Origin of the sequence: Pusillimonas sp. ANT_WB101 (assembly GCF_008369125.1) — a bacterium.
Classification (GTDB): Bacteria; Pseudomonadota; Gammaproteobacteria; order Burkholderiales; family Burkholderiaceae_B; genus Allopusillimonas.
On record NZ_VOAY01000003.1, the window covers coordinates 517355 to 575025 of the forward strand.

52 protein-coding genes and 1 riboswitch (2 of these 53 running past the window's edge) are annotated in these 57671 nt (G+C 53.2%); of the genes, 36 read left to right on the plus strand and 16 right to left on the minus strand.

The features are described from left to right. A protein-coding gene (locus tag FQ179_RS15105; RefSeq protein ID WP_149398129.1) for an acetylornithine transaminase crosses the window boundary here: on the minus strand, nucleotides 1-865 show its 5' portion. It extends 326 nt beyond the left edge of the window; the window shows 865 of its 1191 coding nt (coding positions 1-865); the start codon lies at nucleotides 863-865; its stop codon lies off the left edge, out of view. Nucleotides 866-918: 53 nt separating this feature from the next. Then, complete coding sequence (locus FQ179_RS15110; protein WP_149398130.1) at nucleotides 919-1839, minus strand: EamA family transporter; 921 nt, start codon at nucleotides 1837-1839, stop codon at nucleotides 919-921. A 215-nt stretch (nucleotides 1840-2054) separates the two neighbouring features. Between FQ179_RS15110 and FQ179_RS15115 the strand changes: the two genes are divergently transcribed. After that, complete coding sequence (locus FQ179_RS15115; RefSeq protein ID WP_149398131.1) at nucleotides 2055-2927, plus strand: MOSC domain-containing protein; 873 nt, start codon at nucleotides 2055-2057, stop codon at nucleotides 2925-2927. Between the two features lie 125 nt (nucleotides 2928-3052). Here the strand turns inward: FQ179_RS15115 and dinB are convergent, their stop codons facing one another. After that, entirely contained in the window at nucleotides 3053-4234 is a 1182-nt protein-coding gene (gene dinB / locus FQ179_RS15120; RefSeq protein ID WP_149398132.1) for a DNA polymerase IV, read from the minus strand. Between the two features lie 158 nt (nucleotides 4235-4392). Between dinB and FQ179_RS15125 the strand changes: the two genes are divergently transcribed. Beyond that, nucleotides 4393-4977, plus strand: a complete 585-nt coding sequence (locus tag FQ179_RS15125; RefSeq protein WP_149398133.1) for a DNA-3-methyladenine glycosylase I — start codon at nucleotides 4393-4395, stop codon at nucleotides 4975-4977. Nucleotides 4978-5205: 228 nt separating this feature from the next. Next, nucleotides 5206-5352: a hypothetical protein gene (locus tag FQ179_RS22335; protein ID WP_188074624.1), complete on the plus strand. Its 147-nt coding sequence runs from the start codon at nucleotides 5206-5208 to the stop codon at nucleotides 5350-5352. Between the two features lie 294 nt (nucleotides 5353-5646). Here FQ179_RS22335 and FQ179_RS15130 read toward each other — a convergent pair whose 3' ends face one another. Next, the gene (locus tag FQ179_RS15130) at nucleotides 5647-7713 is read right to left on the minus strand and encodes a TonB-dependent siderophore receptor (protein ID WP_149398134.1); all 2067 of its coding nucleotides are present in this window, start codon (nucleotides 7711-7713) and stop codon (nucleotides 5647-5649) included. 251 nt (nucleotides 7714-7964) lie between these two features. Here FQ179_RS15130 and FQ179_RS15135 point away from each other — a divergent pair, with 251 nt between their 5' ends. Further along, entirely contained in the window at nucleotides 7965-8270 is a 306-nt protein-coding gene (locus FQ179_RS15135) for a hypothetical protein (RefSeq protein ID WP_223146271.1), read from the plus strand. Between the two features lie 164 nt (nucleotides 8271-8434). Here FQ179_RS15135 and FQ179_RS15140 read toward each other — a convergent pair whose 3' ends face one another. Continuing rightward, on the minus strand, nucleotides 8435-9364 hold the full coding sequence (locus tag FQ179_RS15140; RefSeq protein ID WP_149398135.1) for a LysR family transcriptional regulator: 930 nt from the start codon (nucleotides 9362-9364) through the stop codon (nucleotides 8435-8437). Nucleotides 9365-9506: 142 nt separating this feature from the next. On the opposite strand from FQ179_RS15140, the gene FQ179_RS15145 reads away from it, so the two are divergent. The 4 genes from FQ179_RS15145 to FQ179_RS15160 all read left to right on the plus strand — a co-directional run bounded on the left by FQ179_RS15145 (nucleotide 9507) and on the right by FQ179_RS15160 (nucleotide 13539). After that, the gene (locus FQ179_RS15145; protein WP_149398136.1) at nucleotides 9507-10646 is read left to right on the plus strand and encodes an iron-containing alcohol dehydrogenase; all 1140 of its coding nucleotides are present in this window, start codon (nucleotides 9507-9509) and stop codon (nucleotides 10644-10646) included. A 71-nt stretch (nucleotides 10647-10717) separates the two neighbouring features. Next, complete coding sequence (locus FQ179_RS15150) at nucleotides 10718-11251, plus strand: TRAP transporter small permease (protein ID WP_149398137.1); 534 nt, start codon at nucleotides 10718-10720, stop codon at nucleotides 11249-11251. Beyond that, nucleotides 11248-12525, plus strand: a complete 1278-nt coding sequence (locus tag FQ179_RS15155; protein WP_149398138.1) for a TRAP transporter large permease subunit — start codon at nucleotides 11248-11250, stop codon at nucleotides 12523-12525. Before FQ179_RS15150 ends, FQ179_RS15155 begins: the two co-directional genes overlap by 4 nt. A gap of 27 nt (nucleotides 12526-12552) precedes the next feature. Continuing rightward, nucleotides 12553-13539, plus strand: a complete 987-nt coding sequence (locus tag FQ179_RS15160) for a TRAP transporter substrate-binding protein (RefSeq protein WP_149398139.1) — start codon at nucleotides 12553-12555, stop codon at nucleotides 13537-13539. A gap of 466 nt (nucleotides 13540-14005) precedes the next feature. Here FQ179_RS15160 and gyrB read toward each other — a convergent pair whose 3' ends face one another. The 3 genes from gyrB to dnaA form a co-directional block, all read right to left on the minus strand. Then, a complete protein-coding gene (gene gyrB, locus FQ179_RS15165) occupies nucleotides 14006-16459 on the minus strand; it encodes a DNA topoisomerase (ATP-hydrolyzing) subunit B (protein WP_149398140.1) in 2454 nt (817 codons plus the stop codon). A gap of 93 nt (nucleotides 16460-16552) precedes the next feature. After that, nucleotides 16553-17662, minus strand: a complete 1110-nt coding sequence (gene dnaN / locus FQ179_RS15170; RefSeq protein ID WP_149398141.1) for a DNA polymerase III subunit beta — start codon at nucleotides 17660-17662, stop codon at nucleotides 16553-16555. A 2-nt stretch (nucleotides 17663-17664) separates the two neighbouring features. Next, nucleotides 17665-19080, minus strand: coding sequence for a chromosomal replication initiator protein DnaA (gene dnaA / locus FQ179_RS15175; RefSeq protein WP_149398142.1), 1416 nt, complete (start codon nucleotides 19078-19080; stop codon nucleotides 17665-17667). A gap of 302 nt (nucleotides 19081-19382) precedes the next feature. Here dnaA and rpmH point away from each other — a divergent pair, with 302 nt between their 5' ends. From rpmH to FQ179_RS15235, 12 genes are all read left to right on the plus strand, one after another. After that, a complete protein-coding gene (rpmH, locus tag FQ179_RS15180) occupies nucleotides 19383-19517 on the plus strand; it encodes a 50S ribosomal protein L34 (RefSeq protein WP_137236684.1) in 135 nt (44 codons plus the stop codon). A 49-nt stretch (nucleotides 19518-19566) separates the two neighbouring features. Beyond that, entirely contained in the window at nucleotides 19567-19953 is a 387-nt protein-coding gene (rnpA, locus tag FQ179_RS15185; RefSeq protein WP_149398363.1) for a ribonuclease P protein component, read from the plus strand. Next, nucleotides 19950-20279, plus strand: a complete 330-nt coding sequence (gene yidD / locus FQ179_RS15190) for a membrane protein insertion efficiency factor YidD (RefSeq protein WP_149398143.1) — start codon at nucleotides 19950-19952, stop codon at nucleotides 20277-20279. The genes rnpA and yidD overlap by 4 nt, the downstream gene beginning before the upstream one ends. Nucleotides 20280-20386: 107 nt before the next feature. Continuing rightward, nucleotides 20387-22093, plus strand: coding sequence for a membrane protein insertase YidC (gene yidC / locus FQ179_RS15195; RefSeq protein WP_149398144.1), 1707 nt, complete (start codon nucleotides 20387-20389; stop codon nucleotides 22091-22093). 229 nt (nucleotides 22094-22322) lie between these two features. Beyond that, nucleotides 22323-23522, plus strand: coding sequence for an ABC transporter substrate-binding protein (locus FQ179_RS15200; protein WP_149398145.1), 1200 nt, complete (start codon nucleotides 22323-22325; stop codon nucleotides 23520-23522). A gap of 52 nt (nucleotides 23523-23574) precedes the next feature. Beyond that, complete coding sequence (locus FQ179_RS15205; protein ID WP_149398146.1) at nucleotides 23575-24495, plus strand: branched-chain amino acid ABC transporter permease; 921 nt, start codon at nucleotides 23575-23577, stop codon at nucleotides 24493-24495. Between the two features lie 23 nt (nucleotides 24496-24518). Continuing rightward, nucleotides 24519-25535, plus strand: a complete 1017-nt coding sequence (locus tag FQ179_RS15210; RefSeq protein ID WP_149398147.1) for a branched-chain amino acid ABC transporter permease — start codon at nucleotides 24519-24521, stop codon at nucleotides 25533-25535. Between the two features lie 64 nt (nucleotides 25536-25599). After that, entirely contained in the window at nucleotides 25600-26343 is a 744-nt protein-coding gene (locus tag FQ179_RS15215; RefSeq protein ID WP_149398148.1) for an ABC transporter ATP-binding protein, read from the plus strand. Continuing rightward, entirely contained in the window at nucleotides 26343-27056 is a 714-nt protein-coding gene (locus tag FQ179_RS15220) for an ABC transporter ATP-binding protein (RefSeq protein ID WP_149398149.1), read from the plus strand. The genes FQ179_RS15215 and FQ179_RS15220 overlap by 1 nt, the downstream gene beginning before the upstream one ends. A gap of 115 nt (nucleotides 27057-27171) precedes the next feature. Beyond that, nucleotides 27172-27429, plus strand: a complete 258-nt coding sequence (locus tag FQ179_RS15225) for a type II toxin-antitoxin system ParD family antitoxin (protein ID WP_149398150.1) — start codon at nucleotides 27172-27174, stop codon at nucleotides 27427-27429. Beyond that, a complete protein-coding gene (locus tag FQ179_RS15230; RefSeq protein ID WP_149398151.1) occupies nucleotides 27419-27718 on the plus strand; it encodes a type II toxin-antitoxin system RelE/ParE family toxin in 300 nt (99 codons plus the stop codon). Before FQ179_RS15225 ends, FQ179_RS15230 begins: the two co-directional genes overlap by 11 nt. Before the next feature lie 370 nt (nucleotides 27719-28088). Then, a complete protein-coding gene (locus tag FQ179_RS15235; RefSeq protein ID WP_149398152.1) occupies nucleotides 28089-29534 on the plus strand; it encodes a catalase in 1446 nt (481 codons plus the stop codon). A gap of 157 nt (nucleotides 29535-29691) precedes the next feature. Here FQ179_RS15235 and FQ179_RS15240 read toward each other — a convergent pair whose 3' ends face one another. After that, on the minus strand, nucleotides 29692-29988 hold the full coding sequence (locus FQ179_RS15240; protein WP_149398153.1) for a YciI family protein: 297 nt from the start codon (nucleotides 29986-29988) through the stop codon (nucleotides 29692-29694). Nucleotides 29989-30470: 482 nt separating this feature from the next. On the opposite strand from FQ179_RS15240, the gene mnmE reads away from it, so the two are divergent. The 7 genes from mnmE (at nucleotide 30471) to FQ179_RS15275 (ending at nucleotide 37594) form a co-directional block, all read left to right on the plus strand. Then, entirely contained in the window at nucleotides 30471-31886 is a 1416-nt protein-coding gene (gene mnmE, locus FQ179_RS15245) for a tRNA uridine-5-carboxymethylaminomethyl(34) synthesis GTPase MnmE (protein WP_149398154.1), read from the plus strand. 258 nt (nucleotides 31887-32144) lie between these two features. Then, complete coding sequence (locus FQ179_RS15250) at nucleotides 32145-33500, plus strand: sensor histidine kinase KdpD (RefSeq protein WP_149398155.1); 1356 nt, start codon at nucleotides 32145-32147, stop codon at nucleotides 33498-33500. A gap of 113 nt (nucleotides 33501-33613) precedes the next feature. Further along, a complete protein-coding gene (locus tag FQ179_RS15255) occupies nucleotides 33614-34180 on the plus strand; it encodes a DUF3617 domain-containing protein (protein WP_149398156.1) in 567 nt (188 codons plus the stop codon). A 63-nt stretch (nucleotides 34181-34243) separates the two neighbouring features. Then, nucleotides 34244-35242, plus strand: coding sequence for a hypothetical protein (locus tag FQ179_RS15260; protein ID WP_149398157.1), 999 nt, complete (start codon nucleotides 34244-34246; stop codon nucleotides 35240-35242). Continuing rightward, nucleotides 35239-36195, plus strand: coding sequence for a hypothetical protein (locus FQ179_RS15265; RefSeq protein ID WP_149398158.1), 957 nt, complete (start codon nucleotides 35239-35241; stop codon nucleotides 36193-36195). Before FQ179_RS15260 ends, FQ179_RS15265 begins: the two co-directional genes overlap by 4 nt. A 102-nt stretch (nucleotides 36196-36297) precedes the next feature. After that, entirely contained in the window at nucleotides 36298-36777 is a 480-nt protein-coding gene (locus tag FQ179_RS15270; RefSeq protein WP_180117724.1) for a DUF2799 domain-containing protein, read from the plus strand. Nucleotides 36778-36943: 166 nt separating this feature from the next. Then, nucleotides 36944-37594 (plus strand): peptidoglycan DD-metalloendopeptidase family protein, encoded by a 651-nt coding sequence (locus tag FQ179_RS15275; RefSeq protein ID WP_255475011.1) that lies wholly within the window; start codon nucleotides 36944-36946, stop codon nucleotides 37592-37594. A 122-nt stretch (nucleotides 37595-37716) separates the two neighbouring features. Here the strand turns inward: FQ179_RS15275 and ada are convergent, their stop codons facing one another. Further along, a complete protein-coding gene (ada, locus tag FQ179_RS15280) occupies nucleotides 37717-38814 on the minus strand; it encodes a bifunctional DNA-binding transcriptional regulator/O6-methylguanine-DNA methyltransferase Ada (protein ID WP_149398161.1) in 1098 nt (365 codons plus the stop codon). A gap of 95 nt (nucleotides 38815-38909) precedes the next feature. Beyond that, nucleotides 38910-39041: a helix-turn-helix domain-containing protein gene (locus tag FQ179_RS15285; protein WP_149398162.1), complete on the minus strand. Its 132-nt coding sequence runs from the start codon at nucleotides 39039-39041 to the stop codon at nucleotides 38910-38912. A gap of 231 nt (nucleotides 39042-39272) precedes the next feature. On the opposite strand from FQ179_RS15285, the gene FQ179_RS15290 reads away from it, so the two are divergent. Beyond that, nucleotides 39273-39737, plus strand: coding sequence for a PACE efflux transporter (locus FQ179_RS15290; RefSeq protein ID WP_149398163.1), 465 nt, complete (start codon nucleotides 39273-39275; stop codon nucleotides 39735-39737). Nucleotides 39738-39827: 90 nt separating this feature from the next. Here the strand turns inward: FQ179_RS15290 and FQ179_RS15295 are convergent, their stop codons facing one another. After that, nucleotides 39828-41087 carry a D-amino acid dehydrogenase gene (locus FQ179_RS15295; RefSeq protein WP_149398164.1) on the minus strand — a complete coding sequence of 420 codons (1260 nt, stop codon included), beginning with the start codon at nucleotides 41085-41087 and terminating at the stop codon, nucleotides 39828-39830. A 151-nt stretch (nucleotides 41088-41238) separates the two neighbouring features. Next, nucleotides 41239-41334: riboswitch (glycine riboswitch) on the minus strand. A gap of 339 nt (nucleotides 41335-41673) precedes the next feature. Beyond that, entirely contained in the window at nucleotides 41674-43065 is a 1392-nt protein-coding gene (locus FQ179_RS15300; RefSeq protein ID WP_149398165.1) for a PLP-dependent aminotransferase family protein, read from the minus strand. Nucleotides 43066-43232: 167 nt separating this feature from the next. On the opposite strand from FQ179_RS15300, the gene FQ179_RS15305 reads away from it, so the two are divergent. Next, complete coding sequence (locus tag FQ179_RS15305; RefSeq protein ID WP_149398166.1) at nucleotides 43233-44123, plus strand: DMT family transporter; 891 nt, start codon at nucleotides 43233-43235, stop codon at nucleotides 44121-44123. Here FQ179_RS15305 and FQ179_RS15310 read toward each other — a convergent pair. Continuing rightward, nucleotides 44107-44868: a SagB/ThcOx family dehydrogenase gene (locus tag FQ179_RS15310; protein ID WP_149398167.1), complete on the minus strand. Its 762-nt coding sequence runs from the start codon at nucleotides 44866-44868 to the stop codon at nucleotides 44107-44109. The genes FQ179_RS15305 and FQ179_RS15310 overlap by 17 nt on opposite strands. A gap of 144 nt (nucleotides 44869-45012) precedes the next feature. Between FQ179_RS15310 and FQ179_RS22340 the strand changes: the two genes are divergently transcribed. Further along, complete coding sequence (locus FQ179_RS22340) at nucleotides 45013-45183, plus strand: hypothetical protein (protein ID WP_188074625.1); 171 nt, start codon at nucleotides 45013-45015, stop codon at nucleotides 45181-45183. Nucleotides 45184-45187: 4 nt separating this feature from the next. Here FQ179_RS22340 and FQ179_RS15315 read toward each other — a convergent pair whose 3' ends face one another. After that, nucleotides 45188-45814: a Fic family protein gene (locus FQ179_RS15315; protein WP_149398168.1), complete on the minus strand. Its 627-nt coding sequence runs from the start codon at nucleotides 45812-45814 to the stop codon at nucleotides 45188-45190. A 740-nt stretch (nucleotides 45815-46554) separates the two neighbouring features. Beyond that, on the minus strand, nucleotides 46555-47724 hold the full coding sequence (locus FQ179_RS15320) for a methionine aminotransferase (protein WP_149398169.1): 1170 nt from the start codon (nucleotides 47722-47724) through the stop codon (nucleotides 46555-46557). Nucleotides 47725-48065: 341 nt separating this feature from the next. Between FQ179_RS15320 and FQ179_RS15325 the strand changes: the two genes are divergently transcribed. The 6 genes from FQ179_RS15325 to FQ179_RS15350 form a co-directional block, all read left to right on the plus strand. Beyond that, a complete protein-coding gene (locus FQ179_RS15325; protein WP_149398170.1) occupies nucleotides 48066-48272 on the plus strand; it encodes a cold-shock protein in 207 nt (68 codons plus the stop codon). Between the two features lie 3530 nt (nucleotides 48273-51802). Then, entirely contained in the window at nucleotides 51803-53719 is a 1917-nt protein-coding gene (gene mnmG, locus FQ179_RS15330) for a tRNA uridine-5-carboxymethylaminomethyl(34) synthesis enzyme MnmG (RefSeq protein WP_149398171.1), read from the plus strand. Then, nucleotides 53719-54393, plus strand: a complete 675-nt coding sequence (gene rsmG / locus FQ179_RS15335; protein WP_149398172.1) for a 16S rRNA (guanine(527)-N(7))-methyltransferase RsmG — start codon at nucleotides 53719-53721, stop codon at nucleotides 54391-54393. The genes mnmG and rsmG overlap by 1 nt, the downstream gene beginning before the upstream one ends. Continuing rightward, a complete protein-coding gene (locus FQ179_RS15340; protein ID WP_149398173.1) occupies nucleotides 54390-55208 on the plus strand; it encodes a ParA family protein in 819 nt (272 codons plus the stop codon). The genes rsmG and FQ179_RS15340 overlap by 4 nt, the downstream gene beginning before the upstream one ends. 19 nt (nucleotides 55209-55227) lie before the next feature. After that, a complete protein-coding gene (locus FQ179_RS15345) occupies nucleotides 55228-56142 on the plus strand; it encodes a ParB/RepB/Spo0J family partition protein (protein WP_149398174.1) in 915 nt (304 codons plus the stop codon). 672 nt (nucleotides 56143-56814) lie between these two features. After that, a protein-coding gene (locus FQ179_RS15350; RefSeq protein ID WP_149398175.1) for a short-chain fatty acid transporter crosses the window boundary here: on the plus strand, nucleotides 56815-57671 show its 5' portion. 454 nt of this gene lie beyond the right edge of the window; the window shows 857 of its 1311 coding nt (coding positions 1-857); its start codon is at nucleotides 56815-56817; its stop codon lies off the right edge, out of view.

The following is a 57671-nucleotide window of genomic DNA, read 5'->3' on the forward strand; positions in this document are numbered from 1 at the left end:
CCACACCGGCTGCCGTCATAAGAGGGTTGCCGTTATACGTGCCACCCTGATCGCCATGCACAAAAACAGACACCTCTTCGCGCGCACACAATGCCGCCAAGGGCACGCCAGCGCCTATGCCTTTGCCCAGCGTCATGATGTCGGGCTGAATATCTGACAGCTCGTAGGCAAACATTTTGCCCGTTCGGCCATAGCCTGTCTGCACTTCATCAACGATGAGCAGCATATTGTGCTCGGTGGTCAGGGCACGCAGTGCCTGCATGAATTCGTGTGTTGCAGGGATAACGCCCGCCTCGCCCTGTACCGGCTCAAGCATGACTGCCACGGTCTGGTCATCAATAAGCGCACGGACTGATTCAATGTCATTGAGGTCAGCCTTGGGGAAGCCGTCTACCTGTGGTGCAAAGATTTTGTCCCAGCCCGGCTTGCCCGATGCCGACATCGTTGCCAGCGTGCGGCCATGGAAGCTGTGATCAAAGGTAATAATTTTGAAAGCGCCGTTGCGGTTGAGCTGGCCCCATTTGCGCGCAAGCTTGATCGCACCCTCATTGGCCTCAGCCCCGCTGTTGGCGAAGAACACACGATCAAAACACGAAGCGCCCGTAATACGCTTGGCCAGTGCCATGGACGGCGCGTTATAGAAGGCCGGCGAAGGGTTGATCAGCGTAGCCGCCTGGTCGTTGATGGCCTTGACCACCTCTGGCGGGCAATGGCCCAGACAGTTGACCGCCCACCCCTGCACAAAATCGAGATATCGCTTGCCGTTGTGATCTTCGAGCCATGAACCTTGCCCGCGCACGAAAACCAACTCGGGACGCGAGGTTATTTCCATAAGTGCGTCCACGCCCGACCGATCGAATGTCATCTTGACTTCCTGTAAAAAAGAGATGGCTGCAGCAAAGCCTGCGAACCGAGATTTTAGCGCGTTACACCGCGCACTGCCGTGAACCTGCCGAGCAGGCGTTGCCCAAATACATTAACCGCCAACCCCGCCATGACCACCACGCCACCCAACCACTGCGCCATGGCCAAGCGCTCACCCAGCAGCCACGATGACGACAACAGGCCCAGCACAGGTATGAGCAGGCTGAGCGGTGCTACCTTGCTGGCAGGATGGCGTGCCAACAGCCGCCCCCACAGGCTATAGCCCATTACCGTCGCGACAACGGCCAGGTAGAACACAGCCAGCACACCCACATAGGTGATGTTTTGCAAACTGGAAACAATAGCGGGCGCCCCCTCAAAGTAAAGTGACAAACCCAGAAAGGGTAGCGGCGGTATCAGCGCCCCCCAGACCACCAGGCTTAGCATATCGAGCTGGCGGGTTCCTTGTGCTGCCATGTTGCCAGCCCGCTTGACCACGATATTGCCCGTCGCCCATGACAGTGCCGCCAGCAGCGTCAGTGCAAAACCAGTGAGCGTCATCGTGCCCGGGGCCGCCCCGGCCTGAATCAGGCCCAGGCCCACAGCGGCAACCGCCATACCCAGCACGTTATGCCATCGCACGCCCTCACCCATGAGCACGGCAGCAATAAGCACGGTAAAAAACGCCTGAGACTGCAAAACAATGGAAGCAAGCCCTGCGGGCATGCCGACCGACATGGCGACGAAAAGAAAGACAAACTGCCCCAGGCTAATGGTTAGCCCATAGAGAACAATAATGCGCCAGGGAACGGCCGGTCGACGGATGAAAAACACGGCCGGCACTGCCACCAGGCCGAAACGCAATGCACCCAACAGCAACGGTGGCACTTCGCTCAGGCCCAGTTTGATGACGACAAAATTAAGCCCCCAAGCGGTAATCACCGCAAGCGCTGCCAGCCAATCTTTAAGGGGCATGAATTTCCTTTTTGCTGCACACGAAACAACCAGTATTATGCGTGAAGAACTCTCGCAAAGTGTCCGTTGCTTCGCCGCTACCATTCAGGAGCAGCTTCAGCGCAGGCAGATCACTGCCTTATGCCACGGCAGCGAGAAAAACCAGGCCTGCGCCAGGTGCTTGGCCACGTGCGCATACCCGACCGCCGCCTTCTAACTTTGTCACTTTTGTCATCATGTCTCTCAGCATACTTAGCCTGCACAGCTACCCGGTGAAATCCTGCGCCGGCATTGATCACACCGAAACCACCATCACGGCGCGAGGCCTGTATCGCGACCGGCAATGGGTCATCGTCGACGCGCAGGGCATATTCATGACGCAGCGCCAGCACGCCCGTATGGCGCTGATACGGCCTCGCTTCCTGAACGCTGATCTAATTCTATCGGCCACCGGCATGCCCGAGCTGACCGTGCCGTGGTCTACTGGCAGCCAATCACTTCCTCAGGTCAATGTGCGGATCTGGAAACAAGACACCCTGGGTTTCGACGAGGGCGATGCGGCAGCGCAATGGCTTAGCCAGTTTCTCGGGCTGTCTTGCCGCCTTTTGAGGGTTCATCCTGATGCCCACCGCGCCGCCAGCCCCCCGCATGTTGATGCCTGGCTGGAGCACAATACAGACTGGGCTGACGGGTTTCCTGCCTCTCACGAGTTCGGTTTTGCTGATGGCTTTCCATTTTTGATCGCCAACCAAGGTTCCCTTGACGAATTGAACCGCCGCCTGCTGGCCAAAGGGCAGCCCGCCGTACCCATGAACCGCTTCCGCCCAAATATCGTGGTGCAGGGCCTGGATGCCTACGAAGAAGATTATCTGACCGGCATGCAAACTGGCGACCTCACCTTTGCATTCGTCAAACGGTGCGCACGCTGCCCCATCCCCAACATTGATCAGGCGACAGCAGTATCAGCACCCGAGCCAGGCATTACCCTGGCCGAGCACAGGCAGTTTACCGACGGCGTGCTGTTCGGAGTCAACGCCGTGGTATCTGGCACAGGGCAAAACACCATGATTCGCGTCGGCGATACGGTCGAACTGCACTATGATTTATAAGGCCAGGCGCCTATGCTTGGTTCACCGGTTCACTGATTTACTGTTTCAGGAGTTCGGTAGTGCCGTAATTCGGTAAATCGGCAATTCGGCAATTCGGCAATTCGGCAATTCGGCAATTCGGCAATTCAGTACAAACTAAGCTGAACAGGTGCTCTGCGCGGGCTGCCATCACCTTCTGGTGTGCTGGACTCCAGGCTGCTTACACGCACCCCCAACAGCCGAATACGGCTCTGATCAAGCTCTATACGCTTTAAACAAGCACCCGCCGCATGATGGATGGCATCGGCGTCAGCCACGGCATCAGGCAGCGTAAAGTCTCGCGTTACGGTTCTGAAGTCATGAAAGCGCAGCTTGATACCCACTGTGCGGCCCGTATAACCTTTGCGACGCAGATCACCCTCAAGCTGCTGGCACAGTTGCTGAAAGATGGCTGAAAGCTCAGCGCGATCGCGATGCACATGCAGGTCACGCTCAAATGTGGTTTCACGGCTGATGGATTTGGGCTCAGAATGTGTGCGTACAGGACGGTCATCCTTGCCATGCGCCACCTCGACCAGCCAACAGGCATAAGAAAGCCCGAAGTGACGTTGCAAGAGCTCAGGGCGGGCATGGGCCAGCTGCTCGACAGTAAGTATGCCCAGGTCACGCAACCGGGCATCAGCCTTGGGGCCTATGCCATTAACCTTACCTACAGGCAGCGGCCAGATCCGCTTCTGCAAATCGCCGGGCCCGATAATCGTAATGCCGTCTGGCTTATCAAGCTCTGAAGCGATCTTGGACAACAACTTGTTGGGTGAAATGCCAATTGAACAGTTCAGGCCAGTGGCATCGCTGACCGCCTGCTTCAGGCGCTGCGCCAATGTGAGAGAGTCTTCAGGGTGGTCGGTAAGATCAATGTAAATTTCATCAACACCCCGGTCTTCGACCTGCGGGGCAATGTCGGCAACCGCGGCCTTGAACAGCCTTGAATAATGCCGATAAGTGGCAAAGTCTACGGGCAGCAAAATAGCATCGGGCGCCAGTTGCGCCGCCTTCATCATGCCCATGGCTGAAAACACGCCCAACGCCCGCGCCTCGTAGGTTGAGGTTGTGACCACACCGCGGCCTGTATACCCTCTGAGCCGATAAAACATACGCTGGCCGTCAGGCAGCGTATGGGGTTGATACCGGCCGCCCGCACCAATGACAACGGGCAGACCGCGCAATTCGGGGTAGCGCAGCAACTCGACCGACGCGTAAAACGCATCCATGTCGAGGTGGGCTATACGGCGGGGGCGATTGTCAGGGGCGGCAGGCGGAACAGGCATTATTTTGTTTGCTGTATGTATACACAGCGATTATAGGCTGTTGTGCCGTCAATGCAGCAGGCATACAGTGCTGTTCTAGAATAGTCACCTATATATCCTCCTATTATTAAGCAGAGTTGCTGTCCAGCACGCCCTGCATAACCTGTGTTAAGTCCTCTATGAAACGTTGCCACTGGTGCACCAGCGACCCCATTTACACGGCTTACCACGATACCGAGTGGGGCGTACCCTCGTACGATTCTCGGCACTTGTTGGAAAAGCTGGTGCTTGAGGGCTTTCAGGCGGGGCTTTCGTGGATCACCGTACTCAAAAAACGCCCCCGGTTTCGCGAGGTGTTGTTCAATTTTGATGCGCGTGCCCTGTCAGAAATGTCTGACGATCACATCGAAACCCTTATGCAAGACACCGGCATCATCCGCAACCGGCTCAAGCTGCATGCTGCCCGCAAAAACGCCCGCCTGTGGCTGCTTCAGGATGACCCTGTGGCGCTGATGTGGTCGTTTGTAGGGGGTAGCCCCATCATCAACCACTATGCGCGGCACGAAGATATACCTACGATCACACCCATTGCTCAGGACATGAGTCGAACGCTAAAAAAAATGGGGTTCAAGTTTGTGGGGCCCACCATTTGCCAGGCCTATATGCAAGGCATAGGGGCGTTTATGGATCACACCACCGATTGCTTTCGACACCAGGAACTGGCTGGGCGAACAATCAGCCAGACGCAAAACCCCGACTCATAAAGCCAGGCCCTCGCTTTGTTAAATCATCGGGCCGCCAGTGGTTGGCAAGACAGGCTGCTCGTTACAGAGGCATCACAAGGCAAGCTACAGGCATCGAATCGACCTGAGCTGAGTTGAACATGTGGACGACATCTGGTCTAAATGGTTGATTTTCCTTCTGGTTTTGGCAAATAACGGGTATGCTCGAATAGTCGTCTGACACCAACGCAGTTTCCTCAGGAGCTCACCATGGCCAAAGGCCAGTTACACGGCAACCGCGAAGCCAAGAAACCCAAGCAACCTAAAAAACCGGCACCAGTGACCGCGCCGTTCGGGTCTGGCAGCGCCAAAAATGCACAGTCAGGCAGCGATGCCCGCAAGAAGAGCCCAGGTTAATTACTGACTCTACTTACCAGAATGCAACAGTGGGGCCACAATGTGGCCCCACTTTTTTTTAACGATTACAGATCAAGTTCGCGATGCGTAATTGGCCATCGCGCTAAGCGACTGTGGTTCCATCGTGGTGATGCGATTGCTGTGCTTCGAAAGCGGTGCTTTTATAACCGTACTTTCAAGACCTTACTGGCATGACAGTGCTTCTGCACGCGACACCAGCAGAGCAACTAACATGACAGCGCTACCGGCGCTGTCCTCGCCCCCAATCTGAGCCACAGAAGCTCAGACGACACATCAATAACGATAATTAAAGCTGACCCGATAATTGCGACCCGCTTCGGGCAGGCACGTGCTCATGGTGGGCGGCGTGCAAACACCGGCCTGGTTGTAGTAGAACTTGTCGTCCACGTTGTTAATGCTGACATTAACATTCATGCGATCGTTGCCCTGCGGCTGCCAGGTCAGGTAGACATCATGTACGCCATACCCCGCCTTGCGTGCGGTAATGCGGTCAGCGCCCTCACCCACCGGAACATCAATATGCTCAAACAGCCGGCCACGCCAACCGATTTCAACGGCAGGCACTGGGAAGCGATAACTGACGCTGGCAAGCCACTGACGGCCCGTGGGCATATTGTCGAGTACATAAGCCTTGTAGGCGTCGTTAACCCGAGGCTTGCTGTAGCTTATGGCCAGACGGCTGCGAAAGCCACCATCACGATAACCCAGCCCTACTTCATACCCCCGGTTGACCAGACGCCCAATGTTGTCTTGGTACCTGGCAGCTGTGGTGCCGATGTAGTCATAAATATTTTGCCGGAAAACCGTAGCCATGGCAGAAAAATGCTCACCCGCCCACTCGGCACCAAGCTCCATATTGACCGCCCGCTCAGCCTTAATGCCTTCAGCCAGTTTGCGGCTGTCACCCCAGGCCAAGCCAAGAATGTATGGTTCGTAAAGACGAGGGCTACGACTTGCCTGTGCCACACTGGCCTTGAATGTGAGTTCAGGGGTGGCGTCGAAGATTAAGGAAGCGCTGGGGTTGATATTGGATCCGGACCCCTTGCGGTTGCTGGTGTCAGTAATGCGGAAGTGGTCATAGCGTAGCCCGGTGGTGAGAGTGAACGGGGCAAAGTCCCAAATACCTTCTGCATAGGCACCCCAGTCTACCTTGCCTTCACGCCCACGACCCACGGTGTAGTGGGCCGTGGAAATACGCTCATCACGCCAGTTAAGGCCATATTTAAGCGTATGCTTGCTCCACAGCGTGTTGACCAGCCCCAGGTCGGCACCCGTCGTTTTAGCCGACGCATCGCTATGTGCCGGCAATACCCGCCCCGTTGTTGGCATAGGGCCGGTGGCGTCTTTGACATCATGCATCTTGATGTGGAACAGATTTACATCGAACCGATCAGCAAAGCCAAAATTTTGGCCGTGATACTGCAGCGAGCTGGTGTCCTGAACCAGACTCGAATCAAAGGTGGGCAAACCGCGCAAACCGGCAACGTTGAACCGCAGTGGGCGATAACCCTCTTGCTGCTCACGCCGCTGGCTGACCACAAAACGATGCTGAGGCGAGAGCGTTAGCCCCACTTTGGCGAGGTAGCCGTCCTGATCAAGTGCCGAATGGTTGACGCGATTGCCGTGACCGTCTTTGTAGTCTTTTTGGGTGACCAGATTGCCAATTAAAATGGCGTCGACATGCTCACCAAATTTGCCATATACGGCGCCTGAACGCTCCCAACCTTTGTTGCTGCGCCAGCCGGCACCAGCTTTAAAGCCCAGGCTGCGCCCTTCTTCGAGCAGGTCTTGGGCATCGACCGTGGTCATGCGGATGGCACCACCCGTAACGCCGATACCCGCACTGGCAGAACCTGAGCCCTTTTCAATCGCCACTGACTTTAGCAGCGCCGGATCAAACATAAACCGGCTTTGGTGGTGAAAGATTTGCGCGTTCTGGTTGGCGCCATCAACTGAAAACACCACCTGGTTTTCACCCAGGCCGCGAATAAAGATTTGCTGCGACGCCCCGTTGCCGCCGCTGACGTTAACCCCATTCTGATTTTCGAGCACGTCTTTCATATCAACAAGCGTGCTCTTTTGTACAGACTGCCATGTGGTTTTATCGGTCGTGCCGCCGCTGGTCGAGGACACGGTAATGGCATCAAGTTGGGTAGGCTGAATTGTCGCCAACGCCGGGCATGCAGCCAAGGCAATGGCCATACCGACGATGAGCCTATGCCGGGTATACAGATGACGAAGAGGGTGACTGAAGAAAAGACTGGGGGAAGGACTGGAGGAGAAGCTGGAGCAACGAAGCTCGCCGGAAACGGCTTCGCGCGTAACGAAGAATGGTTTCATCGGTGTGATTGATATGTGATGCGCAAATAGATGCGAACTAATACAGACTTGGAGGACCCTGCCTCTTGCCCCATGACGCGATACACACCAGCACGACAAGCCTGCGGAACCCTCCGACGAAGGCGCTTACGATAAGATGTTGGCTCATGGCCAACATGCTAACGAGAAGCGTTCGCATTATACATTTAGACATTAAATCATGCTAACGCTGCAGATTGTCGACAGAGGCACTCGCCCGCGCACTGATGACCATGTTCGTCATCTCCGAGGTTCACCCCTTCAAGGATGGCAACGGCAAAACAGCGCGGCAGGCCGCTCGCGCAACATCGTGCCGACGGTGTATCGCGAAGATTATCTGTTTCCGCTCAAGAGCCTGTCGAACCATGCCGACACGGGGCCCTACATGCGAGCCATGCCCCGCATCCAGGCCTGGACGGCGGCCTTTGACTACAACCGGCCCCGACACCTCCTCCATGAGGCACTCAAGCGCTGCAACGCGTTCGAAGAAGACCTGCGAAACTACCGGCTGGTGTTCCCTGAGGCCGACGCAGGGATGAGGCTTTGAATCGGGCACCTATGCAACGGGGTATCGCCTGATTATCAGGTAGAAGGTCAGCATTAACGGCAGATACCAATTTGCGATACTAATCTTGGCCGTCTGAGATCCTCATAGGAAGAGATCAATGGTCTGACACATACCAAGCAATAATTACGAGAAGCCTTAATTATTAACCGACATCATGACTTCTTCTATAAATAAGGTGGCGATTGGCGATAGTCTTCGGTCGCGCCGTGTCACGAGATAATAAGGTTCACTACGAGAATGCAGTTCAAGTGGTAGCACGCTGGTTATGCCGAAACGCGTACAGAAATGCGCTGCGTCGATAGATAGCAGGGCGACCATGGAGCGATTGCGCTGCAAGAGCGACAACGTCGCGAATGCGGAAGTGGTTTCAACCAAGTTCGATGGAAATTGCAGGTTTGCCTCATGAAACTCGCGCTCCAATAATAAACGCATAGGCATATTGGCCGAATAAACCACCCAGCGGTAACTGGATAGATCAGCAAGCACGAGCTTCTTTACTTTTGCCAGCGGATGGTCGACATTGGCCACAATAGCTAATTGTTCTTCCCGTATATTTACCGCTTCGTAGAGGCGGGGGTGGTCGCTAACGCTAGTTCGGCATATTGCCAGATCCAGACGGCCATCATCGAGCAGGTGCAGAAGTCGACCACTGGTGTCTTCCACAATCTGTACCGACAGGCTGGGCCGTTTTTCTAGCAATCGAGACAGGGTATCGGTCAACTGAGGCACTGCGCCCATGATCACGCCGATGGTCAAGCGTCCCTCATGCCCTTGCAAAATGCTGACCATATCTTCTCTGAGATGAGCCAAGTCGGTCGTTATCAGGCGAGCATACCTAATGGCGCAACTGCCAAGCTCAGTGGGTTCCAGTCCGCGATTGGTCCGAATGAACAATTCTGCGCCCAACGCTGATTCGATTTCTTGGAGCGCCCTGGTGGCACCGGGCTGCGTCAATGAGACCTGCTCTGCAGCTTTCATCAACGATCGGCAATCATCCAAAGCCATCAGCAATCGAAAATGCCTCAAACGCAGCCTGGAAATAATGGAATTGAGTTGGGGGAGCATGGCTATGATAATTAGTTATACCAGTATCAGGTTCCATCATTAGTCAGAGTTTGAGTTTTTACTTAAAGTCTAAACATCTCTTTCGCCTGTCGATTTGTCAATACAGCGAAAGTATGCCGACATACTCTGTTGATGGTGACCAATGAGCCTCATAAGCTATGTGACACAAGTTCAGTTCGGATTTGGCGCAATCAAGCTTCTACAGCAAGAGTGTGACCGCCTCAGCATACATCATCCGTTGATCATTACAGACCCAGGCGTACGGGCCAGCGATCTATTCGAAATGGTAATAGATAACCTGGCGGGAGGTTCGCACACCGCCATATTCGACCAGACGCCGTCCAACCCCAACGAGCAGGCTGTACGACTGGCCGCTGCCCAGTATCGTGAAGGAAACCACGACGGTCTCATTGCAGTAGGAGGAGGCTCATCCATCGATCTGGCCAAGGGTGCAGCCGTCTGCGCAACGCATACCGGCCCGCTAAAAAATTTCGCGGTAATAGAGGGTGGAGCTGCCCTGATCACCTCGGCGACGGCTCCCGTTATTGCTATTCCGACCACTGCCGGAACCGGCAGCGAAGTGGGTCGTGGCGCCATCCTCATTCTGGATGACGGAAGAAAAGTCGGCGTGATCTCACCATATCTGGTACCCCGACTCGCAATCTGTGACCCCGCACTGACAATGACTCTTCCGCCTTTGCTGACGGCGGCTACAGGAATGGACGCTATTGCCCATTGCATTGAAACGTTTATGTCGCCCGCCTTCAACCCTCCGGCTGACGGAATTGCCCTGGATGGACTGGAACGCGCATGGCGGCATATTGAACGGGCCACACAGAATCCCGCTGACCGGGAAGCCAGACTGAACATGATGAGTGCATCCATGCAAGGGGCGATGGCTTTTCAGAAAGGCCTGGGGTGTGTGCACAGCCTGAGCCATTCACTGGGCGGTATCAATCCGGCATTACATCACGGCACTCTCAATGCCATTTTTCTGCCGGCTGTCATAGAGTTCAACAGTACAGCGCATTCCATGCGCGAGGAACGAAAACTAGAACGCATGGCTCGAGCCATGTCGATAGCTAATCCTGACGAAATCGGCGATGAAATCAGTGCCATGAGCAAACGCCTTGGCTTGCCCGATGGAATGGGCAAACTTGGCGTCGATCGCAACATGTTCCCCATGATCATTGAGGGCGCTTTAGCTGATCACAGCCACAACACCAATCCGCGCGAGGCTTCAAGGCAGGACTACGCTTGCATTCTGGAGCAGGCCATGTAGCTCCAGGTAACCAAGCACCGGAGTCATACTTCGGTCGCAGTCGACACTGCAAAAACGATAGGGAGGCAAGCATGATAAGAAAAAAAATCAGCCAACATGGGATTCTGGAACACCTTCTCGTTCTAGGTATGGCGGCAATGTGTCTGATGGTTTTTGGCAACGTGATCCTGCGCTACGTTTTCGACACGGGGCTGCAGTTCTCGGAAGAGGTATCCCGCTTCGTATTCGTGTGGCTGACCTTCATCGGCAGTATTGTCGCGCTCAAGGACGGCATACATTTGGGCGTTGACTCGCTACTTCGGCGCCTGCCAGCCAGGCCACGAATGGTGTGCTACTGGATCAGTCATATCCTCATGCTGTGGTGCTGTTGGCTGCTGTGGACCGGAAGCTGGGAACAAACGCGGCTCAATCTGCACAACCTGGCACCAGTTTCTGGCATACCTATTGCAATGATGTACGGCTCCGGCCTTGTCGCGTCAGCACTCATGGCGCCCATCTTGTTGAAAAACCTGTGGAAGACTGTCAGAGGCGGCTCGGCCATCTCGGCGCATGTTGACACAGGTCGCAGCGCTGACGTCCAGCTTACTAAGGAGGGGAAGGGATGACGGTATTCGTCTTCCTAGGTTCCTTGCTGGGCGCCATGAGCTTAGGCATGCCCATCGCCTTTGCATTGCTAGTATGCGGCGCCGCAATTATGCTGCAAATGGGCAACTTCGAATCGCAGATTATTGCCCAAAAACTGATCGACGGCGCAGACAACTATCCCTTGATGGCCATTCCCTTCTTTCTAGTGGCGGGCGAGCTCATGAACGCGGGCGGCCTGTCCCGCCGCATTGTTGCTGCAGCGATGGCGCTGTTCGGCCACTTGCGCGGTGGGTTGGGCTACGTTGTGATAGGCACGGGGTTGCTGCTCGCCAGCCTGTCAGGCTCGGCTATCGCCGACACGGCGACGCTGGCTGTCATGCTGGTGCCGCTAATGCGCGAGGCGGGCTACAACATCAATCGTTCCTGCGGGTTGATCGCGGCAACCGGTATTATTGCGCCGATTATCCCCCCATCGGTAGGATTCATATTGTTTGGCGTGACTGCCAACCTGTCCATTACCAAGTTGTTCATGGCCGGGATCGCGCCAGGCATCATGATGGGCCTGTCGTTGATTTCAGTGTGGTGGTGGTTATCCCGCCGCGAAGCCTTCAAATTACCCGCTAGAAAATCGGGTCGAGAAGTACTGCATGCCTTGCGCAACGCCATATGGGCGATCGTACTACCCATTCTCATCATCGGCGGCCTTCGTTTTGGCATATTCACCCCTACCGAGGCGGGTGTTATCGCGGCTGTTTATGCCTTGCTAGTGAGCCTGCTGGCGTACCGTGAACTCTCCATCGACGCGCTTTATATTGCGGTACTGAATGCCGCCAAAACATCGGCCGTCATCATGTTCATGGTCGCGGCGTCCATGGTGTCGGCATGGCTAATCACCGTCGCAAATGTCCCCATGCAGGTCGTGGCCTTGCTGCGACCGTTCATGGAAACTCCGGTCTTGCTGATGTTCTTGACGATGCTTGCAGTGCTCGCTATCGGCATGGCGCTGGACTTTACTCCCACAATCCTGATCTTGACACCCGTACTGATGCCGGTGGTCAAGGTTTCAGGGATCGATCCTATCTATTTTGGGGTGATATTCATCATGACCACGGCCATCGGCCTGATCACCCCACCCGTAGGCGCGGTACTGAACGTTGTGTGTGGCGTAAGCAAAATTAGCATGGAAGAAGCGGTGAAGGGCGTGATGCCATTTCTGATCGCGGAGATCTTTGTGCTGTTCCTGTTCATTGCATTTCCGGCGCTGGTCACAGTGCCAGCCTCATGGTTCTACTGAGCCACCTATCCGTTCAAGGAGATTACATTGAAGAACTTCAAACTGCTTGGCATCATACTGGCCTCTATGCTGGTCAACGCGACCGCCGTCGCGGAAGTCAAACTGGGTTACGTGCCCACGGAAGAACATCCTGTAGGACAGGGAGTCAAGTTTTTTGTTGAACAAGTCAAGAAGAAGACCAATGGCCGGATCGACATTGCCATGTATTCGGGCGGCATGCTCGGCAACGAACCTCAGATGCAATCGTCATTGCAAGGCGGCTTTCTGGAATTGATGGTTGGTCCTACATCCAATTTCGTCGGATCCATCAAGGAATTCGGCATATACGATCTGCCCTTCTTCTATGCTAATTTCAAGCAAGTCGATGCTGTCATGGATGGCGACATCGGACAGAAACTGTTCGATAAGCTCGATTCTGTTAAAACCGTAGGCCTCGCGTACTGGGACAACGGCTTTCGGCATATGACCAACGCCAAACGCAAGATTGAAAAAGTCGAAGACATCAAAGGACTCAAGATACGCGTCATCCCAAACCCACTATTCATCGGCACATTCGAAGCCTTAGGCGCCAACCCCGTGCCCATGCCCTACCCAGAGTTGTACAACGCGCTGGAAAGCAAGGCAGTCGACGCACAAGAGACACCCGTCGGCCTGATCTTGGCTAGCAAATTCTATGAAGTGCAAAAGTATCTGACTCTAACCGGCCACATCTACACGCCCTTTATGTTGTTAGCTAGCAAGAAATGGTTTAGCAGTCTGTCGCCAGAGGACAAGAAACTGGTTATGGAAGCAGCGCATGAATCTGCGACCTATCAACGCAAATTATCGCGCGACGCAGCGGACCAAATCGCACACGTGGTTCTCAAAGAGCACGGCATGGAAGTCACCGAACTTGCACCCGAAGAGCATGCCCGCATGCAGGAGCTGGTAAAGCCGGTGGTCCAGAAATACTCGAAGATCATAGGCAATGATCTTGTTGATCAGGCTCGAGCCGACATGGCCAAAGCCGAGTAGTTTGCCCCGCCCGCTAAAGTACTCTCAGGTTCTTGGGCGCGCACACCGCCTTTTGCATTTGATGCTGGACACCATCCGCATACATAGTATGCAAAAAGGTGGAGAAAAAATTCTTGCGTTTAATACAGTTTTAAACGCGCAACGCAATACGTGCAGAGAGTATCGTCGATGGAGACGCCCTTGATCAGCTCAATACGGTAAAAATACGTCTGCGGTCTCATTTAATGATGCCACTCTGCCTGCAGACAGCGACATTCTCGAGGTTGTCATTCCAGAATTTTCAAGTTACGGTTGAAGGAGCTACTCCGCACGCACGCCAGATTCGAAAAAACGGCATAAGTGCCCTTTAAGAGACGGCAAGACGTCACAAAAGCAGAGGTTGCATGAGTCTGAAACACACGAAGGCCATAAGTTTCTCAACTTATGGCCTTCGGATTCTCAGCTTATGCCTTCACCTACAGCAATCTTAAATATCAATATTCCCAGCCTGCAACGCATTGCGCTCGATGAACTCGCGGCGTGGCTCAACATGATCGCCCATTAACGTGGTAAAGACCTCGTCAGCGACGATGGCGTCGTCGACCTGAACACGCAACAAGCGGCGTACGGTTGGGTCCATCGTCGTTTCCCACAGCTGTTGTGGGTTCATTTCGCCCAGACCCTTGTAGCGCTGCTTGGTAATGCTGCGGTCAGCCTCGCCGCGCAACCACTGCATGGCTTCACGGAAGTCTGACACAGGCTTTTCTTTGCGTCGGTCGCCTTCACCCCGTGCGATGACGGCGCCCTTGCCGAGCAAGCCATTAAAGGTTTGCGCCGCCTTGGCAAGCGCCACGTAGTCAGCACCGCGCACAAACGTACGGTCAAACACACTGACGCGCACGTTACCGTGATGAATTCGGCTTACGATCAGTCGCCATGCGTCATTTTCTTCGTTGGCCTTCGCGGTTACGTTGACGACATGAGGCATTGAAGGGTCATAAATCGCTTCATACAGACGACGTGCCGACGCCTCGGCTTCGGCCTCATCCGACAGATTGATCTCGACGCCCTCTGCCATAGCAGACAGTGACTCGGAATCCATATGACGGGACAAACGGTTAATAACCGAGTCAGCCAATATGTACTGACGTGCCAGATCGCCAAGTGCCTCTCCACCAATAGGATCAGCGCCCTCGCGGGTTAGCAATGACGCATCTTTGAGAGCTACCTGCAGCATAAACTGTGCTTCTTCAGCCTCATCTTTAAGGTAGCGCTCTTCGCGACCTACCTTGACCTTGAACAGTGGCGGCTGCGCGATGTATATGTGGCCACGCGCGACCAGCTCTGGCATCTGACGGTAAAACAGCGTAAGCAGCAGCGTGCGAATATGTGCGCCATCAACGTCGGCGTCAGTCATGATAATGATGCGGTGATAACGCAGCTTGTCGATGTTGAAATCGGGGCCAATGCTGGTGCCCAGGGCGGTAATCAGCGTGGTGATCTGCTCGCTGGCAATAAGCCGGTCAAAGCGGGCCTTTTCAACGTTGAGCACTTTACCGCGCAAAGGCAAAATGGCCTGAAACTTACGGTCGCGGCCCTGCTTGGCAGAACCGCCAGCCGAGTCACCCTCCACAATGTAAATTTCGCTAAGTGCCGGGTCTTTTTCCTGGCAGTCGGCCAGCTTACCCGGCAGGCCTGCGCCCTCGAGCACGCTTTTACGACGTGTCATTTCACGGGCCCTGCGCGCTGCATCGCGTGCGCGGGCTGCTTCAATAATTTTATTGCACAGCGCCTTGGCATCGTTGGGGTGTTCGAGCAGCCAGGTTTCAAGTGTGCGAGCTACTGCCTCTTCAACGGCCGGGCGAACCTCGCTCGACACCAGCTTGTCTTTGGTTTGGCTGCTAAATTTGGGCTCAGGCACTTTAACCGACAGTACGCAGGCCAGGCCTTCGCGCATGTCGTCACCACTGGTGTCGACCTTGGCTCGTTTGGCCAGCTCGTTGTCGGCAATGTACTTGTTAAGTACGCGCGTCATGGCAGCGCGCAGACCGGTAAGATGCGAACCACCGTCGCGCTGCGGAATATTATTGGTAAAACACAGCACGGTTTCGGTGTAGCTGTCGTTCCATTGCATGGCCACTTCGACACCAATGGTGGCATCACCTACGACCGACTCTGTGGTCACCGCAAACACATTGCTGTGCAGCACAGTTTTGCTGCGGTTAATGTACTCAACAAACCCTTTGACGCCACCTAAAAAGGCGAAGTCTTCTTCTTTGCCATTGCGTTCATCAACAAGACGAATTTTGACGCCATTGTTTAGAAACGACAGTTCACGCAAACGTTTGGCGAAAATTTCGTAGTGGTATTCAATGTTCTCGAAAATTTGCGGGTCAGCCAGAAACCGCACTGTGGTACCTGTCGCGTCGCTCTCGCCGATAACCTTCAAAGCCTCGTCGCGTTCGCCGCGACGGAACATCATTTCGTGCGTTTTGCCATTGCGGCTGATCGTGAGCTGCAGCCACTCGGACAAGGCGTTGACACACGACACACCCACGCCATGCAGCCCACCTGACACCTTGTACGAGTTATGGTCAAACTTGCCGCCGGCGTGAAGCTCGGTCATGACAATTTCGGCCGCACTGCGGTGAAACTCGTCGTCTTTGTGAATGTCGGTGGGGATGCCCCGGCCATTGTCACTGACCGACACGCTGTTATCGGCATGAATGGTCACCACGATGTCATCACAATAGCCTGCCAACGCTTCGTCAATGGCGTTGTCAACGACCTCGAAAACCATATGGTGTAAGCCTGTGCCATCGGACGTATCGCCAATGTACATGCCCGGGCGCTTGCGCACCGCCTCGAGGCCCTTGAGCATCTTGATGGAATCGGCACCGTAACCTGTCGGGGTTGCGGCAGTCGTGGTTTGATCTGACATAGTGTATGTAACCTTTAATAAGCCTTGCGGCTGCTTGCTGGCGCCAGGCCAGAGGCCAGGCGCGCAGGAGGCGATGTTTGGATACGGTAACGCTTAAATACGCATGGGCATGACAACGTACTTGAAGTGCTCATCGTCTGGCGACGTAATGAGCGCCGACGCGTTAACGTCAGGCTGCACCGACCACTGAATGTTTTCGGTTTTGACGTTGGCCAGCACATCAAGCAGGTAGCTGACATTGAACCCAACATCGAGCGGCTCGTGGCTGTAATCGATATCGATTTCTTCTTGTGCCTCTTCTTGCTCGGTATTGGAAGATGAGATTTTGAGCTGGTTTTCAGACAGCTGCAAACGCACGCCTTTGAGCTTATCAGTCGTGAGAATGGCGGCACGCTGGAGCGCGCCTTGCAATGTCTCGCGGCTGATGGTGAAGTGGCGTGTGTAGTTGCTGGGGATGACCCGAGTAAAGTCGGGGAACTTGCCCTCAACCAGCTTGGACACCAGCTCGACATGGCCGAAACGAAAGCGGATCTGGCCCGTGGCAACATCAATGTGCACAGGCTCATCGGTTTCGGAAAGCAGGCGCTGCATTTCGAGTATAGTTTTGCGCGGCACGATGACATCGTGTTTGCTTTCTATGCCCTCAACCGGCGTACCGCTGTGAGCCAGCCTATGGCCATCTGTGGCGACCGCACGCAAGAAACCGGGCTCGAACACAAAGAGCAGGCCATTCAGGTAATAGCGAATATCTTGCTGGGCCATGGCGAAATGCACCATGCTGAACAAATGCTTGAGCGTTTTTTGCGGCAATGAAAATGAAACATCCCACTGCTCGGGTTGAGCCAGCGTGGGAAACTCGGCGGCCGGCATGGTTTGCAGCGCAAAGCGGCTTTTACCAGACTGCACGGCCAGCTTGGCACTGGCCAGCGAAAGCTTTACATCGCCCAGATCGGGCAATGCGCGCAGAATATCGAGCAACTTGCGAGCGGCGACCGTGGTAGATTCGTTTTCTTCGCCAACCCCGAACTCGGCATGTGTGGTGATCTGAACTTCGAGGTCAGTCGCGATAAAGGCAAGTTTCGTGCCTTCTTTGCGCAATAAAATATTGGCAAGAATGGGCATCGTGTTCCTGCGTTCTACGATGCCCGCCACGGTGGACAGCGGCCTGAGCACTTCATCGCGAGTCGCTTGTACGAGTTGCATGATTATCCTTTCAAGGTTTGTTCTAATACATGTAGAGCGTGATTAAGCTCGGTCTGCTTGGACCTTGCATCGGCGATTTTTCGTACTGCGTGCAGTACGGTTGTGTGATCCCGCCCACCGAACAAATCACCAATTTCGGGCAGGCTTTTCTGGGTAAGCTCTTTGGCCAAATACATGGCAACCTGACGTGGCATGGCTATATTGGCCGGACGACGTTTCGAGTACATGTCGGCCACTTTAATTTTGTAAAAGTCGGCCACGGTTTTTTGTATGTTCTCGACTGTAATCTGGCCATTTGACACCGACAGCAAATCTTTGAGCGCGTCTTTACATACGTCAACCGTTAATACCTCACGCCCATGAAAGCGCGCATAGGCGGATACCTTGCGCAGCGCACCTTCAAGCTCACGCACGTTGCTACGCAAATGCTTGGCGATAAAAAACGCCACTTCTTCGGGCATGGCGACGCCCTCGGTTTCAGCCTTGTGCAGCAAAATAGCAACACGCATTTCGAGCTCGGGCGGCTCGATGGCCACGGTAAGGCCAGAGTCAAAGCGCGAGATCAAGCGGCTGTCTATATTGGCCAGCTCTTTGGGGTATGTGTCTGAGGTAATGATGATTTGCTTGCGCTGCGCCACCATGGCCTCAAAAGCATAGAAAAACTCTTCCTGGGTACGGTTTTTGCCTGCAAAGAATTGAATATCATCAATGAGCAGCAGGTCAAGCGAATGGTAATAACGCTTGAACTCATCAAATGCCCTGCGCTGATAGGCCTTAACCACATCAGATACATACTGATCAGCGTGCACATAGCGCACACGCGTGCCTGTGCCATTTTCTATCATGGCATTGCCGATGGCGTGAATAAGGTGGGTTTTACCCAGGCCCACTCCCCCATACAGAAACAGCGGGTTATACGAAACCCCGGGGTTTTCGGCCACCTGCAGCGCCGCAGCGCGCGCGAGCTGGTTGGCCTTACCCGTTACGAAGTTTTTAAACGTAAGGTCGGCGTTAAGCCGCGACCTGTCGTGCATGGCATCGGCGATGGCCGCAGCAGGCGCTGATGAGGCAGCGGGCGTGCCAATGGCCCCAGATACCTGCACAGGTGCCAGGCCCAAGCTTGGGGGAGGCGCAGGCGTGCGCCCGGGTGCCGCGCTACGGCCTGCCGCCCCTGCAGACCCCAATTCAAAGACCACCTGCACGGGACGCTTGTACCAGTCGGTCGCAAGCTGCTCTATCTGGCTGGAAAAATTTTTGCGCACCCAATCGAGCTTGAAACGATTGGGCGCAGCAACGCGCAGTACCGCCTGTTCGTCGTCGAACGCAAGCGGTACCAGAGGGCGTATCCAGGCGCTGATTTGTTGTGGAGGTAGATCCTGCTCCAGTCTCTGGACGCAGGACTCCCAGAATTCTTTCATATCCGTCACTTCAGTAAACCTCGATTCTACCCTGTTGAAGGGGTAGTTATCCACAAGCAGACACCATAACAGCCAACTACTTACACGCTAAGCAGTTGACTAAACGTAAAAAATTTGATGAAATGGCAGGCTTGACACCGAATTTTCAACCACCCGGGCTGCCAACAAGCGTTAATTGGCGGGGTATTTGTCGGCTCGTCATGTGCGGGCCCTAGGCGGCGGGCACATCTGGCTATTTAGCTTACAAGCGTCAAAACGCAAGCCTTCAGGCGGCTCCGGGCCGTTCTTTTTATTGGATTATCATGAAACGCACCTTTCAACCATCAGTTACTCGCCGCAAGCGTACCCACGGTTTTCGTGTGCGCATGAAAACTCGCTCGGGTCGCGCCATTATTAATGCGCGCCGCGCCAAAGGCCGCAAGCAACTGGCCGTCTAAGCCAGTTGCTTCTGACGCTGGCCAGCAACAGGCTGTCAGCGTCGCTGCCATCATGCGCGCCACATTTCCTCCTGCGGCACGCCTGCACCGCCCCTCAGAATTCGCCTCGGCCCTCAAAGGCCGGCGTATTGCAAGAGGGGCGTTGTTTGTTGTAAATACGCCCAGACCTGCTCCTGACGGCGTACACGCCGACACTGGCACCTGCACAGAGCCTCGTCTTGGGCTAATCATTGCCAAGCGCTTTGCAGCACGATCAGTCACCCGCAATGCCATTAAACGCGTGTTGCGTGAAGCTTTCCGACAAAAACGGCACGCTCTGCCCTGTCGTGACTATGTCATACGCCTGAATGCAAAAGTGGCCGACCAGTCGCTGACGCAACTTAAAAAGCAGGTACGCGCCGAGGTTGACGCCCTGCTTGAGCAGGTTTGCCGATGATCCGTGCCTTGCTAATCGCCCCCATTCGGTTCTATCGATATTTTCTAAGCCCCTGGGTGGGGCATGGCTGTCGCTTTACCCCCACATGCTCCGTGTATGCCATTGAGGCCATCGAAACACATGGCGCCATCAAGGGTTTATGGCTGGCGGCCAAGCGTATTGGCCGCTGTAACCCCTGGTGCCAGGGCGGGCATGATCCTGTGCCGCCGGGCAAGAATAAACCCGGGCATAGTCATAAACATCTGCACAAACATGAACACGGGCCTGAATGCGAAGCTCACCACGATCACCGGCAGCAACCTCGTGCTCCTCACCAGCGACTTTAGGGCGTGCCAGGGCAAGTTGCCCCCCCATTCATACTGCTCATCACGTATTCAGCTGAGCTACGTTAAACTGTTGAGCTTTTGCTCGGCTTCAACTTGAAACAGGCGCTATGGACATCCGACGCACCATCCTATGGATGATATTTTCTTTCTCACTATTGCTGCTATGGAATAACTGGCAGGTACACAATGGCAAGCCTTCGCTGTTTGGCGGCTCGCCAACGGCCACGCAGACCACTGCAGCCAAAACGGCAAGCCCCGAAGGCCATGCCGACACCAGCATACCGGGCCCGGCCCCAACGGCAACCCCTGCGACAGCCACTGCTGCTGCCGGTGACACCAACGTACCTGGCGGAAAAGCCCCTGCAGCGGCCAGTTCTTCAGAGAAAGTTACCGTCACTACCGACGTATTCAATCTGACGTTCGACACCCTGGGTGCCCAACTGGTCAAGGCCGAGTTGCTCAAGTATGACTTGTCCAAAAAAGATCCCACCCCAATGGTGCTGTTCGATAACACAGCGCCGTACATGTATGTGGCCCAAACTGGCATCGTAGGTGCCCCACAGGGCCAAAGCTACCCCACACATCTAACACCGTTCCGGCTGGTTTCCACGCAAACACACCTCACAGGCGATACGCTTGATGTCGTGTTCGAAGCCGAAACCGATGGCGTTAAGGTTGTTAAAACCTATACGCTGCACCGTGACCGCTACGACATCGGCGTGCGTCACGATGTATTCAACGAAAGCGGTAAGGCCATCGCTCCGTCGTTGTACCTGCAGCTGACGCGCGACGGGCATGATCCTTCTGATTCCTTCGCCTTCTACAAAACCTTTACTGGCCCCGCGCTGTACTCGTCCGAAGACAAGTTCCAGAAGATCAGCTTTTCAGACATCGACAAAGGCAAAGCCAAATACATCAAGCAGGCCGACGACGGTTGGATCGGCATGGTGCAGCACTACTTCGCCACGGCTTGGGTGCCTCCAGAAGGCGTAACGCGCCACAACGAAGTCATCAAACTACCAAACGATCTGTACACCATCCGCACCATTGAGGCCGTCGGCACCATTGAGCCAGGCAGCAGCATTTCGGTACCGGCTAACCTGTGGGTAGGCCCGCAAGACCAGAAAGCCATGAGCGCGTTAGCGCCAGGGCTGGAGCTGGTGGTCGACTATGGCTGGCTTACCATCATTGCCAAGCCAGTGTTCAAGATCATGACGTGGATTCACAGCGTACTGGGCAACTGGGGCTGGACTATCGTCGTACTGACCATGCTTATCAAGCTGGTGTTTTACCCGCTCTCGGCCGCCAGCTACCGCTCCATGGCCAAGATGAAGCTGGTAACCCCACGCATGAAGGCGCTGCGTGAAAAGTTTGGCGACGACAAGGCCAAGCTGAATTCAGCCATGATGGAGATGTACCGTACCGAAAAAATCAACCCATTGGGCGGTTGCTTGCCCATGGTGGTGCAGATCCCGGTATTTATTGCGCTCTATTGGGTACTGTTGGGCAGCGTAGAAATGCGCGGTGCACCGTGGATACTCTGGATTCAGGATCTTTCAGCCCGCGATCCGTGGTTTATCCTGCCCGCCATCATGATGGCCACCATGTTCCTGCAGATCAAGCTGAACCCTACACCGCCCGATCCTACGCAGGCCAAGATCATGATGGTCATGCCTCTGGTTTTCGGCGGTATGATGTTCTTCTTCCCCGCAGGTCTGGTGCTGTACTGGTGTGTAAACAACGCTATTTCAATCGCGCAGCAACGCTATATCATGCACAAACTCGATAAAGAAACGGCAGCAGCCAACCGCTAGTAGGCTCGCACGCCACATGGCGCCCGTCTAAGTCACCCGCTGGGTGGTTTGGGCGGGCGCCATTTTGTTGTACCGTCATTGGGTTATTCCCGATAGAATTTGCTTTAAGCCTAATGTAACTTGGCTAAATAATAATGATGCCTATATCGGTGACCGTTTCTGCCCCGGTTTGGCTGTACAGCTTTATACATAACAATGAATCGCGCATCCCACGCGAACAGGAGACCTCATGAAACTTGCCCTATCGCCATTACGGCGTGGCCTATTGCGCCACGGCCTCGTCGGCGCGCTGCTTTGCAGCGCCCTGGGCGTAAGCCCCAGCTTTGCACAGGACCCCGTAAAAATCGGGTTTATCGGCACCATGTCGGGGCCTGGCGGCGCGCTGGGGCAAGATCAATACGACGCGTTCATGCTGGCCATTGAGCAAAATGACGGCAAGCTGGGCGGTGTGCCGGTCAGCGTCGTGCGCGAAGATGACCAGCTAAAGCCCGATGTGGGCGTACAGGCAGCCACGCGCCTGCTCGAAAGCGAGCACGTTCCCATTATTACGGGCGTGACGTTTTCCAATGTGATGATGGCCATTCACAAGCCCATCACGGATGCCGGGGTATTTTTCATTGGCTCGAACGCTGGCCCGGCTCCCATTGCCGGCAAGCAGTGCTCGCCGTATTTTTTCTCGACATCCTGGGATAACGACATGTTGCACGAGGCAGGCGGCCAGCTTTCCTCTGATCTTGGCTACAAAAACATGTACGTAATGGCGGCCAACTATCAGGCCGGTCGCGATGCAGTTTCTGGCTTCAAGCGTGATTACACGGGCAAGGTCATCGACGAGGTGTACACACAGGTTAACCAGCCCGATTATTCAGCTGAAATCGCACAGCTACAGGCAGCCTCGCCAGATGCCGTCTATGTGTTTTACCCTGGTGGCATGGGCGTCAATTTCGTCAAGCAATACCGCCAGGCGGGGTTGTTGGGCAATCTTCCGCTTATTTCGGTGTCGACTATTGACGGCTCTACGCTGCCCGCCCTCAAGAAGCTGGCCATTGGTGCCATTACCAGCGCCCCTTATGCGCCCAACCTCGATAACGCGCAGAACAAGCAGTTTGTAAAAGCCTTTGTTGAAAAATACAAGCGCGCGCCTTCCATGTATGCAGCGCAATCGTATGATGCAGCTAACCTGATCGCCTCGGCACTCACCAAAGTCAAAGGTAACCTCAGCGACAAAGAAGCTTTCCGCGCTGCACTTAAAGAAGCAAACTTTGATTCAGTACGCGGCAGTTTCAAGTTTGAATCAAACCAGTTTCCTGACGCTCCCTTTTATCGCGTTGATGTGGTCGAAGGAAAAGACGGCGCAGAGCTGAGTGCGACCACACCCATCAAGATCAAGACACGTGCCGGGTTTGCCGAACAGTGCAACATGAAGTAAGAACGTTACCGGGGCCGCTTTGTCGGCCCCGGGGTGCTGCACGGAGGCCTACTTGAGCCCGACTTTATTCGTACTCCAATTGCTCAACGGCCTACAGCTGGGGGTGTTGCTATTTCTGATGGCGGCTGGCCTGACGCTGGTGTTCGGGATTATGAGCTTTGTAAATCTGGCGCATGGCTCCATGTACATGATGGGCGCTTTTTTTGCTGCGTCGCTATACAACTACACGGGCTCGTTCATACTGGCGGCGGTCCTGCTGGTACCGGCCATGATTGCGCTAGGGCTGGCCGTAGAGTGGATTGCCCTGCGCAAACTGTACCAGCGCGATCACCTTGACCAGGTGCTCGCTACCTTCGGCCTCATCCTGTTTTTCAACGAACTGGCGCGCATGATCTGGGGCGCATCACCGTATTACATGGAAGTGCCAGAGTTTTTGACTGGTGCCGTCAATTTATTTGGTATTCGTTACCCCAAGTTCCGCCTGCTCATCATTGGCAGTGGCCTGTTGGTCGCATTGGGCTGCTATGTGCTGATCCATCGCACACGCATAGGCATGCTGATTCGCGCAGGGGCAAGCAACCGCACCATGGTGGGCGCGCTGGGCATCAATATTGTGCTGCTCAACTCCATGGTATTTGCGCTGGGGGCTGTACTGGCGGGTATGGCGGGCCTGCTGGCCGGGCCCATTATGTCGGTGCAGGCAGGCATGGGCGAGCCTGTGCTTATTCTGACCATGGTGGTCATCGTGATCGGCGGCATAGGCTCAATACGGGGCGCGTTTTATGCCGCCCTCATCGTGGGCGTCGTCGACACCCTGGGTCGCACGTTGTTGCCCTCGGTGTTACGCACCATGTTCGAGCGCAGCGCCGCAGACATTGCCGGGCCGGCACTGGCTTCCATGATGATTTACCTGCTAATGGCCATTGTTCTGGCCATAAAGCCCCAGGGACTGTTCCCGGTACATAACACTTGATACAGCCTCACCGCGCCAACCAAATGTCTTCTGCAACCAGCATTATTCCTGCTCCGCCCTCTCCGCGTTCTCTTGGCACTGTGGTCGGCATTGTGCTGCTCATCGCCCTGGCATTGGTGCCATTGCTGGCCAGTAATAATCCTTTTGTTGTCACCCTATTTTCACGTATTCTGGTTTTTGCTATCGCAGCCGTGTCTCTCAACCTGATTCTTGGCTATGGCGGGCTGGTCAGCTTCGGGCATGCCCTGTATCTGGGTCTGGGTGTCTACAGCGCCAGCATTCTCAGTTTTCATGGCATAGATAATGGTTGGGTACAGTTGCTGGTCACGCTTGTCGTCTGCTGTCTCATTGGTCTGCTCACGGGTGCCATCGTGCTGCGCACGGCCGGCATCGCATTCATCATGATTACGCTGGCCTTCGCCCAGATGTTCTATTTTCTGTTTGTCAGCCTCAGTCAATATGGTGGCGATGATGGCATGCGACTGGCTTCTGGCAGCAAGTTCAGCGGCATTGATCTAGCCCAGGCGAATACGCTTTACTGGGCTGCCTTCGTGCTTTTGTGCGTCAGCCTGTACGGGACCCATCGCCTCATCCACTCACGCTTTGGCGTTGTACTGCGGGCCAGCAAGAGCAATGATCGGCGCATGAAGGCGCTGGGCTTTCCAACCTTTCGCTATCGCCTCGCCGCGTATGTATTATCGGCTGCGCTATGTGGCATGGCCGGGCTGTTATTCGCCAACCTTACCGAGTTCGCGTCACCCTCTTATATGTCGTGGACGACCTCGGGAGAGCTTATTGTCATGGTAATGCTGGGCGGGCTGGGAACCTTGTTCGGGCCACTGGTCGGCTCGCTCGCCATGATACTGACCGAAGAAGGCCTCAAGATGTTGACGCAGCACTGGATGGTTATTTTCGGACCGCTGATTGTGCTGGTTGTAACGGTCAGCCGGCAAGGCATCATAGGCGTACTGCATCTGGCCCAAGACCGCCATACGCAACGCAGCGTGCGCCCCGATCTTCCCGTACGGGAACAGCCATGAAGTACACCACTGCCACCTTATCTGCGGTCCAGCGCACCTTAACGATCTTGCGAGCGAGCGCGGCATGAGCCTGTTATCTGTACGCAATCTGGTAAAGCGCTTTGGCGGTCTGGCGGCAACCGATGGTTTTGACTTTGATCTGTTGCCTGGCGAAACCCACGCCATCATTGGCCCCAACGGCGCCGGCAAGAGCACACTGATTACGCAACTGGCAGGTGAGCTAAAGCCAGACAGTGGAAAAATCTTGCTTAACGGGCAAGACATTACCCATGAGCGGGCCGAACAACGGGCACTACGCGGCATTGCTCGCTCTTACCAGATCACGTCGGTGCTCTCTTCGTTCACCGCGCTAGAAAACGTCATGCTGGCGGTACAAGCACATCAGGGTCACAGCTTTAAGTTCTGGACGCCCGCATCACGACAGGCCTCGCTTACCGAGCCAGCCAGCCTGGCCTTGGAACGCGTGGGGCTGGGGTCACGCATGCATGTGCTGGCTTCCGACATGGCTCACGGCGAACAACGCCAGCTTGAGCTGGCCATGGTACTGGCCGGGCAACCCAAGCTATTGCTGCTGGATGAACCCATGGCGGGCATGAGCCAGGCCGAATCAGAACAAATGACTGAACTGCTGCTAAGGCTGAAAGGGCAATACGGCATTGTGCTGGTAGAACACGACATGGATGCAGTCTTCCGCCTGGCCGATCGCATTACAGTGCTCGTGTATGGTCGCGGTATTGCCTGCGGCCTGCCCGAACAGATACGCACCAACCCAGAAGTTCGCATGGCCTACCTTGGAGATGATGCGTAATGCCAGCGCCATTGCTTGACGTTGACCATATAGATACTTTTTACGGGCCCAGCCAGGCGCTGTCGGGCATGTCGTTTAGTGTGATGCCCGGTCAGTTTGTGACCTTGCTGGGGCGCAATGGCATGGGCAAAACGACCAGCGTGAAGTCAGTCATGGGGTTGATGTCACCGGCGCGAGGCACCATACGTTTCGACGGTAAAAATATTGCTGGCCTGCCTGCTTACCAGGTGGCCCGCGCTGGCATAGGGCTGGTCCCCGAAGGCAGGCAGGTGTTTCCCAACCTGACTGTGCACGAAAACCTGGTGGCCACTGCACATAATCGCCAGGGCCAGGCGTCGCCATGGACACAAGAAAAAATCTACGCGTTGTTCCCACGACTGGATGAACGATCAGGCAACCTGGGCGCCAATTTATCAGGCGGTGAACAGCAAATGCTGGCCATTGGCCGGGCGCTAATGACCAACCCCAGGCTGCTTATTCTGGACGAAGCCACTGAAGGGCTAGCCCCGCTCATACGCAATGACATCTGGCACTGCCTTACTGAACTCAAAGCGTCGGGCCTGGCCATCATATGCATAGACAAAAATTTAAATTCTTTGCTGCCGCTGGCTGACCATCACTATATTGTCGAGAAAGGCCGCGTGGTGTGGTCAGGTAGCTCTACAGAGTTGCGAAACCAGCGCGAGCAGCTGCAGGGTTATATGGGTGTGTAGAAGGGGCCTGTGAGCCGATGCAGCGCCGGCGCTGCTGCATTTGAACTGTTGAACCAGAATTGAAGTGTATTACTTGTTGGTATATGCTGATATTGTCTTGAAAACAGGAGCGGTAATGACACACAACACATCCGTATCCCTCGGAGATCACTTTACCGGCTTCATCATCGATCAGGTGCGCACGGGGCGCTACGGTTCGGCAAGCGATGTTGTGCGGGCGGGGCTACGGCTTCTGGAAGAACACGAGGCCAAGGTTAAAGCCCTACAAAATGCCCTAATCGCTGGCGAAGAATCCGGTGAACCCCAGTCGTTCGATAGTGAAGCTTTCCTGGCACGCATGCACGCAAAGCACGCTCACAAAGATGCCGGGTAAAGATAAGACCTATAGGCTTGCACCGCTGGCGCAGGTAGATCTCGAAGATATTTGGCTTTATACGCTACAAAAATGGTCACGTGAGCAAGCCGATACTTACCACCGCGAACTCGTCGCAGTGTTCGAGGGGCTAGCAGCAGGTCGGAAACAGGGCCGGGCAGTTGATATACGCCCCCATTATCTAAAATACCCCACTGGAGCACATATGGTTTATTTTCAGGATCATGGCGACTGGCTGGCAATCATTCGTATCCTGCATCAGAAGCAAGATGTGAGCCAGAACCTCTAACGTTCCAAAGCCGTAAAACCTAACGACTGGCACTTCCTTAAGTTTCAACTTACACGAAATAATGACTACCTATTTCGTCATGATCAGCGCATAGCCCCCCAATCACACCAAAGTAAGCCCGATCTCGTAACGGGCATAACGAGCGGATGCCCTTGTTATGCATACAGCGGTGCATGGATTCGAACGGTTCATTCCCAGATAAATAGCAAATACCTATCACTATCTAAGTATTAATCAATTTTACTTAACAAGTCAGAATGACTAGACTTTGATCTGTATTGAATACGCTTCGCACGATTTTCATTACGATAGAGTTGTTCCAGGCGCGGCATCTTGACCGTTGCCATGATGATTTGTTTGAGGGGGCTTCATGAAAAAACTAACCACCGCCGCTGGTGCGCCAGTCGTCGATAATCAGAACACCATGACGGCCGGGCCGCGCGGCCCGGTACTGATGCAAGATGTCTGGCTCATGGAAAAGCTGGCGCACTTTGACCGTGAAGTGATCCCCGAGCGTCGCATGCACGCCAAAGGCGCAGGTGCTTACGGTACGTTTACCGTTACTCATGATATTTCCAAGTACACACGCGCCAAAATATTTTCTGAAGTTGGCAAGCAAACACCCATGTTTGCACGCTTCTCGACCGTGGCAGGCGAGCGCGGCGCCGCAGACGCCGAGCGCGATATTCGCGGCATCGCCATGAAGTTTTATACCGAAGAAGGCAACTGGGATCTGGTTGGCAACAACACACCCGTCTTCTTCTTTCGTGACCCGCTCAAGTTTCCCGACCTGAACCACGCCGTAAAACGCGACCCGCGCACCGGTATGCGTAGCGCGCAAAACAATTGGGAGTTCTGGACAGGCCTGCCCGAGGCTCTGCATCAGGTCACCATTATTATGAGCGACCGCGGCATCCCCGTTGGCTTTCGCAATATGCACTTGTTTGGCAGCCATACGTTCAGCTTCATCAATGCCGAAAACGAGCGCTTCTGGGTCAAGTTCACGTTCAAGACCAAGCAAGGCATTAAAAACCTTACTGACGCTCAAGCCTGTGAACTGGTTGGCCACGATCGCGAAAGCTCACAGCGCGATTTGCACAAAGCCATCGAGGCCGGCGACTTCCCGCGCTGGACCCTGTATGTACAGATCATGCCTGAAAAAGAGGCAGGGTCTTACCACCTTAATCCCTTTGACCTCACCAAGGTGTGGCCACATGGCGATTACCCCCTGATCGAAGTGGGCACAATGGAACTGAACCGCAACCCTGAAAACTTCTTCGCCGAAGTGGAACAGGCTGCCTTCACACCTGCCGCCGTCGTACCCGGCATCAGCTTCTCTCCCGATCGCATGCTGCAAGCCCGTCTGTTCTCATACGGCGACGCACAGCGCTACCGCCTGGGCGTTAACCATCACCAGATACCCGTCAATACGCCCAAGTGCCCGTATCACAGCTACCATCGAGACGGCGCCATGCGGGTTGATGGTAACTACGGTGGCATCACCGCGAACGAGCCCAACGCCAGCGGCGAATGGGCGGAGCAGCCCGAGTATCGCGAACCGCCGCTGTCGCTGGAAGGTGCCGCCGATCACTGGAATCACCGCGTCGATGAAGATTACTTCTCGCAAACCGGCAATCTGTTCAGGCTGATGAATGACGAACAGAAAAAGGCTTTGTTCTACAACACAGCGCGCGCAATAGCCGGTGTAAGCAAAGACGTGCAGGCCAAGCACATCGAGCATTGCACTGCGGCCGACCCGGCCTATGGTGCTGGTGTAGCGAAGGCAATTGAAGAAGTCGAAGGCATGAAAGCTTAAGTGCTGATCACTCGGTAGCTTTCTTTGGAAACACAGGGCAGACGCGGCGTGCGCCGCGCCTGCCCTGTTGTGTTATCCCTAGTGCGTTATGCGAGCTTTAGTGACATACTCGGCCGCTGCCAACATCAAGCACTTAGGGCTCACGACTACACGCCTTCTACAAATAGGACTTGCCGTCCAGATAAGCCTTGCGCCATCGCGTAATGCTCACACGTTCGAACAGGCCAGCCGCCGTAAATGGATCAGCATCGATAAAGTCCTGAGCTTCGCCACGCGTTTCGACATTAACAATATAAACACCACCTGTGCCGCCTGAACCATCGTCCTCAAGCTTGGCGCCACACGCCAATAGCAAGGCTTTGTTCTTTTCCAGAAACTGCAAATGTTCTTCACGCGCAGACTGGCGCAATGCAAGGCTGTCAGGCTTGTCGAAGGTTTCAATCAGGTAAGGCATGTTGGCTCCTTGATGTTGTTGTTTGATGTTGTTGTTTGATGTTGTTGTTTGATGCGGTTGTTTGATGCGGTTGTTGGATGCAGTTGTCTAATGTAATTGAATGATGTTGTTGTTTGATGTCGTTGATTTATCTGTTCTGAACCTGACCGTACTTAAGCTATTCAAACTGTTCAGAAGTCTGCGCATACTGCATCCCGGCGAAGTCTGGTAATGAATGGAGTATGTTACCCGTTCCGCAGCGCCGGCTAAAACGATAGCAGCAACATCCGGGTAATCAACGACACAGAACCTACCCGGAATTTTGTGGGTGAGGCATCATGCGAGGGAAACAGCATGGATCTGCCAACAAAAAAACATATGATCGCCGTACAGGCAGCCCACAAGCGTCTCGGCTAAACTGCTCGCATACTCCGATGCCCGCCACCGCTCCACGTCGTGTAGCGTGCCAGGCGCGACACTTTTGTACAGGTTTTCTACTCGCCATGGTTACTCGCTCCGACGAACCCATTATCGCCATCGCAACCGCCCCCGGCCGTGGTGGCATAGGCGTGGTGCGCATTTCAGGCCGTCAGCTTGAGCCCATGGCACAAGCGCTTTTTGCCAAGCCGCTTACGCCACGCTACGCGCATTATTTGCGCTTTAACGACCGCGACGGCAACCCAATCGATGCCGGCATTGCGCTCTACTTCAAAGGCCCCAACTCGTATACCGGCGAAGACGTACTCGAACTTCAGGGCCACGGCGGCCCTGCCGTACTCAAGCGGCTGGTGGAGCACTGTCTTGATGTAGGTACCACCTGGGGTCTGCGCCACGCCGAACCAGGCGAATTCACGCATCGAGCATTTCTAAATGACCGTCTCGACCTTGCTCAGGCCGAAGCTGTGGCAGACCTTATCGACGCTTCATCTGAAGCGGCGGCGCGCAGTGCCATGGCATCGTTAAGCGGCGTTTTTTCAGAACGCGTCAATAACCTTAGTGATCGCATCGTACACTTGCGTATGCTGGTCGAAGCCACGCTAGACTTTCCTGAAGAAGAAATCGATTTTCTGGAAAAATACCAGGCAGGCGCCACGCTTGCAGCCATACGCCACGATCTCGACAACATGGTCAGCCAGGCGCGTCAAGGCATGATTTTGCGTGAAGGCCTGCATGTAGTGCTGGCCGGCCAGCCCAACGTCGGCAAGTCTAGTCTGCTCAATGCGCTGGCTGGTGATGACGTGGCCATCGTCACCCCCATCGCCGGTACCACCCGCGACAAAGTCATACAGCTTATTCATATCAACGGTATTCCCATGCACATCGTTGACACCGCCGGCCTGCGCGATACCGACGACACCGTAGAAAGCATAGGCATTGCGCGCACCTGGGCCGAAATCGAAAAAGCCAACGTCATCATCCACCTGCAGGACGCGCGCAACCCCGCCGACGAACTCGACGCTGGCATCACGCAGCGCCTGCCACCCAGAACACCCGTGCTAAAGGTGTACAACAAGCTTGATCTGCTAAAACAAGAAACGCCTGTTGCCGACGACGTCTCACACGAACACACAGCCAATGGCCAGCAGAGTAATGAAAGCATCGCCATCACGTCATTGCTGATCTCCGCCAAAACCGGACAAGGCCTGGACACCCTGCGCCAGAAGCTGCTCGACATCGCCGGCTGGAACCCTGGCAATGAATCACCCTGGCTGGCCCGCGAACGCCACCTCAGCGCCCTGAACACAGCCCGCGACCACCTCGACCTCGCCGCCGAACACGCTAGTCATAACGACCAGGTGCTCGACCTCTTTGCCGAAGAACTGCGCCTGGCGCACGAAGCGCTATGCAGCATTACGGGGCAGTTCACCAGCGATGACTTGCTGGGCGAGATTTTTTCCAGTTTTTGTATTGGGAAGTGATGTTAGGCCCATGGCCATACACTGACATCCGTAAACAACGAATGTCGACGGTAAAGCTCAATCGCCAACGGTGCCAACAAGCCCAGAAACTTCTGTAATTGCTGATGAAACCAACGCCTTTCTTTTGGCTGGCAAGGCATATATCCGCCAAACTCCCCAATCCAAACACACGGCGTAGCCGTTTAACCCCCGTGTTACCATCGGCGATTCCACATTATAAAAAATTCTACTGCACGCCCGGAAACGGGGGAGAGGGCAATGAATTGGAAGCGCTCCAGCCTGCTCGGCTACCTGCTACCTATCCTCACCATTATCATTCTGACCATATTGCTAACGCTGACGCTGCTGCGTTTGGCAAGCGTGCAGCAAGATATGCGCACCAATGTCAGCGCAAATATGGTTTGGGTCACTTACCAGGCCCACACAGAAAGCCTGCTGCTGCGCGACGCCATCTACCAACATGCCACAGACCCCGAGGCCCCCAACACCATCGTCTTTCGCTACGACATTTTTCTTAGCCGGCTGCATCTGCTAAACCAGGGCCCACAGGAGCGTCAGCTGGAAGAGATAGGCATAAGCGCAAAGCTTGCCGCCCCTATCGCCGCCATAATTGACGCAGAAAGCTGGTTCAAAACCGCAGAATTCACCAATTTAAACAACCTGCGTCGGATGCAGCAGCTACTTGCTCCCTTCAACGACCTGATCAAAGATGCATCCACCAAAGCCATGGTGGCGCAATGGAACGAAGTTGGCGACCGGCTTGATGCCTATCGCAATGCCGTGCTAACGCTGATTATGCTGATGATAGGCATATGGCTTTGCAGCGCCGCTATCTCCATACAGCTTCTGCTATCACTAAAGAAAGCACGCGAAAATGAAAGCATCAAACTACGTGAGATCAGCCTTACAAAACAGCTTGAGACCGAACGCAGAGTAAGCGAGCTGTACCGTAGCTTTGGCTCCATGGTGTCGCATCAGTTTCGCACGCCGCTGGCCATTATCGACGCAAGCATGCAGCGGTTGATACGCAGCGGCAGCAAGATGAGTGTAGATGACATCACACGGCGGGCAACTAAAGTGCGGTCGGCATCGCTACGCCTCACCAATCTCATCGACAGCATTCTTGCCGCAGACCGATTCCTCGATAACGTCAGCGCCCAGATGCAACGTTACGGGTATACCTCACTGATACACCAGGCTATTGCTGAACAGCTGGCCCACACACCAAATCGCCACATCCACTTCCACGACAAAACTCAGGGTGATATCGCACTCATACTCTGCGACCCATTACTTACCGGGCAAATACTGAGCAATTTTCTGTCCAATGCCATTAAATACTCAGAACCTAACCAACCGGTCGATGTCGAGTTACGCCGTGAGGGCCCATGGTTGATATGCGTAGTACGCGACCAGGGACGGGGTATCCATCCCGACGACCTGCCGCATGTTCTGCAGCGCTACTACCGCGCGAAGACAGCTTCCGACAAAGACGGAACCGGCATAGGCTTGTATATCGCCTCAACATTGGCAACCATGCAGCAGGCAGAGATCCGAGTCGCCTCTGTTTTTGGCGAAGGCTCGCAGTTCAGCCTCAGGTTTCGCGCGGCCTAGCTCATCGGCCCCGTCTGTTTGAACGGTGTCATTTCATATGCTTTCGTTTAGCATCAAGCGTTTGAGAATTCTGCATTGCGCCACTGCAAAAAAAGAACGGAGCTCACACACTGATGCAAATGAAAAAACTATTATCCACAGGGTTGATCTACTCCATCAGCATCGCGGCGGCAATCGGCGTCACCCATGATGCCTCTGCCCAAAAACTCGAAAAACGTCTGCCCGGCTTATGGGAGATTCAACTTGGAGAGTCGCCCCTTACTGCCATGTTGGAGTCTATGCAGAAAAGCCTGGCGAAATTGCCGGCAGCCCAGCGCAAGCAGATGGAAGAAATGATGAAAGGCTCTGGCGCATCACTCTCCAAGCCTGGTGTCATTCAGCAATGTGTGACACCTGAAATGGCAGCACGCGATTTCGAGATGCACAATGACGACCCGAACATGCAGTGCACCACATCCTACAAGCCCGTGTCCAGTAGTGAAGGCCGTTTCACCTACGTATGCAAGCAGGATGGCGACAATTTGAAGGGTGAAGGTCGTATCTGGGACGCAAGCGCCAAGCACTACAAAAGTGAAATGACCATGCAAGGGATTTCAGACGGAAAACCTCGCACCATGACCATCTCGCAAACTGCTCAATGGGTGGGGCCCGACTGCCCCGCAAGTTTAAAAACGCCGTGAGCCGCACCATAATGCGTCTCCGGCATCCGTGTTCAACACCACCTTCTTGCCTGGAGTAACCGCATGTGGGATTTCAGTCTACGCCGATCTTTGACGCTCATGGTACAGACCATGCCTTTCATTCTTTTGCGCTGCGTTGTCTATTTTGGCATCGCACTGGCCTACATACTCTTTACAGGCATGGGCGCGGGCGTAGGCTGGGGTATAGGCGCGCTGGGTGACGAAGGCTTTCAGACATCTGCATCTATTTGGGGTGGCGTTGCCGGGTTCGGCATCACGGCAGCCATACTGTATTTCCTGCGAGAATATCTGCTTTACATGGTGAAGGCCGGGCATATTGCCGTTCTGGTAAACCTGATCGATGGGCAACCCCTGCCCGAAGGTCGTTCGCAGATTGCGCATGCCCAGCAAATCGTCAAAAGCCGCTACGCGCAGGCTAATGTGCTGTTCGCCCTCGATCAGATCGTCAAGGGCGTTATCGCTGCCATCACCGGGTTGGTACAAGGCGTTGCTTCCATTTTGCCCATACCGGGTATATCTCAGCTAATGGGTCTGGTGCGTGCCTTTCTGCGACTGGCTGTCGGCCTGATCGATGAGGTCATTCTTGCCTATGCCATTCGAACCGAAAGCCAGAACCCATGGTCATCGGCACAAACTGCGCTGGTTCTTTATGGCCAGAACGGCAAGAACATGCTCAAGAATGCCGCATGGCTTGCCATTTTCACGTATGGGCTGTCGTTTCTGGTGTTTCTGGCAATGCTTGCGCCAGCAGCAGCGGTGGTTTACATGATTCCGGGGGCATGGTCAGCGGGCGGCTTTCTGTTTGCGCTGGTGTTCGCCTGGGCCATAAAAGCCGCACTCATTGAGCCTTTTGCGATTGCATGCATGTTGCAAGCGTACTTTAAGGCCATTGAAGGCCAGCAACCCGATCCAGAATGGGAAGCCCGTATCGATGGCGTTTCGGGAAAATTCAGAAAACTCAAAGACAAAGCAGCTGACTGGGCACGTGGCAACACACCGGACGACGATGCCGAGCCAGCCCGCGCAGGAACCGGCCCATGAAAAAACTTTGGTTAGCACCCGTCGTAATGCTGTTTATGAGCAGCATGCCGATTACTTCACCAGCAGCCAATCCGCTGCATCAGGCCATGGCCGCGCTACAGCCGCATGCCGAGGCCTTTGCGCAAGCACCCGGCTATGTCATGGTGGATACAGAGAAACTCATTGACGACAATTATTACTCATCCAAAAACTTTCCAGGTATTCAAAGTAGATCGTCCGTTTTCTTGCCCGATGCAAACCTTGATGCCGTAACTCGCGCCATTTTGCTTCTGGAAGCAAGGGAAATTGCCCTGCCGCGTGTACGTTACCGCATCACTTACAGCATGCAGCACGACGAAAACATACCCGAAGCGCAACAGGCTTACATAGACGTACGTCGCTATAACCTGGGCCCGCAATTACGCGAAGAACTCGTCGAATCCATAGGTGCAGAGTACGTGGCCAGCCCTAAAGAGTTCGGCGTCGGGCCGCACGTAAACTGGCGCTTTGTCATGTCACCCATGATGGGCATGATGGCCGATGCACGATACGCCAGCCGGCGTGAACTTACAGACAAACAGGCACGGGCCGATGACTGCCTGGGTGAGTCCTGTCTTTCAACGTTAGACCCTACCGGGCCTGAACTTGCTCCAACAACGCTGTCAGCACCAAAACTCGAAACCCCGCAATACCGGTACACTGCTGACGGTGTGGCGCGCCCTGCTCATGTTGCGCATGCGTTGTGGACAAGCGTCTCGTCAGAAGGCATGGACCCTTTACCCTATCAGAAAGATAACCCCCAGTTCACCTTCGTTATTTCCATGAATGTCGTTGGACAAGAAAATACCGCCATAGGCATGGTCCGACAGAATATGGTTATGGATGACGCTATAGCCAAGATCTGGACACAGCGTCTGGAAGTGGCTGGCGTAGAACCAGAGTTTAAAAAGTTTTCTGTACCACGAACCCGCTAAAAAAGCTGTGTGTCAGCACACTTTCAAACTATGCTCCAGACAACACCCTCGCGCTTACTATTAATTTTTGCAATCTTATTCAGCATGGCGGGCTGCGCCAGTATGTCGGAGAAAGATTGTCTTACCGCAAACTGGCAAGATCAGGGCTACCGCGACGGTCGCGACGGCCTACCGCTGAGCCGTATAGAAGACCATCGCGAGGCCTGTGGCAAAGTGGGGATCGTACCCGACGCTCGCCAATACCAGACAGGAAGAGCAATTGGAATACGCGAATACTGCACACCTGATCGTGCACTAGAAGAAGGCCGTCAAGGCAGACCGTACCGCAACGCTTGCCCCGCAAATCTCGAAAGACAGTTTCTGCAATTTCATCAGGCAGGAAAACGTATCTACGACGCTGAACAATATGTCGACTCGCTCAATTCGCAGTCACGTCAGCTTCAACAACAACTAGACAAAGAAAAAAGCACATCCAAACGCAAGCAGCTGCGCAACGAACTCAGAGATCTTGACCGCCGCCTGCAACGTGCGCGCGATGATGTAGCACGGCAGGCTTCTTCTGTGCCGACCCCAGCAAGGTAAGCCTGCGTTGCGGTCAGCCACCTGACTTGGTACTCTTAGTGCAATGATGCCAAGAACAATCTCACATTGCGCTATGCCCAGTTGCCCAACCCCTCAAACCCATACCTCGTTGGTGCGCCGACTGGCGTCCAAACACCATGCGCTACGGTGGCTGCTGGCAAGTGCCATGCTGTCATTACTGGTGGCCTGCGGCACCACCACCACCCAGCCTGTGGCGTCGGGTCAGTACCGCGTTGTGTCAGGCGACACACTCAGCAAAATTGCGCGCCAGCACGGCCAAAGCGTGCAATCGCTCATGAAAATGAACAGCATCAGCAACCCCAATCGCCTTGAGGTAGGGCAAGTATTGCGTGTTCAAGGGTCGGGGGTCGCTACGTCTCGCCCGGCACCAACGCCTTCCAGCGGGGTATCGGTAACACCCACACCCAGTGCGTCAGCCAGGTCTGGTGCTGCGGGTATATCGCTAGCCTGGCCTGCTGAAGGCAATGTCAATCGCGGCCTGAAAGGCCCGAGCCCATACGGGCTGTACATCATCAACAAGGTGGGCACGCCCATCAAATCTGTAGCCGACGGCAAGGTCGTCTATGCAGGTAACGGCTTACGTGGCTATGGCAACCTTGTCATCGTAAACCATGCTTCCAGCTACCTCAGCGTCTATGCGCACAACCGCTCGATCACGGTCAAAGAAGGCCAGTCGGTACGACAGGGGCAAAAAATTGCCGAAATGGGTAGCTCCGAAAGCAAACAGGTAGGTCTGTACTTCGAGTTGCGACACAATGGCAAGTCGGTCAACGCCAATAGTTACCTGCCTAAATAGGCCAGGCACCGTCCAACTTCGGTGCTGGCAAAACAGCTTTCGACAATAAAACATTACTGTTGTCTTTATCAGGTAATAGCCGACTGTGCCGGATATCTGCAACAGCGCCCCCCTCAAGCGCGTTATCCACAGCCTGATTGTTCTCGCAGCAACAGCGCTCGTTTACGGTCTATGCCCCACCGATACCCTGACAAATCACCACCGCGGCGAACCACGCGATGGCACGGTATGGCAACCGCTAACAAATTGGCACCACAGGCCTGCCCCACTGCCCGCACGGCTTTTGGCGAGCCAATGCGCTCGGCAATCTCAGAATAGGTGGCAGTTTCGCCCGCAGGTATTTGCTGCAGCGCCTGCCACACCCGCTGCTGAAACGCGGTGCCTCGCACATCCAATGGAAGATCCAGCCCCAGGCTAGGCTGCTCGACAAACCCCACTACGCTTGCAACCAGCTCATCAAACTCAGGCTCAGAACCAGTAAGTTCAGCCTTGGGAAACCGGTCTTGAAGATCACGCACAAGTTGGTCAGCATCATCACCCAGCGAAATGGCGCAAATTCCTCGCACGCTCTGGGCGACTAAAATAGCCCCTAACGAACACTGCCCCACGGCAAACCGAATGCGCGTGTTGGCGCCCCCGCCACGCCAGTCACGCGGGCTCATACCCAGCAGGGCGTCTGACTGTTCATAAAATCGGCTCGATGCATTAAAGCCTGCGTCGTAAATGGCGTCGGTGACCGTTGCAGACCCAAGCAGTTCATCACGCAGCCGTCGTGCCCGTGCTGCGTCAGCATAGGCTTTAGGGGTAAGGCCTGTTTCAGCCTTGAATACCCGATGAAAATGCCATGGGCTAAGGCCAGCTCCCTCGGCTAGCTCCTCAAGGGCGGGTGGGCTCTCTGCCTGCTCAATGTGCCGGCAAGCCTGCGCGACCAAACGCGCGCGCTGCGCACTCGCCGCCGTTTGATCCGCTGCCAGGCGCTGACTGGCACGATACCCCGCCGCCTCGGCGGCTTCGGCAGAATCAAAAAATTCGATATTCTCGCGCCGGGGCAGACGCGATGCCGCACTGGGTCTGCAATACACCCCTGTAGTGCGGACACCATAAACAAAGTGCCCATCAGCTTTGGCATCACGTGCCTGCACGGCGGCCCAGCGCACATCCTCGCTGCCATAAGGCAGCACAGGTACACGCGCTGTCGTAGCCGGTAAAAGTGTGGACATGAAACCCCCGCATAATTAAATCAACAAGAATGGCTATACGATAAAGCCAAATCCGCTGGCGGGATTCTCGTTTCTTGCGTCTGAATTCCTGCCTCTCAGCGTCGCATTAAAACTGACCTGGATGCCGTCAACGCGCCTAGCCGTCGATAAAATGTACTTCTATGCACGCCCAGTTCTCGTGCAACGCGGCTTACATTTCCATCATACTGTTCTAACGCCCGGCGCACACGCTTGCCAGTAACACGCTAATGACGTGCCCGAGCAACGTCACAACGATATTCATTGATGGTTCTGCTATGGTAAACATCGAGATCTTCTACGTCCCGACGGCTAATCCCGTCACCCTTCAGAGCAAAACACCCGAAATGGCATCGCATTAACGCGACTGCAACCCAACGCGATACACTGCTGCAGTGCATCATATCGATACGGCACGCTACACATTACGGAATCATTTCATGCAGGGCATTAAACGAAAACTCGTCTACGTTTCGTTTTACGAGCTTATCGCTGTAGCAATCACCAGCCTGGGGTTGGCACTACTTACCGATCGCGGCCTTTCACACGCCGCCGTCGCGGGCGTAGCTTCTTCCATGATTGCCATAGCCTGGAACCTAACCTACAACACCTTGTTCGAGTTATGGGAATCGCGGCAGACCAAGCGTGGCCGTGGTTTTTTGCGACGTGTCGCACACGCCGCCGGTTTTGAATTGGGCTTGGTCATAATGCTAGTGCCCCTGTTCGCCTGGTGGCTAGACCTTACCCTGTGGCATGCATTTGTGCTGGATATCGGGCTGATTGTTTTCTTTCTGATCTACACATTTTTGTTTAACCTGGTGTTCGATCATTTGTTCGGTTTGCCGGCCTCTGCGCAGCCTAAGCCCCAAAGCACAGAACCCCAACCCTGTAGCAGCCACTCCTAAAACCCTTGGCAGCATTTGCCCCGCCGTCGTTTGCGCTGCCACGCGCAGGAGCACGCTCCTCGCGTGGCAACGTAAGCACGTTGTGCTGTCTTACGCCGCTTTGCTCAGGCCAGGCAAATCTTCGTCTACAAGCGCCGCTGCAAGCTGCGCCGTAGCGGCGGACAACGTCCACCCCAGATGACCATGGCCGGTGTTGTAATACACGCCCTGTTGACGTCCGCGCTGCACCCTGGGCATCATGTCTGGCATCATTGGTCGCAACCCGGCCCAAGGTGTCATGCGCGACGTTTCAACATTAAAGTTTTCATGCACCCAGCGCACCAGCGGGTCAATGCGATCGGCGCGAATATCCCGATTATCACCATTAAACTCTGCCGTACCGGCCACGCGAAAACGATCTTTACCAAGACGCGACGTAACGATTTTGGCACGTTCATCCAGCAGGCTCACCCAAGGGGCCCCTGCAATACTGGCTTCGTCGTCCAGTTGTACGGTAATGGAATAACCCTTTACAGGGTAAATATTTAACCGGTCGCCACACATGGCCGCCAGACGGCGGCTACCAACACCTGCACAAATTACCACCGCATCAACATCGAGGCGCTCCGCATCGTTACGCCTGCGTGTACCCGCTGACATCACGTCAGCCAACAACGCCGTAACACCGCCGTCACCAAACTGCATGTTTTCGATTTCTACGCCATGCCTGAACTCCACCCCATGCCGGGCGGCGGCCGCCGCCAAACCCCGCGTAAATCGGTGAATATCACCAGTTGCGTCAGAAGGCGTAAAAAACCCGCCGTAATACGTGCCCGTTAATGTAGGTTCAATATTACGAATTTCTTCGGGCGTAACGGCATAGCGCTCAAGCCCGCCCTTGAGCAGCAAAGTATTAGACCGTGCCGCCACATCAAAGCCCGCACGGTCGTGATACACATGCAAAATGCCGCGACGCTCAAGATTAAAGTCAATGTTTTCACGCTCGGCCATGTCATACAAATGCTGTCGTGCCTCTATGGCCATGCGTGTGGTGGCAACGGTATTTGTTCGATAATTTCGAATAGCACCCGCAAATTCAGCCAGCCAAGAATACTTATGCCATGAGGGCAATGGGTTCAGCAACAATGGTGCATCTTTTTGCAGCATCCATTTAATGCCTTTGAGCAGTGTGCCTGGCTGATTCCAGACCTCGGCATTACTGGCCGACAGCTGCCCGCCATTGGCATAAGAGGTTTCCATGGCGGGATATAAATGACGATCAGCCACGACTACGTCGTGACCGTGCTGGTTAAGGGTATATGCAGTGGTAATGCCGGTGATGCCGGCACCAATAACTAATACGCGAGACATAGGTGTTCCAAAGAAAGGGATGCAGATACTGAACGAATACGTTCAGCTCGTAGCCCCATCTGTCTCGGTACCTGAGAGTTTTACAACGCCGCCCACTGGGCGGAGCCTCCCCTTCGGTGGGCGCCCTTAGCGCCGCTCTCCAGATTTTTATGTGTGACGGGCAGTCCTTTTGCCTGAGAGTTTCCGGGGCGGTTGCTCCGTCGGCGCCAGAGTATATAAATTTCCGGTCTCTCCTGCCACGTCATACAACTTATTTGAACCGCAGATTCTAACAGAATCACCCAATAAATCAAACAGTTACCGAATGAAGTAGGCATTTACCCATTGCGGAGAATAGGAAACAGGTTTCCCGTGCTCCAATATCGCCCTGGCGACGAATATGGACAAGTACGAAGGCGATTTCCGTGTCACTTAATAATTGATTACAAAAAAGCATTCGTCCTGAAAGTGCTGTAAGAATTGGGTTGAATCCCCGTAAAGTTAAACATTTTCTTTTAACTTAATACCTACGGCGATAAGTCTTGTCCATTTCAAATAATGCAACAAGTGCCCGACTTATATGCATTATTTCGCGGCGGGAAGCTAATTAAGCAGTAGTTAACAGACGCTCCAACACCTGATAAAGCCTCTCATCGCTTGACTGCGCGATATTAAAGCGCAGAAAGCTTCCTGCAGACTGTGACAGGCTAAAAATATTGCCAGGCGCAAGCACAATATTTTCAGCCAGTGCTGCACGTGCCACCGCAACTGCGTCTACACCTTTGGGCAAACTGCACCAAAGAAACATGCCTGCCTGCGGCATAATCCACGGCGTAATGCCCACTGCGCGCAAACGGGCCGCCACCGGCCCCATATTTTGTGCCAGGCGCAAGCGCAAACTTTCGACATGGCGTCTATAACCACCTTCTTTCAGCATGTGGTACACCAATTCTGCAGAAAGCCCTGCACCACCAAAAGAAGTGGCAATTTTCAAATCAGTAAGCGCCGCCGTCCATTCTGGCCTCGCCACAATAAACCCACAGCGTACAGCGGCCGACAGCGTCTTTGAAAAGCTTCCTACATGCACAACTTGTTGCAGGCCATCAAATGCAGCCAAACGCGGTGATGGTCGGGCTTCAAAATCTGAAAAAATATCATCTTCAATTATCGTTAGCCTGTGCTGTTCAGCAAGACGCAATACTCTGTGAGCTGTGACGGCAGACAGCGTGGCGCCAGTAGGGTTATGAATAGCCGAATTCGTTATATAAAGCCGTGGCCCATGCTGCTTCAGAACACGCTCGAAATGCACGAGATCAGGACCGTCTGCGGTGTACGGCACCGACACCACCTTGGCACGATGCGCTCGCAGTAGTGCATGAAAATTGAAATAGCAGGGGTCATCCACCATCACGGTGTCACCCGGTTCAATTAAAAACCGACACAGTAAATCAAGGGCATGCGTACCTGAATCTGTAAGTAGCACCTGGGCCAGCGACGCCTCAATGCCTGCGTCATTCAGGCGCCGTGCCAACAGTTGGCGCAAAAGAGCATTACCTTGCGGCGGCGCATAATCAGCCAATGCGCTGGCCTCGGCCCGCGCAGCGGTACGCAAGGCCTTGCGCAAAATGTCTTGCGGCATCCAACTTGGGGGCAACCAGCCACAACCGGGCTTCATCAAGGTACCTGGAGCATTTAGCGCCTGATGCGATACCCACAACGGATCGATTTCACGATCGAGACGTGGCCCCAGATCAACCAGTGACAAGGGCGGCGGCGAGGCCGACACATAAAAGCCCGAGCCTCGCCGAGCCTGGATCAGGCCCTCGGCTGCCAAACGTTCGTAAGCCTCCACAACGGTTGATTTCGACACCCCCATAGCTTGGGCCTGGCCGCGTATGGAGGGTAGGCGCGAACCCGTCGACAACTGACGTCCGGTAATACGCTTGCGTATATCGCTCATAACCCTGGAGGTCAGCGTTTCAGTGGTTACGTCGGTCATATTATTGATAGAAGCGGGCATTTGTATGGGTATTTATATCAATACAGTTTTTTAAAAGTGTACGGATGTGTCTCTGGCTAGGTCAACACGATTCGCGCACAATTCATTAGAACCAGCCATCGTCTCCATCGTAGTGGCGTCCTGCAACCTCATTCGTACGTATCTGCATGCAAAAAAACTCTACGGCCTGGCTTAATGGCATGCTTGGCGTCATCATCTTCAGTGGCTCGTTACCGGCCACACGAGTTGCGGTAGCGGGTTTTGACCCCTACTTTCTTACCTCAGCACGCGCTGGCATTGCCGGTCTGCTGGGTCTGGCCCTACTGGTACTGATGCGGGCACCGCGACCCCATGTTTCCGACCTGAAAGCCCTCGTCTTCATTGCGATAGGTGTTGTACTGGGTTTTCCATTATTTACCGCCATGGCGCTGCAGTACATTACAGCCGCGCGCTCACTGGTGTTTCTTGGCCTGCTACCTCTGGCCACCGCTATTTTCGGCGTGATACGCGGCGGCGAGCGGCCTCGCATCGCATTCTGGGTGTTTGCCGTTCTGGGGGCCATGTGCGTGGCCTCGTTCGCCCTCCTGCAGGGAGGCGGTGCTTCATTTAAGGGCGACACGCTCATGCTGCTTGCCATAGTGCTGTGTGGCTATGGCTATGCCGAGGGTGGTCGTCTTTCACGCCAACTTGGCGGCTGGCAGGTGATTTCATGGGCGCTGGTGCTGTCGCTGCCTATCTCAATACCCATGTTCCTCATCCTGATGCCAAGCGATTGGCAAAACATTGGCGTGCCTGCCTGGTTGGGCTTGGGCTATGTCACCTTGTTTAGCATGTTGCTTGGATTCTTCTTTTGGTACCGCGGGCTGGCACTGGGTGGCATAGCCGCTGTTGGCCAGCTTCAACTACTTCAGCCATTTCTTGGCCTAATGCTTGCTGCAGCGCTTCTTAACGAAACCATCAGCTGGCCTATGCTGGTGGCAACCAGCGCCGTCATAGCCTGCGTAGCTGGAGCTCGCCGGTTTTCTGCTACCCCACCCGCCCCTAAAGCCCTGCCTTAGGGGATGCATCTGGCAAGGCCGGATCCCCCACGCAATACAGTGCAACCAGATCAAACCCCGTCTCCAGCCTCAGTAACTGCTGCATGCGGGCCTCATCGAATCCCATAACGGCTACCCCTCCAAGCCCAAGCGCGGTCGTTACAAGATACAGATTCTGAATGACCGCGCCCACTTCAATATCCACATAACGTGCACCACGCTGGCCATCAGCAGACTGATCGGCAAAATGTTGAATGGCGCGCTGCCTATCTGCGGCTATCACTACGATAGCCGCCGCTGTATCCAGCCAGGTATCCTCAGCCAGTGAGGCAGTTACAAGAGAAAGGGTTTTAGGCAATGCGTGCAACGCGTGCAGTCGATGCCTCTGGCTATTGCCTGAGTTGCCCTGTTCCTCGCCTGTTGAAAGGTGCTGCTGTTCGTCCTGGAGAGCACTATAACGGTAAAAACCGGGTTCAATCCCCTCAACCTGACGCACCAGTATGTACAACTGCAGCGGATACACTGCGTGAGCCGAGGGTGCCGTGCGTGCTCCGACCTTCTGGACCGGACCCTGTGCCGCTTCTGCAAGACACCTCAAGGCCTCCAGGGAGATCGGAATGCCCGAATAGTCCCGGCAGCTACGTCGCAGCCTTAGCAAGCGCTGGAGAGCCGCTAGGTCGGTCGTAGTACTGCTTGGCGTAGCAGGCTCAACTTGGCAGGAGTATTCAGCGTGTGGGTCGGAAAATGACGCAAAGCGACTATTCATGTCAACCGGCTGACATCAATATACGCAGTAATGCAAGTAGTTTGTGGTTTCATGCTGACAACATCTTGTAAACACAGGGATTTCCTCTTTCAGAGTGGGGCTGTAAAGACTATAATCGAAGATGTGCCAAATACCATATCCCCAATGAAAACAGAGCCTGCCGTGGCCACTATGCCTACTAAAGCGCGCATTATTCGTGCCGTCGCAAGTTCGACTGCAGTCGAAACGGGTCAAAGCATTAAAGAACTCGAGGTTTTCCTGCAAGAAAATGCTCAGTTAAGCAAATACAGTCAGCTCAATCTCGCTTCAGCCTGATTCTTTACTGCCCGACCGTGCCCAGCCCCCGGGCCACCCACTGTTTCATCGGCTCGTAATTCAGCCCCAAGCCTTGCTGAATAGCCAAAATATACTCATCGCGACCAGCCTCCCAGCTGCTGTAATCCAGCGGGCCCATACCTGCCTGAACAGCCATTACATCCGCCAGCAACCGCGAAATACGGCCGTTGCCCTCCCTAAACGGATGCATCAAAATAAACTCAACATGCGTCACAGCAATCGCGTCAATTAGACGCTGAAGACTGAAATCATGGCACGGCGTATGCATTGCAAGGCAACCACGATCAAATGCAGCCATCAGCCTGGGTATCTGCGCAGCCGGTGCAAACGGGAACCCACCTTTGCTCATATTAACGCTGCGGGCCTGCCCCGCCCACGAATAAACATTGCCCAGCCAACGCCTGTGCCAGATCTTCAAGTGTTCAACGGTAATGCCATCTTCAGGCATTTGATCTGACAACAATGACTCATACAGTTTTTGCAGCAGAATCAGCTCGGCCTCATCCATATCAGACGGCAAAGTAATGCCCAGTTTGTTGACCAGCACCCTGTCTCCAGATCCTGGTTCAAACATGCCCTGAGGCCCAGCTATGTCATATCGCGTGCTCATCCTGTTACCCCGGCTCATGACTGACTATGCAGCACAGGCGGCGTACGCCTGTATGTGCTGCCCACGATGTGTCGTTGCGCTGCCTACTGCGCCTGAAGGCTCTGTCCTTGCTCAACAGACTGCAGCTTACCAAACAGCCACCCCATCACCGCACTTATACAGCTCTACAAACCTTACGATAATAGCCGCCACTATGCAAAAAATGACCAAAATAACAGTAGCTTACAGATGAATTATAAAAAGCTGAGTACATCCACAAAACCTCGTTCAATAGTTGAACGCATCTAGATTTTTCGCCAAAAAAATCTCGAAATCGTCGATATACTTACAATTAGTTTCAAAATAAACAGCAGCTACTTTTTGTTGATTCCATGAACGCTGCCTGTGGATAACTACTGGGGCGAGCAACTGTGAATAGCCTGTTGATGACTAACGCATAACTCGTGATTGGACGAGGGGTCAAAAAGTTATCCGCAATCCATCCCCGAGATAAACCGTGCTTATACCCAAGTAAAAATGTACTCTAAAAGCTTGATTTAAATAGACTTTATTGAGTTATGCCACTTATCCACAGACACCCATTATTACTATCAGTATGAAATAAAAGAAGTTATATAAAAGCTAACCCCTTGCCAGCCAGCCAGCCAGATTTACAACTTCAAACACAGGGCTATACTGCGTCAGGTCGGAAAACCACAAACCCGTCCGGTTTTCCTAAGGCTGCTAAACCTCTTTTATTTTCAAACACTTGTGAGTTTTTCAATGGCTGTGTTCAGCGTATCGTCCCGTTTTGCAAAGCAGAATCGAGCCAGATTATGGTTTGATGTCAGCGCATCAGGCTGTCGATAAAATGCTGATACAGGAATCACACCAACTCCGTGTTCCGTGGTCAACCAACGCGCAAAATCAGCTTCATGCATGTCTGAAATCTCGCTGTAGTCAGCCATTAAAAAAAACGTACCTTGGCTGGGCAAGACTCGAAACCTGCTTTTTTGCAGGCCTTGGCTCAACCGATCACGCTTTTGCTGATAAAAGCCAGCAAGTGCCAGGTATGGCTTCGAATCTTTCATGTAATGAGCAATCGCGTACTGCATTGGTGACGTCACCGTAAAGACCATAAATTGATGAACTTTTCGTATTTCAGCCATCAACGCCTTGGGCGCGCAGCAATAACCAATTTTCCATCCTGTGGCACTGTAAGTTTTACCAAAGGAAAACACCGTAATCGCATTAGCCGCTATGATCGGATTACGGGCAAGGCTTAAATGTTCATACCCGTCAAAGACCAGATGTTCATAAACCTCATCCGAAAGCACCAAAATATCGGTAGCCGCCACGATTTGTTCAAGGCTGTCGAGATCAGATTGCTCAAGACGGATGCCAGTTGGGTTATGCGGAAAATTAATCACCAGCATGCGAGTTTTTTTGGTAATTGCATCGCGTACACGTTGCCAATCAACCTGGTATATCGGCGTAGTGAGAGTCGGCGCAATCATGGATACAACAACCGGGATACCACCAGCAAGCTGGATAGCCGGAATGTACAGGTCATAAAACGGCTCGATGACAATTACTTCATCCCCGGGATGCACGAAAGCCTGAATACTTGCCATTAAGGCTTCGCTGGCTCCCGCAGTAACAGTTACTTCGGTTTCAGGGTCGTAGTAATGGCCATGCAGAGATTCGAGTTTGCTCGAAATTTCCTGCCGCAAAGCAGGTATGCCTGCCATGGGTGGGTATTGATTGTGCCCTTCCCGCATGGCCTGGTTTACCAGATCAAGTAGTCTTTCATCGGGGTTAAAGTCGGGAAAGCCTTGTCCCAAGTTAATCGCTTGGTGATCGGTTGCCAGCTGGCTCATTACGGTAAATATGGTGGTGCCCACATCCGGCAGCTTAGATATTAGTTTCATATTCTTGATTTATTTAATGGACTGATTAGAAAAATATTAAGAACGAACAAACTCTAATATAAACGTATTGATATTGCGTCTGCGTTATTTGAGAATATTTTTTCGCTGACAAAAAAAATACCACATTTGGTTAAACTAGCATTTTATAAATCTATAGCTCGTGGTTATTTTTACGGCGGCTGGTTTAATCCAGCTGTACGCAGGCATTACAATAAGTGATTACTCGTTCAGAATATAGTCAAATAATACTTAGTTAATGGTTTTCGATTTCTGATTGATGGGCATGCAGTTGGTGTTCTTGGTTGCACCGAATTTTTTGTTTAATTTTAGGACGCTATATCATGGCTCAGAAGGGCAAAGTTAAGTGGTTCAATGCCGATAAAGGCATTGGTTTTATAGCCCCCGACGAAGGCGGAGCCGACGTCTTCGCACATTTTTCTGCAATCATTGGCCGTGGTTATCGAAGCCTTAATGAAGGCCAAGAGGTTGAGTTCGAAGTCAATGTCGGCCCAAAAGGCCCGCAAGCTGCCGAGATTCGTCCGCTCTAGTTAGCCAAGTGTGAAGAAATATTACGAGTCACCGGGCATGAACCGGCTAACGTGTGCTGCCATGCTGATCCTTAACTACCAAGCTCTTTGATCTAGACGAAGTGGCGCAGACCAGATGGTTGTGCAGTAATGTTGCAGGCTCCTACCCCCATGCCACAAGAAAGGATGGGCGTTCTGCTTAGAAAAGTGTGCCCACACTCAAGAAGCTTCTCAACAGTAACTCATAGTGTGGATAAGTCTGTGGATAATGAGTGGGCATGTTGTGGAAAACCAGTGCTTGCTGCCAGCAGCAATGCGAATGTTCAATTTCCAAGAGTACGTGGTTCGCAGCACGCCAAACGTTGTCTCTCACCTTGCTGAACCACTGATTTGCTGAGTATCTGAACGGGCTGCTCTCCTGCGGCCAGGAAGGCGCTTTGGTTGGCCTGTAGCTGTGTCTAGCCGGCTATTTGTGCCTTGCCTGTTCTGACGCATATCGTGAATCAACTGCTCCCCCACTCTTCTTCTTGGCTGCTTCCGTCACGCTTGCCTGAATCTCTTAATACCATTGAATGTGTGATCGTCGGTTTGATTCATGACATTGTTCCGCTCTAACGAAATTCTCTTTCCCGTGTCCGCTAAGTCTGCTTGTTGATCTGTATCGCGATAATGCCTGCCGCGCTTAGTGATAAACCCCATATATAGATGATGCTCTGGTAGTGCAAATCTAAATTATGGCCACGGAGTATAGATAGGGGGATACAAATAAGGAAAGAGAGACAGAAGACTACAGACCTAGAAACACAGACTTAGGAATACAGACTTAGGAATACAGACTTAGGAATACAGACTTAGGAATACAGACTTAGGAATACAGACTTAGGAATACAGACTTAGGAATATAGTCAGAGGAATATAGTCAGAGGAATATAGTCAGAGCAATATATAAATGACGTAGCGAATTTTCTCTTTATTTTTTTCTACATAATAGATATAAAGCTTGTTCTATAACCTATGAGCTGGAATCAGTAGATAGAGGATTACAAAGTCAGGCTGATACGCGAAGGTGAAGTCCCTCTTGGTGTCTGGTCATCCATTTATTGCAGTGGACCATCAAAAGTCGCATCACTACTTAGAGTTACATCACCCGTACAGGGCTTGCGCTTATGCCCTGGCGATGATCGGATCTCATTACTTATCCATGCATATTAATGGCCGTCTGGATAGTAGCCAACGAGAAGCTATATTGATTTATTAGTCGGCGTAAAGTATTCGGTACTCGAACCGGAAAGCTTGCTCTGAGGATGGATATTACTGATTATCTTCTAGGGTATGGGGCGAAGGTTATGCACATCCTTTACACTTGTTGCCCACAGACTTATCCACAGCAGAACTAGTAACATGAATTCCGTTTTTATCAGTGTGTATCTTCTACATGTGTTATGGCGAGATATTGTTTCACGTGGAACAATCAACGCGCGCTCACCATTGGAAGTTTTTTTCATTCCATCTGATTGTTTCACGTGAAACAAACGGCCTAATCAAAGAGTTAAGAGGCACGATAGTTGTTCAATATTTGAATATGTCGATTCATGAGTGCATAACAACGAATAAACTTACTTAAGGCGTTGAAAATAATTACACTCATCTGGCGCTGGCACTATACGATCGGCAAGGAAGCTGCAGACACTCTCCTCGTCTACTTTGGTCTCACCCAACACTTGTTGAAATAGTTACAGGCCGAGTCCATGCACTTGTAAGCGTCATCCACCTAAAGGAGTCGGATCTAGCGCAGGTATCACGCACGCCAATAATCGAACCTACTATACGGAATACAACTCCGCTCCTCGACCCATATCTTGAGTGTCAAACCGGCATCGCTAAGTAAGCTATTGGATAGCGGCTAACTTTTGGTCACTGTTGTTTGAACCTGGTGTACTAGCTTCTCATGCACTCTGAACTATGGATAATGCGTGAGAAAAATACTGTGCAGATTGACTTATGTAAGCTCGATCGCATTGCCGCCATTCTGTTTTCAGCTGCCCTGCCTGGACTTTAATGTTCGTTGGGAAGTACCGGGTAAGCAGTTATCTGCAACGCAGCACCTAGTACCTGACACGTAGCACCTGACACCTGACACCTGACACCTGACACCTAGCACCTAGCACCTAGCACCTAGCACCCAGTACCTAACACCCAGTACCTAACACCCAGTACCTAACACCCAGTACCTAACACCCAGTACCTAACACCCAGTACCCAGTACCCAGTACCCAGTACCCAGTACCCAGTACCCAGTACCCAGTACCCAGTACCCAGTACCCAGTACCCAGTACCCAGTACCCAGTACCCAGTATTCGGCGCTCTATACCTAGCATTCCAGCACGTCACTTGTCTCGCTGGTATAGACCGTCGAATTGGGTATGTGGCACCTGGTACCTAATTTTGTAGTCAACTATTATTTTCGCCGCTACCCCAAACGTTCAATGATCGCGACAATACTTCCAAAATAGAAATTGAAGAATATTTATTAATAACGCAGGATTGCTCCGTGGTCCTTTTTTTAGTCATAAGGCATGCTGAGTTCACAACGGGCTTTGAATCTTCGTTAATGTTAGGTATCAGGGTAAAGATACTAGGATGTAGAACTGAAGTTAGTCACCCTACTTCAACACGCTAGCCTGATTTTTTAGCGTCAACATGTAGATCTACATGCATTTACGAAATGAAAGAGTGCCAGACAACACAGGGCCTTGGTACAGTTCATTTTATGTGGACTATTTTCCATGCAGGCCTGCATTGGAATAGATGTAATGTTTCACGTGAAACATAGTTTTTTGGCCTGACGTCAGACTGCTGGGTATGTCATGTTGGATACGCAACGAGAACTTTTGATGGTTATGAACGGGCGGCCCTCAATCATCAAAAAATAATTTAGTTTTAGCTGCTGTAGCTGTAGCTGTAGCTGTAGCTGTAGCTGTAGCTGTAGCTGTAGCTGTAGCTGTAGCTGTAGCTGTAGCTGTAGCTGTGAATGTGAGCATTACCATTTTCAAAATGCATACGTCTACCGATCACGTTTCTTATGGTTATATTTAAAGTTAATCAATAAGCATATGCTGCAGCTTGAGGGCGGAGTGTTTCGTTATTTAACAATACAGATAATTTTCCGTTGAAGTTGTTAAACTGTAGAGTGTCGTGCGTTTTTACCCGATATCTACTATGTTTCACGTGAAACATAGGGGCGCGGGATTAAAAGTGCAAGTTGACCTCCATTCCTATGCAGATACTCAATTAACACGTTCTTCAACCTTATACCTAAACGCTAGCATTGAAGCGGTAAACATAAGCTTCTTATCTCCATATTTACTGGTCACCATGACTCGAAGATAATTTGAATCCTGGTACGCACAACACACTTTCCCCGGTCATTACTCACAGAGCAGTCTGATACCCCAGGCAGCCTCAGTAATGTTTCACGTGGAACATATTTATTGCGCCCCTAACTCGGGCGGTATAATTGACGCTCACAGGCATGCTCAGGCTTTAATGAAATGATTTATCCCGAAGAATTCGATGTCATCGTAGTTGGTGGCGGTCACGCAGGTACCGAGGCGGCACTTGCTGCTGCTCGTACGGGCGCTCGCACTCTATTGCTTACGCATAATATGGAAACGCTAGGCCAGATGTCCTGCAATCCTTCGATCGGAGGTATCGGGAAAGGGCACCTGGTCAAAGAGATTGATGCGTTGGGCGGAGCAATGGCGTACGCGACCGATCTTGCTGGCATTCAATTCCGTATTCTGAATCGGTCCAAGGGGCCAGCTGTGCGCGCGACCCGCGCTCAGGCTGATCGATCGCTATACAGAAAAGCGATACGTACGATTTTGCAGAATCAGGAGAATCTAACAATCTTCCAGCAATCGGTTGAAGACCTGATGCTGGAAGGTGATAGGGTGGTTGGAGCAAGTACGAAAATTGGCCTGCAATTTAAAGGTAAAGCTGTCGTACTTACTGCCGGTACTTTTTTAAATGGTTTGATCCACGTGGGTCTTGATCATTATTCGGGCGGACGTGCCGGTGATCCACCCTCTATTACACTGGGGCATCGTCTGCGCGAAATGAACTTGCCGCAAGGTAGGTTAAAGACTGGTACGCCTCCTCGAATAGATGCGCGCACCATCGACTTTAGCCTTACCCAGGAACAGGCCGGCGATTTTGATCCTGTACCTCATTTTTCTTATATGGGGTCCGCGGCGCTTCACCCGGAACAATTGCCTTGCTGGATCACTCACACTAACGAACGCACACACGATATTATTCGTTCGGGGCTCGACCGCTCGCCCATGTATGGTGACTCTGGCACCATTGAAGGTATTGGTCCGCGCTATTGCCCTTCTATTGAAGATAAAATTCATCGCTTCGCAGACAAAACCAGCCATCAGATTTTTCTGGAACCAGAAGGGCTTAGTACGCGGGAAATCTACCCAAACGGGGTTTCAACCAGTCTACCGTTTGATATTCAGCTCGCACTCGTGCGGTCGTTAAAGGGGTTGGAGAACGCCGTTATTACTCGCCCAGGTTATGCAATCGAATATGATTACTTTGATCCACGTGAACTCAGCGCGTCACTTGAAACTAGGTCGATAAAAGGGTTGTTTTTCGCCGGCCAGATCAACGGAACAACAGGGTACGAAGAAGCTGCTGCCCAAGGCTTGCTGGCGGGGTTGAACGCTGCCCGCCAGACGCGTGGTGAAGAGCCTTGGTGGCCCAAGCGTCATGAAGCTTATTTGGGTGTGCTGGTTGATGACCTGATAACAAGCGGCGTCACAGAGCCTTACCGCATGTTTACCTCGCGGGCCGAGTATCGCCTTAGCCTGCGTGAAGATAACGCCGATTTTCGACTGACTGAACAAGGCCGCGAGCTTGGTCTTGTCGACGATGTGCGATGGGACGCGTTCAATCGCAAGCGCGATACAGTTGAACGTGAAATCCAAAGGCTTAAGTCTACGTGGGTACATCCGCGTACGCTTGCAGCGCATGCCGAAGAAGAGTTGTTCGGTAAGCCGCTCGAACGAGAGTATTCGCTGCATGACTTACTGAAAAGACCGCAGATCAGCTACAAGAAACTTATGACGATTGCCAGTGCTGAAGGAAAGCCAATTGCAGGGCCGGGCGTTGAAGACACCGTTGCTGCCGAACAGGTTGAAATTCAAGTTAAATACGCTGGCTATGTGGCTAAGCAGGAAGAAGAAGTTCGACGTCATGCAAGCTACGAAGCACAGAGTATTCCGGACGGTTTTGATTACGATGCTATTAATGGGTTGTCAATAGAAGTAAAGCACAGGCTAAAAGCCATACGACCAGAAACCATAGGCCAGGCCGGCCGCGTATCCGGTGTTACGCCGGCAGCAATCTCTTTATTGCTGATTCACATTAAACGCATGCAGCACGGGAAAAAAGCAGCCTGATGTCCAGCACTGATAATTATCCGCACAGAATTATTGCGGCAGGCGCAGCCATGGGTCTTGAAATCAACGAGACCCAGGCTACTGCTATGGTGGCCTATATAAACCAGCTCGTTCGCTGGAACCGTACCTATAATCTTACTGCGCTACGTGATACCGAACAGATGTTGGTACAACATGTATTTGATAGCCTGTCTGTTCTGACGCCAATTAGTAACACACTGTATAAAAACACAGTATCAAATTTCACCATCGTAGACGTAGGCTCTGGTGCCGGTTTACCTGGTGTCATTCTGGCACTTATGCGGCCAGAGTGCCGCGTGTATTGTATTGATGCCGTTGAAAAGAAAATGGCATTCGTACGGCAAGTAAGTGGCGTGCTGAAGTTGCCCAATCTGCAGACAGTACACCAGCGTGTAGAGGCAATACAGCCCTATGACGCAGATATCGTAATATCGCGAGCCTTTGCCTCACTCGTTGACTTTGCGACGCTGGCGGGGCGCCACGTGGCTGCAAATGGCCATCTGTTGGCAATGAAGGGGCGTTCACCCGACGAAGAAATAGATACACTACACAAGCAAACAGATTGGCAGGTTGATCATATTGAACCGCTGCAGGTACCCGAGTTAAACGCCCAGCGTTGTCTGGTCTGGATGAGTCGCCAAGGAAACGTATGAGCATTAGTAACAACACCGCCACCATATTCTGCATAGCCAACCAGAAGGGCGGTGTGGGCAAAACCACGACGGCAATCAATCTTGCCGCCGCTCTGGCTGCAATGCGCAAGCGGGTGCTCTTAATAGATCTCGATCCGCAGGGCAACGCCACCATGGGAAGCGGCGTAGACAAGAATACGGTCGAAAAAAACCTGTACCAGGTGCTCATCGGTGATACATCAATCACTGAAGCACGTGTTCCGTCTGAATCTGGCGGATACGACGTGTTGCCGGCCAACCGAGAACTTTCTGGTGCCGAAATTGACCTCATCCAGATGGAAGAGCGTGAAAAACAGCTCAAGCAAGCTATTGCACACGTCGTGGATGAGTACGACTTTATCCTCATCGATTGCCCGCCCACGCTTTCATTGTTGACGCTAAACGGGCTGGCATCAGCTCACGGGGTCATCATTCCCATGCAGTGCGAGTATTTTGCACTGGAAGGGCTGTCAGATCTTGTTAACACCATCAAGCGTGTTTACAACAATATCAACCCTGAGCTTCAGCTTATTGGCCTGTTGCGAGTCATGTTCGATGGGCGGGTCACACTTCAGCAGCAAGTTTCAGCTCAGATCGAAAGCCATTTCGGCAGCCGGGTGTTTGAAACCGTCATCCCGCGTAACGTCAGGCTGGCTGAGGCACCTAGCCATGGCATGCCGGGCATTGTTTACGATAAAAACTCCCGCGGCGCCAAAGCGTATATCGACTTTGGAAACGAATTGATTAAACGGGTTAAAAAAGAGGCGCTGCGCCAGCAGGCGCGTCCTCGTCTGTAACCCCACAACAGGAACCGACATGGCAACAAAAAAACCGAAAGGTCTCGGGCGTGGTCTCGATGCGCTTCTGGGTGAAGACGCAAAAGTAATCAATACACTGGGCAAGCCCGCAAGCGAACCCACCCAGCCGTCTGCGCTCAAGCTCACAATGCTTCAGGCTGGCAAATACCAGCCTCGTACACGCATGGACGAGGGTGCGCTTGCCGAGTTGGCCGACTCCATTCGCACCCAAGGTGTGATGCAGCCCATCCTGGTTCGTCCGCTGGATGGCAAAAGTGGAAAATACGAAATTATTGCTGGCGAACGGCGATTCCGGGCGGCGAAGCTTGCCGGGCTGAAAGAAGTTCCTGTACTTGTGCGGGAAGTAGCCGACGAGAATGCCGCCATCATGGCGCTGATCGAAAATATTCAGCGCGAAGATCTCAACCCACTAGAAGAAGCGCATGGTGTACGCCGTCTGCTTGACGAGTTTGACCTAACCCATGAACAGGCTGCCCAGGCAATAGGGCGTTCGCGCTCGGCTACAAGCAACCTTCTCAGGCTGCTGAACCTCGCCGAACCCGTGCAGACCATGCTTCTCGCCGGGGATATCGATATGGGTCATTCTCGCGCCTTGCTGGCCGTTGATGCAGCCACCCAAATCCTTCTGGCCAACGAAATCATAGCGCGGCGTCTATCAGTGCGAGAAGCCGAGAAACTGGTGGCGCGTACTCTGCGTGAGGCTGAAGAGGGCGCCGCCAAGCCAGCGCGCAAGTCAGTGGCGCAATCAGGTGATGCCAAGCGGCTTGAAGAGGCGTTGTCTGATCATCTCGGTACACGGGTCACACTCAAAATAGGTGCTAAAAACAAAGGCCAGTTGCTTATTGATTTTCATGGCTGGGATCACCTTAATGCCTTGCTCGAGCGGCAAGGACTGGCTGGTGTGGTGGAGTGAATGCCTTGTATCTCCACGGCTGCAGCAACAAGCAAGCGTTTGCGCAGTAAAGATTGAGATGTCGGAGTAATCAGGGCGCAATATTGGGCCCTGTTTTTTTTGAGATACGCTACGACCACCCCATGGCTATTCAGAGCTATCCAGGAAAATAAGAGACTCTAAAGGTTACCCCATGATCTACCGCGACTATCCAAGACTGCCCTAGACTGTCTAGGGCTATCCGGGACTATCCGGGACTGTCCAGGACTATCCCAGCATTATCAAGCCTTATCCAACACGACCCCAAAGCTGGAGCCGCCCTATGCACATTCCCCCTGTTTGTGCTTCGATGGCTCGATTCATAGAAAAATCGGGCATGTACTACCCTGAGCGGGAAGGCTTGATATACAACAACTCATTATTCTCCGAGTGACTTGTTAAACCCATTTTATGATTAAAACACTAGGGTAAACCCTTGGTTTTTGAATCCGGTTTGTGCAGTGCCGCATGATAGTATCGGCACGCATCCGGGGGCCACAGCATGGGCGAGATAATAAATTGACTACGTCATAAATCGCCACTGCAAGATATATCCCGGCTATTTACTCATTCAATTCACTCATTCAATCGTCAACCTGCCCGGGTCGATGGCGCCTGCCTTCAGATCCGTGAGCACGGATGGAGAAAAAAACAATGTTTAAGGCCTTGTCCCGTACATCGGTCAAGTTGGTCGAGCGCTATCTGCCGGATCCGTATATTTTCGTTGTGCTGCTTACGTTGCTGGCAGGTATCGCGGCAGTGTCCATGGAGCACAAAACCCCCATGGAAGTTGTCACGATGTGGGGCGACGGCTTTTGGGGCTTACTGTCATTTACGATGCAGATGGTACTGGTTCTGGTGGCTGGATACATGATGGCTAGTACGCCCGTAATCAAACGCGTACTGTCCACCCTAGCATTAGTGGCCAAAACGCCAGGCGCAGCGATTATTCTGGTGACCGTAGTCGCCTTGATAGCCAACTGGATTAATTGGGGCTTTGGTCTGGTCGTCAGCGCCCTGTTTGCCAAAGAGCTTGCGCGAACCGTTCGGGTTGATTACCGCTTGTTGGTCGCCAGTGCATATTCAGGCTTTATCGTGTGGCATGGCGGCCTGGCAGGTTCAATTCCCCTGACCATCGCCACTGAAGCGCATTTTCAGCAAGATAAAATTGGTTTGATCAGCACGAGCGATACCATTTTTTCATCGTTCAACCTGCTCATCGTCCTTGCCATATTTATTGCGGTACCACTGGTTAACCGGCTGATGATGCCGGACGAGAAAGACAGTGTTTATGTCGATCGCAGCGTACTCGAGGAAAACAAAGCCTCTATTGTTGCAGACGATCGTCCGGCCGCCCGTCTTGAAAACAGCATGGTGCTGTCCATGCTTATTGGCGTTGCCGGTTTGGCCTATCTGTTCAATTACTATGTTGTGCGCAATGGTGGGCTGAATCTTAACGTTATCAACTTCACCTTTCTGTTTTTGGCGATTATTCTGCACGGTAATGCGCG

What these genes read in the sequence shown, in the direction of transcription:
- FQ179_RS15110 (WP_149398130.1), bottom strand. Translation starts at nt 1,839, where the DNA reads ATGCCCCTTAAAGATTGGCTGGCAGCGCTTGCGGTGATTACCGCTTGG.
- FQ179_RS15115 (WP_149398131.1), top strand. Translation starts at nt 2,055, where the DNA reads ATGTCTCTCAGCATACTTAGCCTGCACAGCTACCCGGTGAAATCCTGC.
- dinB (WP_149398132.1), bottom strand. Translation starts at nt 4,234, where the DNA reads ATGCCTGTTCCGCCTGCCGCCCCTGACAATCGCCCCCGCCGTATAGCC.
- FQ179_RS15125 (WP_149398133.1), top strand. Translation starts at nt 4,393, where the DNA reads ATGAAACGTTGCCACTGGTGCACCAGCGACCCCATTTACACGGCTTAC.
- FQ179_RS22335 (WP_188074624.1), top strand. Translation starts at nt 5,206, where the DNA reads ATGGCCAAAGGCCAGTTACACGGCAACCGCGAAGCCAAGAAACCCAAG.
- FQ179_RS15130 (WP_149398134.1), bottom strand. Translation starts at nt 7,713, where the DNA reads ATGAAACCATTCTTCGTTACGCGCGAAGCCGTTTCCGGCGAGCTTCGT.
- FQ179_RS15135 (WP_223146271.1), top strand. Translation starts at nt 7,965, where the DNA reads ATGTTCGTCATCTCCGAGGTTCACCCCTTCAAGGATGGCAACGGCAAA.
- FQ179_RS15140 (WP_149398135.1), bottom strand. Translation starts at nt 9,364, where the DNA reads ATGCTCCCCCAACTCAATTCCATTATTTCCAGGCTGCGTTTGAGGCAT.
- FQ179_RS15145 (WP_149398136.1), top strand. Translation starts at nt 9,507, where the DNA reads ATGAGCCTCATAAGCTATGTGACACAAGTTCAGTTCGGATTTGGCGCA.
- FQ179_RS15150 (WP_149398137.1), top strand. Translation starts at nt 10,718, where the DNA reads ATGATAAGAAAAAAAATCAGCCAACATGGGATTCTGGAACACCTTCTC.
- FQ179_RS15155 (WP_149398138.1), top strand. Translation starts at nt 11,248, where the DNA reads ATGACGGTATTCGTCTTCCTAGGTTCCTTGCTGGGCGCCATGAGCTTA.
- gyrB (WP_149398140.1), bottom strand. Translation starts at nt 16,459, where the DNA reads ATGTCAGATCAAACCACGACTGCCGCAACCCCGACAGGTTACGGTGCC.
- dnaN (WP_149398141.1), bottom strand. Translation starts at nt 17,662, where the DNA reads ATGCAACTCGTACAAGCGACTCGCGATGAAGTGCTCAGGCCGCTGTCC.
- dnaA (WP_149398142.1), bottom strand. Translation starts at nt 19,080, where the DNA reads ATGAAAGAATTCTGGGAGTCCTGCGTCCAGAGACTGGAGCAGGATCTA.
- rpmH (WP_137236684.1), top strand. Translation starts at nt 19,383, where the DNA reads ATGAAACGCACCTTTCAACCATCAGTTACTCGCCGCAAGCGTACCCAC.
- yidD (WP_149398143.1), top strand. Translation starts at nt 19,950, where the DNA reads ATGATCCGTGCCTTGCTAATCGCCCCCATTCGGTTCTATCGATATTTT.
- yidC (WP_149398144.1), top strand. Translation starts at nt 20,387, where the DNA reads ATGGACATCCGACGCACCATCCTATGGATGATATTTTCTTTCTCACTA.
- FQ179_RS15200 (WP_149398145.1), top strand. Translation starts at nt 22,323, where the DNA reads ATGAAACTTGCCCTATCGCCATTACGGCGTGGCCTATTGCGCCACGGC.
- FQ179_RS15210 (WP_149398147.1), top strand. Translation starts at nt 24,519, where the DNA reads ATGTCTTCTGCAACCAGCATTATTCCTGCTCCGCCCTCTCCGCGTTCT.
- FQ179_RS15215 (WP_149398148.1), top strand. Translation starts at nt 25,600, where the DNA reads ATGAGCCTGTTATCTGTACGCAATCTGGTAAAGCGCTTTGGCGGTCTG.
- FQ179_RS15220 (WP_149398149.1), top strand. Translation starts at nt 26,343, where the DNA reads ATGCCAGCGCCATTGCTTGACGTTGACCATATAGATACTTTTTACGGG.
- FQ179_RS15225 (WP_149398150.1), top strand. Translation starts at nt 27,172, where the DNA reads ATGACACACAACACATCCGTATCCCTCGGAGATCACTTTACCGGCTTC.
- FQ179_RS15230 (WP_149398151.1), top strand. Translation starts at nt 27,419, where the DNA reads ATGCCGGGTAAAGATAAGACCTATAGGCTTGCACCGCTGGCGCAGGTA.
- FQ179_RS15235 (WP_149398152.1), top strand. Translation starts at nt 28,089, where the DNA reads ATGAAAAAACTAACCACCGCCGCTGGTGCGCCAGTCGTCGATAATCAG.
- FQ179_RS15240 (WP_149398153.1), bottom strand. Translation starts at nt 29,988, where the DNA reads ATGCCTTACCTGATTGAAACCTTCGACAAGCCTGACAGCCTTGCATTG.
- mnmE (WP_149398154.1), top strand. Translation starts at nt 30,471, where the DNA reads ATGGTTACTCGCTCCGACGAACCCATTATCGCCATCGCAACCGCCCCC.
- FQ179_RS15250 (WP_149398155.1), top strand. Translation starts at nt 32,145, where the DNA reads ATGAATTGGAAGCGCTCCAGCCTGCTCGGCTACCTGCTACCTATCCTC.
- FQ179_RS15255 (WP_149398156.1), top strand. Translation starts at nt 33,614, where the DNA reads ATGCAAATGAAAAAACTATTATCCACAGGGTTGATCTACTCCATCAGC.
- FQ179_RS15260 (WP_149398157.1), top strand. Translation starts at nt 34,244, where the DNA reads ATGTGGGATTTCAGTCTACGCCGATCTTTGACGCTCATGGTACAGACC.
- FQ179_RS15265 (WP_149398158.1), top strand. Translation starts at nt 35,239, where the DNA reads ATGAAAAAACTTTGGTTAGCACCCGTCGTAATGCTGTTTATGAGCAGC.
- FQ179_RS15270 (WP_180117724.1), top strand. Translation starts at nt 36,298, where the DNA reads ATGTCGGAGAAAGATTGTCTTACCGCAAACTGGCAAGATCAGGGCTAC.
- FQ179_RS15275 (WP_255475011.1), top strand. Translation starts at nt 36,944, where the DNA reads ATGCTGTCATTACTGGTGGCCTGCGGCACCACCACCACCCAGCCTGTG.
- ada (WP_149398161.1), bottom strand. Translation starts at nt 38,814, where the DNA reads ATGTCCACACTTTTACCGGCTACGACAGCGCGTGTACCTGTGCTGCCT.
- FQ179_RS15290 (WP_149398163.1), top strand. Translation starts at nt 39,273, where the DNA reads ATGCAGGGCATTAAACGAAAACTCGTCTACGTTTCGTTTTACGAGCTT.
- FQ179_RS15295 (WP_149398164.1), bottom strand. Translation starts at nt 41,087, where the DNA reads ATGTCTCGCGTATTAGTTATTGGTGCCGGCATCACCGGCATTACCACT.
- FQ179_RS15300 (WP_149398165.1), bottom strand. Translation starts at nt 43,065, where the DNA reads ATGACCGACGTAACCACTGAAACGCTGACCTCCAGGGTTATGAGCGAT.
- FQ179_RS15305 (WP_149398166.1), top strand. Translation starts at nt 43,233, where the DNA reads ATGCAAAAAAACTCTACGGCCTGGCTTAATGGCATGCTTGGCGTCATC.
- FQ179_RS15310 (WP_149398167.1), bottom strand. Translation starts at nt 44,868, where the DNA reads ATGAATAGTCGCTTTGCGTCATTTTCCGACCCACACGCTGAATACTCC.
- FQ179_RS22340 (WP_188074625.1), top strand. Translation starts at nt 45,013, where the DNA reads ATGAAAACAGAGCCTGCCGTGGCCACTATGCCTACTAAAGCGCGCATT.
- FQ179_RS15315 (WP_149398168.1), bottom strand. Translation starts at nt 45,814, where the DNA reads ATGAGCACGCGATATGACATAGCTGGGCCTCAGGGCATGTTTGAACCA.
- FQ179_RS15320 (WP_149398169.1), bottom strand. Translation starts at nt 47,724, where the DNA reads ATGAAACTAATATCTAAGCTGCCGGATGTGGGCACCACCATATTTACC.
- FQ179_RS15325 (WP_149398170.1), top strand. Translation starts at nt 48,066, where the DNA reads ATGGCTCAGAAGGGCAAAGTTAAGTGGTTCAATGCCGATAAAGGCATT.
- mnmG (WP_149398171.1), top strand. Translation starts at nt 51,803, where the DNA reads ATGATTTATCCCGAAGAATTCGATGTCATCGTAGTTGGTGGCGGTCAC.
- rsmG (WP_149398172.1), top strand. Translation starts at nt 53,719, where the DNA reads ATGTCCAGCACTGATAATTATCCGCACAGAATTATTGCGGCAGGCGCA.
- FQ179_RS15340 (WP_149398173.1), top strand. Translation starts at nt 54,390, where the DNA reads ATGAGCATTAGTAACAACACCGCCACCATATTCTGCATAGCCAACCAG.
- FQ179_RS15345 (WP_149398174.1), top strand. Translation starts at nt 55,228, where the DNA reads ATGGCAACAAAAAAACCGAAAGGTCTCGGGCGTGGTCTCGATGCGCTT.